35 protein-coding genes and 1 tRNA gene are annotated in these 54,994 nt (G+C 38.7%); 30 read left to right on the forward strand and 6 right to left on the reverse strand.

The window, feature by feature from the left end; translation table 11 throughout:
- The 7 genes from ASU31_RS23510 to ASU31_RS23540 form a co-directional block, all read left to right on the forward strand.
- Window positions 1-367: proline racemase family protein (locus ASU31_RS23510; RefSeq protein ID WP_209435052.1), on the forward strand; the 367-nt coding region annotated here is incomplete at its 5' end.
- Window positions 368-407: 40 nt separating this feature from the next.
- Entirely contained in the window at window positions 408-1,649 is a 1,242-nt protein-coding gene (locus tag ASU31_RS23515) for an NAD(P)/FAD-dependent oxidoreductase (RefSeq protein WP_057934695.1), read from the forward strand.
- Between the two features lie 599 nt (window positions 1,650-2,248).
- Window positions 2,249-3,151 carry an AraC family transcriptional regulator gene (locus tag ASU31_RS23520; RefSeq protein ID WP_057934696.1) on the forward strand — a complete coding sequence of 301 codons (903 nt, stop codon included), beginning with the start codon at window positions 2,249-2,251 and terminating at the stop codon, window positions 3,149-3,151.
- An 85-nt stretch (window positions 3,152-3,236) separates the two neighbouring features.
- Window positions 3,237-5,018: a DUF885 family protein gene (locus tag ASU31_RS23525; RefSeq protein WP_057934697.1), complete on the forward strand. Its 1,782-nt coding sequence runs from the start codon at window positions 3,237-3,239 to the stop codon at window positions 5,016-5,018.
- Window positions 5,019-5,059: 41 nt separating this feature from the next.
- Complete coding sequence (locus tag ASU31_RS23530) at window positions 5,060-6,508, forward strand: APC family permease (protein ID WP_057934698.1); 1,449 nt, start codon at window positions 5,060-5,062, stop codon at window positions 6,506-6,508.
- A gap of 76 nt (window positions 6,509-6,584) precedes the next feature.
- Window positions 6,585-8,882: a S9 family peptidase gene (locus ASU31_RS23535; protein WP_057934699.1), complete on the forward strand. Its 2,298-nt coding sequence runs from the start codon at window positions 6,585-6,587 to the stop codon at window positions 8,880-8,882.
- Between the two features lie 85 nt (window positions 8,883-8,967).
- The gene (locus ASU31_RS23540; protein WP_057934727.1) at window positions 8,968-9,756 is read left to right on the forward strand and encodes an NIPSNAP family protein; all 789 of its coding nucleotides are present in this window, start codon (window positions 8,968-8,970) and stop codon (window positions 9,754-9,756) included.
- A 399-nt stretch (window positions 9,757-10,155) separates the two neighbouring features.
- Here the strand turns inward: ASU31_RS23540 and ASU31_RS23545 are convergent, their stop codons facing one another.
- Window positions 10,156-10,545 carry a LytR/AlgR family response regulator transcription factor gene (locus tag ASU31_RS23545; RefSeq protein ID WP_057934700.1) on the reverse strand — a complete coding sequence of 130 codons (390 nt, stop codon included), beginning with the start codon at window positions 10,543-10,545 and terminating at the stop codon, window positions 10,156-10,158.
- 403 nt (window positions 10,546-10,948) lie between these two features.
- Between ASU31_RS23545 and ASU31_RS23555 the strand changes: the two genes are divergently transcribed.
- The 8 genes from ASU31_RS23555 (at window position 10,949) to ASU31_RS23590 (ending at window position 31,177) form a co-directional block, all read left to right on the forward strand.
- The gene (locus tag ASU31_RS23555) at window positions 10,949-12,493 is read left to right on the forward strand and encodes a glycoside hydrolase family 28 protein (RefSeq protein ID WP_057934702.1); all 1,545 of its coding nucleotides are present in this window, start codon (window positions 10,949-10,951) and stop codon (window positions 12,491-12,493) included.
- 811 nt (window positions 12,494-13,304) lie between these two features.
- Entirely contained in the window at window positions 13,305-17,126 is a 3,822-nt protein-coding gene (locus ASU31_RS23560; RefSeq protein ID WP_209435053.1) for a TIM-barrel domain-containing protein, read from the forward strand.
- A gap of 181 nt (window positions 17,127-17,307) precedes the next feature.
- A complete protein-coding gene (locus tag ASU31_RS23565; protein WP_057934703.1) occupies window positions 17,308-21,432 on the forward strand; it encodes a hybrid sensor histidine kinase/response regulator transcription factor in 4,125 nt (1,374 codons plus the stop codon).
- 229 nt (window positions 21,433-21,661) lie between these two features.
- Window positions 21,662-24,844, forward strand: a complete 3,183-nt coding sequence (locus ASU31_RS23570; protein ID WP_057934704.1) for a SusC/RagA family TonB-linked outer membrane protein — start codon at window positions 21,662-21,664, stop codon at window positions 24,842-24,844.
- Window positions 24,845-24,849: 5 nt separating this feature from the next.
- Window positions 24,850-26,559, forward strand: coding sequence for a RagB/SusD family nutrient uptake outer membrane protein (locus ASU31_RS23575; protein WP_057934705.1), 1,710 nt, complete (start codon window positions 24,850-24,852; stop codon window positions 26,557-26,559).
- 14 nt (window positions 26,560-26,573) lie between these two features.
- Complete coding sequence (locus ASU31_RS23580) at window positions 26,574-28,097, forward strand: glycoside hydrolase (protein ID WP_057934706.1); 1,524 nt, start codon at window positions 26,574-26,576, stop codon at window positions 28,095-28,097.
- 124 nt (window positions 28,098-28,221) lie between these two features.
- A complete protein-coding gene (locus ASU31_RS23585) occupies window positions 28,222-30,063 on the forward strand; it encodes a glycoside hydrolase family 35 protein (protein ID WP_057934707.1) in 1,842 nt (613 codons plus the stop codon).
- Window positions 30,064-30,118: 55 nt separating this feature from the next.
- A complete protein-coding gene (locus tag ASU31_RS23590) occupies window positions 30,119-31,177 on the forward strand; it encodes a cellulase family glycosylhydrolase (protein WP_209435054.1) in 1,059 nt (352 codons plus the stop codon).
- A 313-nt stretch (window positions 31,178-31,490) separates the two neighbouring features.
- Here the strand turns inward: ASU31_RS23590 and ASU31_RS23595 are convergent, their stop codons facing one another.
- A complete protein-coding gene (locus ASU31_RS23595; RefSeq protein WP_057934708.1) occupies window positions 31,491-32,120 on the reverse strand; it encodes a Crp/Fnr family transcriptional regulator in 630 nt (209 codons plus the stop codon).
- Between the two features lie 315 nt (window positions 32,121-32,435).
- Between ASU31_RS23595 and ASU31_RS23600 the strand changes: the two genes are divergently transcribed.
- From ASU31_RS23600 to ASU31_RS23630, 6 genes are all read left to right on the forward strand, one after another.
- Window positions 32,436-32,508: transfer RNA gene (locus tag ASU31_RS23600), tRNA-Lys, on the forward strand.
- An 812-nt stretch (window positions 32,509-33,320) separates the two neighbouring features.
- Complete coding sequence (locus ASU31_RS23610; RefSeq protein WP_057934710.1) at window positions 33,321-33,743, forward strand: helix-turn-helix domain-containing protein; 423 nt, start codon at window positions 33,321-33,323, stop codon at window positions 33,741-33,743.
- 73 nt (window positions 33,744-33,816) lie between these two features.
- Window positions 33,817-34,251 (forward strand): VOC family protein, encoded by a 435-nt coding sequence (locus tag ASU31_RS23615; RefSeq protein ID WP_057934711.1) that lies wholly within the window; start codon window positions 33,817-33,819, stop codon window positions 34,249-34,251.
- Entirely contained in the window at window positions 34,235-34,684 is a 450-nt protein-coding gene (locus ASU31_RS23620) for a DUF1569 domain-containing protein (protein ID WP_057934712.1), read from the forward strand. The genes ASU31_RS23615 and ASU31_RS23620 overlap by 17 nt, the downstream gene beginning before the upstream one ends.
- 129 nt (window positions 34,685-34,813) lie before the next feature.
- Window positions 34,814-35,836 carry an SDR family NAD(P)-dependent oxidoreductase gene (locus tag ASU31_RS23625; RefSeq protein ID WP_057934713.1) on the forward strand — a complete coding sequence of 341 codons (1,023 nt, stop codon included), beginning with the start codon at window positions 34,814-34,816 and terminating at the stop codon, window positions 35,834-35,836.
- A gap of 30 nt (window positions 35,837-35,866) precedes the next feature.
- Window positions 35,867-36,673, forward strand: coding sequence for an AraC family transcriptional regulator (locus ASU31_RS23630; RefSeq protein WP_057934714.1), 807 nt, complete (start codon window positions 35,867-35,869; stop codon window positions 36,671-36,673).
- Window positions 36,674-36,747: 74 nt separating this feature from the next.
- Here the strand turns inward: ASU31_RS23630 and ASU31_RS23635 are convergent, their stop codons facing one another.
- Entirely contained in the window at window positions 36,748-37,701 is a 954-nt protein-coding gene (locus ASU31_RS23635; RefSeq protein WP_057934715.1) for a nitrilase family protein, read from the reverse strand.
- Between the two features lie 78 nt (window positions 37,702-37,779).
- The gene (locus ASU31_RS23640; RefSeq protein WP_057934716.1) at window positions 37,780-38,589 is read right to left on the reverse strand and encodes a helix-turn-helix domain-containing protein; all 810 of its coding nucleotides are present in this window, start codon (window positions 38,587-38,589) and stop codon (window positions 37,780-37,782) included.
- Between the two features lie 139 nt (window positions 38,590-38,728).
- Here ASU31_RS23640 and ASU31_RS23645 point away from each other — a divergent pair, with 139 nt between their 5' ends.
- Entirely contained in the window at window positions 38,729-39,223 is a 495-nt protein-coding gene (locus tag ASU31_RS23645; RefSeq protein ID WP_057934717.1) for an SRPBCC family protein, read from the forward strand.
- Window positions 39,224-39,408: 185 nt separating this feature from the next.
- Here ASU31_RS23645 and ASU31_RS23650 read toward each other — a convergent pair whose 3' ends face one another.
- A complete protein-coding gene (locus tag ASU31_RS23650) occupies window positions 39,409-39,774 on the reverse strand; it encodes a helix-turn-helix domain-containing protein (RefSeq protein ID WP_057934718.1) in 366 nt (121 codons plus the stop codon).
- 11 nt (window positions 39,775-39,785) lie between these two features.
- On the reverse strand, window positions 39,786-41,729 hold the full coding sequence (locus tag ASU31_RS23655) for an LTA synthase family protein (protein ID WP_057934719.1): 1,944 nt from the start codon (window positions 41,727-41,729) through the stop codon (window positions 39,786-39,788).
- A gap of 245 nt (window positions 41,730-41,974) precedes the next feature.
- Between ASU31_RS23655 and ASU31_RS23660 the strand changes: the two genes are divergently transcribed.
- From ASU31_RS23660 to ASU31_RS23695, 8 genes are all read left to right on the forward strand, one after another.
- Window positions 41,975-42,574, forward strand: coding sequence for an HD domain-containing protein (locus ASU31_RS23660; RefSeq protein WP_057934720.1), 600 nt, complete (start codon window positions 41,975-41,977; stop codon window positions 42,572-42,574).
- Between the two features lie 77 nt (window positions 42,575-42,651).
- Window positions 42,652-43,329, forward strand: coding sequence for a response regulator transcription factor (locus tag ASU31_RS23665; RefSeq protein WP_057934721.1), 678 nt, complete (start codon window positions 42,652-42,654; stop codon window positions 43,327-43,329).
- Entirely contained in the window at window positions 43,326-44,579 is a 1,254-nt protein-coding gene (locus tag ASU31_RS23670) for a sensor histidine kinase (RefSeq protein ID WP_057934722.1), read from the forward strand. Before ASU31_RS23665 ends, ASU31_RS23670 begins: the two co-directional genes overlap by 4 nt.
- 386 nt (window positions 44,580-44,965) lie before the next feature.
- Window positions 44,966-45,778 (forward strand): phosphatase PAP2 family protein, encoded by an 813-nt coding sequence (locus tag ASU31_RS23675; protein ID WP_245224598.1) that lies wholly within the window; start codon window positions 44,966-44,968, stop codon window positions 45,776-45,778.
- Window positions 45,779-45,814: 36 nt separating this feature from the next.
- The gene (locus tag ASU31_RS23680) at window positions 45,815-47,062 is read left to right on the forward strand and encodes a TolC family protein (RefSeq protein WP_057934723.1); all 1,248 of its coding nucleotides are present in this window, start codon (window positions 45,815-45,817) and stop codon (window positions 47,060-47,062) included.
- Window positions 47,063-47,064: 2 nt separating this feature from the next.
- Window positions 47,065-47,991 carry an efflux RND transporter periplasmic adaptor subunit gene (locus ASU31_RS23685; RefSeq protein ID WP_057934724.1) on the forward strand — a complete coding sequence of 309 codons (927 nt, stop codon included), beginning with the start codon at window positions 47,065-47,067 and terminating at the stop codon, window positions 47,989-47,991.
- Window positions 47,992-47,993: 2 nt separating this feature from the next.
- A complete protein-coding gene (locus tag ASU31_RS23690) occupies window positions 47,994-51,017 on the forward strand; it encodes an efflux RND transporter permease subunit (protein ID WP_057934725.1) in 3,024 nt (1,007 codons plus the stop codon).
- A 631-nt stretch (window positions 51,018-51,648) separates the two neighbouring features.
- A complete protein-coding gene (locus ASU31_RS23695) occupies window positions 51,649-54,801 on the forward strand; it encodes a SusC/RagA family TonB-linked outer membrane protein (RefSeq protein ID WP_209435055.1) in 3,153 nt (1,050 codons plus the stop codon).
- The last annotated feature ends 193 nt before the right edge of the window (window positions 54,802-54,994 follow it).

A 54,994-nucleotide genomic window follows, 5' to 3' on the forward strand; every position in this document is an offset into this window, starting at 1 on the left:
TTTAGACCCTACGATAAATGGTTGTAGCCATGTGTTGTGGACCGGAAAAACAATAGATCCTACATCAACAGCCAGGAATGCAGTTTTTTATGGCGATAAAGCCATCGATCGGTCGCCATGTGGAACAGGTACCTCGGCCCGTTTGGCTCAGTGGTTTGCTAAAGGAAAATTAAAACAAGGAGAAGATTTTATTCACGAAAGTTTTATCGGTAGCAAGTTTATTGGAAGAGTAGAAGAAGTTGTAGATCTGAACGGAATTAAAGCCATTATACCAAGTGTAGAGGGCTGGGCAAAAATTTATGGTTACAACACCATTAAAATAGATGCCGAAGATGATCCATATGCACATGGATTTCAGGTGATTTAGTGAGTTTTTAAAAAGAATATCAGCAGTATAAATTAAAAGAATGTCGAAAGTATTAATTATAGGTGGTGGAATTGTAGGGCTAACTTCAGCGTATTATCTGCAGAAAAGGGGTTACGAAGTAACAGTTTTAGATAAGAGAGATATTACTGACAACTGCTCTTTTGGTAATGCAGGGATGATCGTGCCAAGCCATTTTGTGCCTTTGGCTGCGCCAGGCATGATAAAACAGGGTATTCGCTGGATGTTTAACAGTAAAAGTCCGTTTTATGTTCGTCCATCTTTAAATGGGAACCTCATTAACTGGGGCTTGAAATTTATGAAACATGCCACGGCAAAACACGTGAGCCAATCGGCAGTACCTTTACGCGATTTATCGTTACTGAGCAAAAAACTATATGAAGGATTGGCTAAAGAGCCTGATTTCGATTTCGAATTAACGAACAATGGTATTCTGGCATTTTATAAAACGGAAAAAGCAGGAGAAGAAGAAGCGCATTTAGCTGCAAGGGCAATTGAACTGGGTTTGGATATGGCTGTGTTAACAGCCGACGAATGCCGTGCATTGCAACCTGATTTAAAATTAGATGTTTTGGGCGCGGTACATTATCGTTGCGATGCACATCTTTACCCAACAAAGTTGATGAATGCTTTGCTTAAGTATTTGTTGAACAATGGTGTTAAGATAGAACGAGGCAGAGAGGTTGATAAAATTGAAACAGTTGGCAATCGCATTATGAAGGTTTTTACAGGCAATACCGCCTGGGAAGCCGATCAGTATGTTTTAGCAACTGGTTCATGGTCGCCTGCTGTAGCTAAAATGGCCGATGTTAAAATATCCTTAATGCCAGGTAAAGGTTATTCTTTTATGGAACCGGAACCTCAGCAAAGGCTAACTATTCCGGCATTGTTATGTGAAGCCAGAGTGGCCATAACACCAATGAACGGGCAGATTAGGTATGGCGGTACAATGGAGTTAGATAAAATTAATGCCCGTATTAATATGCAAAGGGTTAAAGGGATTGTAGAATCGGTTCCAGCATATTTTCCAGATTTAAAACCCGCACTTCCAGTAGAAAAAGATATCTGGTATGGCTTCCGTCCGTCATCACCTGATGGTTTGCCATACATTGGCAGAAGCGAAAAAAGAGAAAATCTAATTATCGCTACCGGCCATGGTATGATGGGGTTAAGTTTAGGCCCCGCAACAGGTTTGTTGGTTAGCCAGATTGCTTCAGGCATAGCTACTGATCTAAAAATGGAGCCATTCGCAGTTGTTAGATAGTATACTAAGGATTAAATTTTTCTAGGGATGCCGTCATTGCGAAGCCAATTTTGATTATCTGAAGCAATCTTCATCTCAGGTTGAAAAGATTGCTTCGTCGTTCCTCCCCTCAATGACGCCCGATTTTAAGCATCCGTCATTGGTAAATGATTTGGAATCGTAATTCAACAAGGTTTAATCTCTAAGAGGTTTGTATCATAAATTGTAACTCAATCGAATTTGTCACGTTGAGCCTGTCGAAACGCCTTGTAAGACATTTAAAACTGGTCCTTCGACAAGCTCAGGATGACAATCCTATATTTATGATACAAACTCTTGATTTAACTCAGTTTCTTCACAATTTCCCAAAAAAATGGCAGAATTGACTGTTAATCCAAAAATAGCAGACTTTATCAGTTTAAATTAATCGTCTTAGATCTTGCTTTACAGTAGGTTAACTAAATTTGTAGTAATTTACGAGCTGCCAAATTCATAATCGGATCCGTCATATATTATCAAGTTATAGCAGGATTTTAACCTTATTTAAGTTTTATTGGTTTATTTGAGTTAATATTCATACATTCAATTCATAATCAAACTCAACCAACTAAACCAAAATTATGAAAGTATTACCATTTACCATGCTTGTTCCCGATGACAAGAGTGTGATATCGGAACATATTGAACTTCCATATTTTTACCAGTATCTGCACCGCCACGATGAATGGCAGATTACTTATATAGAAAAAGGAGAGGGTACGTTAATCGCAGGGAATGATATGCATGCGTTCCGATCGGGCGATATTTTTGTAATTGGGGCAAAACTTCCACATCTTTTTAAAAGTAACCCCGAATATTTCTCTGCTGATAACAATAAAACAATCAAAGCATGTTCTATTTACTTTAATCCTAACGGGATTTTGGCTGCTTTGTTCAATCTTCCCGAAATGAAGATGGCAAGTGGTTTTTTAGCTAAAAACAAACATGGTTTCAAAATTCCTGCTGCATTTACTAAAAACATGGTAACCAAAATGTTCAATGTTCACCAGGCATCAGGAGTTGATGTGCTGTTTAACTTTTTGAAATTGGTTAACAGCCTTCAGGATTTAAATGAGAATGTAGAATCGTTATGCTCGGATATGTATTCTTCTAACGTAACCGAAAATGAAGGTATGAGGTTGAGTAAGATCATTAACTTTATCACCGAAAACTATAACAATCAAATTTCTTTAGAAGATGTAGCCAATGCTGCGTTTATGACCCCTCAGGCCTTCTGTAGGTATTTTAAGAAACATACAGGACATACTTTCGTATCCTTTTTAAACGAAGTTAGAATTAACGATGCCTGTAAAAGCCTTATTTCTGGAGAAAAAGCCGATTGCATTTCAGGTGTAGCCTATAAAGCTGGTTTCAATAGTATTACCAATTTTAACCGGGTATTTAAAAGTATTATTGGTCAGTCGCCAAGAGCATATATCGATACTTATAATAATGTGAGCAGGGTGAGCTACGTAGGCGCCTAAACAAAACACTTTTATTTTTAAAAAAAAAGCTAGCCATTTTTTCAAATGGAGGCAAATGCTATTCGCCAAATTTAACCAACTCTAAATGCAAAACAAATTGAAGTTCCTTGCCCTTTTGTTAATGGTAAGCCTGTTATCAGGTACTTTTGTATTAGCCCAAACTTCAAACGAAAGTTTGTACGAACAAACCAGCGAAATGGGTACGCTGATAGTAGGCTACCAAAGGGATGTAGATGCCATTAACGATTTCTATTATCCTTATTCTGCAGGAGGTACTTATTCTTTTCCGATGACTACTTTTAAAAGCCCTGAACAAAGAAAACGCTTGCAAGACATCAATAAAGATTATTTAAGCAAGTTAAAATCGGCCAAATTTGAAGGCTTTAGTATTTATGGCAAAGTAGATTATATCCTCCTTAAAAAACAGATAGAATCTTCTGTTTGGCTCTTAGGTAAAGAGGAAACAGAATACAATGCCCTGTCGAAGTATTTTACCTTTGCTGATGCAATTTATGCACTCGAAAAGCTGAGAAGAAGAGGGACTTATAAAGATGGTTCTTTACTGGCTGCCCAGATGGACGAAATCGCGAAGCAGATCGATGCCCTAAGCCAAAATTTCACGAAGCAGGCAAGCCTCAAAGCCGACCAGCTTAAGATGGCAACGGCCATAACCTTGAGCTTAAAACACCGTTTAAAAGGTTTTTATCAGTTTTATATGGATTATGAACCTGGTTTTACCTGGTGGGCACCAAAACCTTACGAAAGGTTAGATCTCGCTTTGACCAATTACGCTAAGTTTTTTAACGATAAAGGAGATCCTGTACCTGCGGCAAAATCAAACAAACCAGAAATTAAAGGAAATCCCATCGGAAGGGAAGAACTGATCAGGCAATTAAATGCAGAACTTATTCCTTATACACCAGAAGAACTGATCCAGCTTGCTGAAAAAGAATTTAAGTTTTGCGATGAAGAACTTTTAAAAGCATCAGCAGCAATGGGCTTTGGTAAAGACTGGAAAAAAGCTCAGGAAAAAATCAAGAATAGCTACGTACCATTAGGTAAACAGCCCGAGTTGATTGTAAAACTACAGGATGACGCTCTGAGCTTTATAAAAGCTAACGACCTGATCGATATTCCGGCTCTAGCTGAAGAAACCTGGGGTATGGTAATGATGTCGGCCGAGCGCCAATTGGTGAATCCATTTTTTACCGGCGGGCGCGAAATTAGTATTTCTTATCCAACAAATTCGATGGAAGAAGATGATAAGTTGATGAGTATGCGTGGTAATAATCCTTATTTTTCAAGAGGCACGGTACAGCACGAACTCTTACCGGGTCATCACTATCAATATTTTATCAATAACCGTTATAAAAGCTATCGCGATCCATTTAAAACCCCTTTTAGTGTGGAAGGCTGGCCTTTGTACTGGGAGCTTTTACTCTACGATAAAGGTTTTGCCAAAACTCCTGAAGAAAAAATGGGAATGCTTTTCTGGCGGATGCACCGTTGTGCCAGGATTCTTTTTTCACTAAACTTTCATCTTGGTAAATGGACGCCTCAGCAGTGTGTCGATTTCCTGGTCGATCGGGTAGGGCACGAACGCGCCAATGCGGAAGGCGAAGTGCGCAGATCTTTCAAAGGCGATTACAGCCCCTTGTACCAGGTAGCTTACCTTACCGGCGGTCTTCAACTTTTTGCGCTGAAAAAAGAATTGGTTGATAGTGGTAAGATGAGCTTTAAAGTTTTTCACGACGCGGTGATTAAAGAGAACTTAATTCCTGTAGAAATGATCAGGGCTACTTTAACCAATCAGCCCTTAACACGTGATTTCACCACCTCGTGGCATTTTTACGACCAACTTAAATAATAAACTCACCAAACCATTTGAACCACCAAGCAACAAAACCTATGATTGAAAAAGAAACCACACAATTTAAACCCTCACTTAAATTGATGGATGCAACAATGCTTGTAGCCGGAAGTATGATCGGCTCAGGTATTTTTATAGTAAGTGCCGATATTACCCGAAATGTAGGCAGCTCTGGCTGGCTGTTAGTGGTTTGGTTAATTACAGGCTTTATGACACTTACTGCCGCATTGAGTTATGGCGAATTAAGTGCAATGTTCCCAAAAGCGGGCGGGCAGTATATTTATTTAAAGGAAGCATATAATCCGCTGATCAGTTTTTTATATGGCTGGAGTTTTTTTACGGTAATCCAAACGGCAACTATTGCCGCAGTAGGCGTGGCATTTGCCAAGTTTACGGCATATCTCGTGCCAGCACTAAGTGAAGATTTAGTAGCCATAGATTTAGGTTTCTTTACCATTTCACCGGCACAACTATTGGCCATTGGGGTAATTATATTACTCACCTATATTAACAATAGGGGGGTAAACGGTGGTAAAGTAATTCAAACCACCTTTACAGTGGCCAAATTGCTAAGTTTGTTTGGCCTTATCGCGTTTGGCCTTTTCTTTTTAGATAAAGGAATCTGGAAAACCAACTGGGAAAATATGTGGGTTTTAGGACCGTTATCTGCCGATGGAAATATTGGCTCTTATACCACTTTGGCGGCTTTCGGGGCCATTGCTGCAGCAATGGTGGGTTCGATATTTAGTAGCGACTCCTGGCACAACGTTACCTTTATTGCCGGTGAAATTAAAAACCCTGCACGAAATATTGGCTTGAGTTTAGCCTTAGGAACCATTATCGTAACAGTACTCTACATCCTTACCAATGTAATGTATACCGGCGTACTTTCGCTGCACGACATTGCTTATGCTGATAAAGATCGGGTGGCGGTTTCTGCTGCCAATCATATTTTCGGTACCGCTGGTACCATCATTATTGCATTAATGATTATGGTTTCAACTTTCGGCTGTAACAACGGTTTAATTATGGCTGGTGCCAGGGTGTATTACTCAATGGCCAAAGACGGGCTTTTCTTTAAGAAAGTAGGTACACTCAACAAAAATGCAGTTCCTGGTTTTGGACTATGGATTCAGTGTGTTTTTGCTTGTTTATGGTGTATCAGTGGAAAATATGGCGATCTGTTGGATATGATCTCGTTTGTGGTGGTGATGTTTTATATGCTCACCATTTTTGGAATTTTTATCCTTCGTAAGAAACGACCTGATGCCGAGAGACCCTACAAAGCTTTTGGCTACCCTGTGCTGCCGATCATCTACATGGTGATGGGACTGGCATTTTGTATATTGCTCATTATTTTTAAACCTAAATTTACCTGGCCTGGATTAATCATCACGTTAATTGGTATACCGGTTTATTACCTGATTAAAGGAAGTATTGCCCGCCAGGATTTGAAAGCAAAAGAAGCGGTTGATGTGGGCGGTTAAAATATTGATGTTATTCATCAAAATCTAAAGGAAATCTGAAAGGCCGTAGCACTATATTTACCACAAAAAATCTGTAATGACCACTTACCTAACCGCTAAAAAAGCAATAGTCACCATCTTATTAAGTTTTGTTTTCTTTCAAGTGCTGGCACAGCAAGCAGGTTTACATCCTTATACACCAAGTGCTGCAGAAATGGTAAATGCTTACCAATTATCCACTAAGCTGGATACCGTATTACGCAATATCCCAACTAATAACGATCTTATTCCCCTTTGGAAAAAAGACGGGAGCGCATTTTGGTACAAAAAGAACCTTCCTAATAAAACATGGGAATATTATTATGTAGATGCGCTAACAGGAAAACGTAAAGCTGCATTTGATAGTGAGAAACTTGCGCAGAACATTGAAAAGGTAACGGGTAAAAAGCAAAATCCATTAAAACTGCAGTTTGCTGAACTGTATTTCGCCGATCAGGGTAACACGGCAAAACTAAAAATACAGGATAAATGGTATGAATTAAACTTGAACGATTACAGTTTGGCGGACACCAAAGACACTACAATTTATCGCTACAATGCCAAAAGACCTTTGCAGCAAAGCAGATCGCGCTGGCAACGGAACCGTGAATCCAGAAAATCGCCTGATGGTAAAAATGAAATCCTCATAAAAGGTGGAAATATATTTGTGGTTGATCTAGCTACCAAAGCAGAAACCCAATTAAGTACCGATGGCAATGCCGATAAACCATATGGCGAATTTGCATGGTCGCCCGATAGCAAAAATATTGTTGCCTATAAAATCGATCCGAAAGAAATTAAAAAAGTACATTATGTATTAAGTTCTGTTCCTGGTACCACACGTGGTGAATTAAAATCGAGAGAGTATGCACAGCCTGGTGACGATTTTACCGCTTATCAACCCTATGTTTTTAATGTAGCGGCTAAAACTGCCATTAAAGTAGATGCAGATCCGATAGATTTCTTTGGTGCACCAGAATTGCATTGGCGCGATAATAACAGCAGATATTATACCTATGAGAAAGTAGATCGCGGCCATCAACGTTTTAGGGTAATTGAAGTAGATGTTTTAACCGGAAAAACAAAAAACATTATCGACGAAAAAACAAAAACCTTCATTTATGAGCGGCGCATTTATACCCATTACTTACCTAAAACAAATGAAATATTGTGGACCAGTGAGCAGGATGGATGGCAACACCTTTATCTGGTTAATGGCACCACCGGAAAACAGAAGCTGATTACCAAAGGCAATTGGGTAGTTAGGGATATCGATAGTATAGATGTAGTTAAACGCCAGGTTTGGTTTAGGGCTTGCGGAATGAATGCCAGTGAAGACCCTTACTTTATCCATTATTACCGGATTGGTTTCGACGGTAAAGGATTGGTAAACCTTACGCCCGAAAAAGGTAACCATAACCTCAGCTTTTCTCCCGATCGTAAATATTATATCGATACTTACTCTCAGGTAAATGTACCGCCTGTTAGCGAGTTAAGGTTAACTGCGAGTACCAAAAAAGTAAGCGAAATAGAACATGGACAAACGGATATTTATTTGGCTACCGGTGTTAAACTGCCTGAAGTTTTTGTGGCTAAAGGAAGAGATGGCATAACCGATATTTGGGGCATTGTTTGCTTCCCTTCAAAAATGGATCCGAACAAGACTTATCCTGTTATCGAGAATATTTATGCAGGTCCTCATGATAGTTTTGTGCCCAAAAGTTTCTTACCTGCCAGTGAAATGCAGAGCATTGCCGAATTAGGCTTTATTGTAGTACAGATTGATGGGATGGGTACCGCTAACCGATCTAAAGTTTTTCATGATGTATGCTGGAAAAATATAGCTGATGCAGGTTTCCCTGACCGGATATTGTGGATGAAAGCCATGGCCGTTAAATATCCAAATGCTGATATTACCAGAGTGGGGATTTATGGCACTTCGGCGGGTGGGCAAAGCTCAACAGGTGCACTGTTATTTCATCCCGAGTTTTATAAAGCTGCGGTTTCTGCCTGTGGTTGTCACGATAACCGCATCGATAAACAATGGTGGAACGAACAATGGATGGGCTATCCGGTAGGGCCGCACTATGGAGAACAATCTAACATTACCAATGCAGCAAAATTACAAGGTAATCTATTTCTAATTGTTGGTGAAGCCGATGAAAACGTACCACCAGAATCAACCTATCGACTTGCTGATGCATTGATCAAAGCAAATAAAGATTTCGATATTTTAAGCATTCCGGGTATGGGACACAGTGATGGCGGTATTTACGGAAGGAGGCGTAAACGTGACTTCTTTGTAAAACATTTATTGCATGCCGAACCACCAAATCCGAATGTTTTGGTTCAATAATCATTGGTTCATTAGTACGTTCAAAATTCAATCATTAAAAAATAAATTGTTACTTTGGCACATTGTATCTAATCATCCTTTAACAATGTCGCAAAGAATTAAAGTTTCCTGTCTGTTTTTATTTGTGCTGTTATCTAGTGCATTTGTGGCCAATGCATCGAAGATAGATTTCTATCAGATCAAGATTTACCACTTGAAAACCGATGCACAAGAAAAAACAGTAGATGATTATCTGCAGAAAGCATATTTACCCGCATTGCACCGTAATGGAATTACAAAAGTAGGCGTGTTTAAGCCAATTGTAGGCGATCAGACTGTGGTTATAGAAAAGCTTATTTATGTATTTATTCCTTTGAAATCATTCAATGGCGTTCTGGAGCTGGATGAAAAGTTAGCCAAAGATAAACAATATGCTATTGACGGTAAAACTTACCTTGATGCAGCTTATACCGAGGCTCCTTACGAGCGATTAGAATCTATTGTTTTAAAGGCTTTTGAGGATGCTCCTCATTTTATGCTCCCTAATCTAAAATCGCCGATGAAAGAACGGGTGTACGAATTAAGAAGTTACGAGGCACCTACTGAGAAATATTTTAAGAATAAAGTTCAAATGTTTAATAAAGGCGATGAAATCGGGTTGTTTAAAAGACTCAATTTTAATGCAGTATTTTATGGCGAAGTAATCGCCGGTAGCCGCATGCCTAATCTAATGTATTTAACCACTTTCGAAAATAAGGCCGATAGAGATGCGCACTGGAAGGCTTTCTCAGCAGATGATTATTGGAAGAAGCTATCAGCCATGCCTGAGTATCAGCACAATGTTTCTAAAAACGACACTAAATTTGTTTACCCAACAGACTATTCAGATTTTTAAGAAAGGTAAAGCTGAAAGACTAAAACTCAAAGCAAAATTAAATTCCGTGTAAATCTGTGCTTCCGTGGCAAAAAAATAACCCAATCCAGATAGATCCTGAACCCGATAGCTAGCGGGTTCAGGAGGACGATGGCCGGGACCGAGCTATAAAATCTTAACGTTTTTAATTGCTTAATGGTAAGAAAGGTAGAAGCTTAAAGACTAAAGATCAAAGCAAAATTAAATTCCGTGTAAATCTGTGCTTCCGTGGCAAAAAATAGCCCAAGCTGGATAGATCCTGAAACAACCCGATAGCTATCGGGTTCAGGAGGACGATGGCCGGGACCGAGCTATAAAATCTTAACGTTTTTAATTGCTTAATGGTAAGAAAGATAAAAGCGAATATCATCAGCGGGCTACTCACAAAAGTATTTCTTTATCCTTACGTTCTGTCAGAATCAGCTGATTCACCGTGTCTTCAAATTTTCTAAAATCGAGCGGTTTAAATAAAAAACAGTTGCCCTTATCAATGGTATTATTGTCATCGTTACTTACAAATACAACAAATTTTACGCTGTTTCGAAGCATTCTGGCTATATCCATTCCTGATATTTCCATCTGGATATCCAGAAATAGAAAATCAATTTTCCCGTAAGTCCAAAAGGCGGCCATGGCATCTATTGCATCCGTAAAACTTCCCTTTAGTTGGAGTTTGTTTATTTTGGAAACAAAGTGCTCAAGTGTTTTTATACTCGTTTGGCTGTCATCTATAATTACACAGCTATAGGATTTTGATGGGGGGAAATTCATTTGTAATAAGCAATTTTACAAACACTTACAAAATGCTTGCCATTCGATTATTTTTTAAGTTTATAATCCAAAAACGTTTTGTTTAAAATATAACTAACCAATATTCTATGATCAATTAGTGCTAAAAAATAAACTATTTGTGTGCTTTGTATTTTTTTTGATAGTATAGGTAATTGCGATTCTACTTTCGTGTTTATAGAAACCTGAAGTTTTTTTTGCAACTCCTCGTTTCTGGTTTCTTCATTACGTAAATCGAAAAGAAAAATCATTTTTGATAAATACATTATTGCTTTAAATATTATACCCTATAGCGCATGACAGTTAATCTGATAAGCCAGTTATATTTGTAAAGAGATAACTGCAGTACCCGTAATTATTTCGCTAACCAAATAATTTTCTCATCATGATTGTACCGATACTTATCAATAAAATAAGCAAGAAGTTGCTATTGTTTATGCTCGTTTTTCTGTCGTTTAAGGCTGGTGCAAGGGCTATAAATCAGTTTAATCTTTTGGTTGCGCCAGGTACGTTATCAGAAAATAGTCTAGCCTTATTATGGGATAAACAACATGGTGCGCCGAATATAATTTATCAAATCTCTTTAGATGGTAAAGTGCACGGTACTACTGGAAAAACCAATTATACAATAGAAAATTTGACCCCAAATACCTGGTATACAGTAAGTGTAAATATTAAAGGAAATAATGCCGCTGGCTTAAATACCATCCGTTTTAAAACAAAGACAAGAGGGAAAGTATACAATATTTTAGATTTCGGCGCAAAAGGAGATGGTATTGCCAGTAATACGAAAGCGATTCAAGCAGCAATAGACGCCTGTAGTGCAGGTGGCACGGTTTATATCCCTAAAGGGACTTTCGTTTCAGGTGCGCTATATTTAAAAAGTAATATGACCCTCCTGATAGAAGAAGGCGGTGTATTAAAAGGATCAACAGTTGTAGAAGATTATTTGCCGATGATTCTAAACCGTTTTGAAGGCTGGGAACTTAAAACATATGCCAGTTTACTCAACGCAGGTACACTCAACCGCAACGGAACTTATAATGTGAAAGATTTAAGAATTACAGGTAAAGGCACCATCAGTGGCGGAGGGAAAAAACTTGGTGATGCGATGATCAAAGCCAGTGGAATAAGAAGCAGAGGCCGTTTAGTCTGCTTAATGAACTGTCAGAATATAAGTCTGTCTGATTTAACGATTACTGAACCGCCTTGCTGGACCATTCATTATATTTATAGTAACAATGTAACCTGTCAAAATTTAAACATCATAACTGTAAATATCCGCAATGGGGATGGTATAGATCCTGATTCTTCTACCGATGCTTATATTTTTAACTGTACTTTCGATACTGGTGATGATTGTATCGCCATTAAATCGGGTAAAAATCCTGAAGGCTTTTTTGTAGCCAAACCCACCAAAAATGTACGGATAACAGATTGCGACTTTAAACGCGGTCATGGTATTTCGATCGGCAGCGAAATGTCTGGAGGGGTTAGCGATGTTTTGGTGCAAGATTGCAAAGCAGGGAAATTGTTGCATGGCATGCAGATAAAAGGAACAAAAGATAGAGGTGGTTATGTAAAAAATGTAACCGTAACCGATTGCCAACTATTGCAGATTACCATCTTCTCAGCAGTTAATTACAACAATGATGGCGAATCTGCACCACAGATACCTACCTTCGAAAATTTTGTATTCAAAAATATCGACATGTCTATGGCTTCAAATGCAGGCGCAGCGATTGATATCAACGGTTTTAAAGACCCTTTACATCGCTTAAAAAATGTAAGTTTTACGAATATTACCTTGCCGGAGCAAGCAAAAATTGTGGTTAACGATGCCGAGAAAATAAAATTCACTACAGTGCATTCAGTAACAGGCACTAAACCCCTATATGTCGTGAACAATAGCTCCGAAGTGATTTATTAGTTCATTGACTAGTGATCATTAAACATCAATATTATAACTTTAATAATCTTTACTACCTTAAAACCCTTATCCGCCTATCGGCACCTTTCCCCTGAAATGGAAAGGGCTAAAAAACAAATTACCGCATACTGCAATATGCCCCATGCGATCTGCTCCATGCTATCGGCCTAGGAAATGATGGAAGGAGAAAACGTTAAAGCTTGTGCTGGCGACCCAAAAAGCTTTGACGAATTTATCCGACATCAGATCCAAGCCTTGATTTTTTGTTACTTTTTCATCAAGGAAAAAGTAAAAGCCCTTCGGTGGCTAACCGAGGCAAGCCTGAGCAAAGGAAAAGAATAGCGACCGCTTTAAGGTTCCCGCCTGCGCGGGATCCGATAGCTATCGGATGACGACCACATTAAATAACTCCTAATAATATTGTTTCGTGCAAATCTGTGCTTCCCTGGCAAAAAAGCTAACCAGAAAGATCCTGAAACAACCTGATAGCTATCGGGTTCAGGAGGACGATCGCTGAATCTGAGCTATGAAATCGATCTTCTACGACCTTAATGCCTTTAACTTCTTAATGATAGAAAACAACATCACTCTATCTCTGGTAAAAAATTAGATAGGCAAACGATTGCGCGGTTTTTGTCCCTAAAAATGCGCCAGTTCCTTTAATGTGTTTGTTAACTTTATCCCATTAGCAACTAAAATTATCAGCTTGCTCACATAAACACATAACCAAATCAAACTTTTAATGACCCCGCATTATTTTTTAAAACATTTTAAAATAACCAATCCCAAAAAGCAACCTAAGCGCGTTGTTTTGGCATGTGCGTTTTTTTTAATTGCCGCTCCATTTTTTGCTTCTGCTCAGCCAGCCGCTCAGAAAACCAATCAGGTAGCAGAAAAAGTTACCAAAGTGCTTGGTGCAAAAAAGATCAATACCACCACAGTAGAATTGTTGCTTTCTGATAATCAACGTTTAACATTAGATTTTTACGGTGATCATATTTTCCGTCTTTTCGAAGACCCTACAGGAGGTTTTATACGCGATCCGGAAGCAAAACCAGAAGCCAAAATCTTGGTGGAAAACCCACGCAGACCAGTTTCAAAACTGGATATTAAAGATGAGAATAATCAACTATTCATATCTACCGGTAAGATTACTGTTCTTTTTGATAAAAATACTTCGCTGATCAAAATTATCAACCTTGCTACACAAGCTGTGGCTGTTGAAGAATTAGCGCCGATTCAATTCGAAAAAGGAAAAGTAAGCCTTAGTTTGAAAGAAAATCCACAGGAGTATTTTTACGGTGGTGGCGTACAGAACGGCCGTTTCTCTCACAAGGGAAGAGCCATTTCTATCGAAAACCAAAACAGTTGGACGGATGGGGGAGTAGCTTCACCAACACCTTATTACTGGTCTACCAACGGTTATGCTGTAATGTGGTATACCTTCAGTAAAGGAAATTACAATTTTGGTGCTAAAGAAAAAGGATTGGTAAAATTGACACATGAAACCGATTACCTGGATGCTTTTTTTATGATTAACGATGGAGCAGTACCTCTATTGAACGATTTTTATCAACTTACCGGAAATCCGGTTTTGTTGCCAAAATTTGGTTTCTATCAAGGACATCTAAATGCTTATAACCGTGATTTTTGGAAAGAAGACGAAAAAGGAACTTTATTTGAAGATGGTAAACGCTACAAAGAAAGTCAGAAAGATAATGGCGGCATAAAAGAATCGCTTAACGGTGAAAAAAACAATTATCAGTTTTCAGCGCGTGCGGTGATAGACCGTTATAAAAAACATGATATGCCTTTGGGCTGGGTGCTTCCAAATGATGGTTACGGTGCAGGTTATGGCCAAACCGAAACATTGGATGGCAACATTCAGAACCTGAAAAGTTTTGGCGATTATGCACGTAAAAACGGCGTGGAAATTGGACTTTGGACACAATCTGATCTTCACCCTAAACCAGAGATAAGTCCGTTATTACAGCGCGATATCATTAAGGAAGTCAGAGATGCTGGCGTTCGGGTATTAAAAACCGATGTGGCATGGGTTGGTGCCGGTTATTCGTTCGGGTTGAATGGGGTTGCTGATGTAGCCCGGATTATGCCCTATTATGGCAATACTAGCCGTCCGTTTATCATTTCTTTAGATGGCTGGGCGGGTACACAACGCTATGCCGGGATTTGGTCGGGTGATCAAACTGGTGGTGTTTGGGAATATATCCGTTTCCACATCCCTACCTATTTAGGTTCTGGTTTATCAGGTCAACCGAATATTACTTCCGATATGGATGGTATTTTCGGTGGTAAAAATCTAACCATCAATACCCGCGATTTCCAATGGAAAACCTTTACGCCAATGGAATTAAACATGGACGGTTGGGGTGCTAACGAAAAATATCCGCATGCATTGGGCGAGCCTGTAGCTTCAATTAACCGCAACTATTTAAAACTGAAATCGGAGTTGATGCCCTATACTTACAGAATAGCTAGAGAAGCGGTTACTGGATTGCCGATTATAAGGGCAATGTTTCTGGAATATCCAAATGCCTATACCAAAGGAGCTTCAACACAATATCAATATCTATATGGACCTTCCTTCTTGGTAGCTCCAATTTATCAGGCGACCAAATCGGACGAAAAAGGTAACGATATCCGCAATGGCATTTACCTGCCAGAAGGAGTATGGATTGATTATTTCACTGGAGAAAAATATACTGGAAACAGCATTCTCAATAGCTTTGACTCGCCGCTATGGAAATTGCCTGTTTTTGTGAAAAATGGTGCCATTATTCCGATGACGAACCCGAATAACAACGTTTCTGAAATCAATAAAGCAAACCGTATCTATGAATTATATCCTTTTGGAAAAACATCGTTTACCGAATACGACGATGACGGTGCAACAGAAGCCTATAAATTAGGGAATGGTGCTTCTACTTTAATCGAATCAGAACTAAATCAAAAAAACAATGTCCTGGTTACCATTCATCCTGCAAAGGGCGATTTTGATGGCTTTGTGAAAGAAAAAACAACTGAATTCGTAATTAACGTTACCGAAAAACCGAAAAGGTTAACGGCAAAAGTTGGGAATAGTAAAATAAAATTGACGGAAGTAAACTCAAAAGACGAGTTTTTAAAACAGTCTAACGTTTATTTCTACGATGCTGCACCAAACTTAAACCGTTTTGCTACAAAAGGAAGCGAGTTTGAAAAAGTGGCAATGGTTAAAAATCCTCAATTGTTGGTTAAACTTCAGTCTACTGATATTACCATCAAACCGGTAGCACTTAGTATAAACGGATTTAAATTTGAGCCTGTAGATAAACAACGCATGTCAACAGGGAAATTAACTGCTCCTGTTAATGCAAGGGTAAGTGATAAAAACAGAGAAGCCTATACGCTAACACCAAGCTGGACCAAAGTGAGCAATGCAGATTTTTATGAAATCGATTTTAACGATATGCATTATACTACTATCCGCGATACTGCTTTATTATTTGATGGCTTATTGGCCGAAACAGCTTACACCTTTAAATTGCGTGCAGTAAACAAAGATGGCTATTCTGATTGGACAGAAATTAAGGCAACTACTAAAACCAATCCGCTTGAGTTTGCTATTCAGGGTATTGTTGCCGAAACTACAGTAGAAAATCAAGGAGGCTCTGGTATCAATAAATTGTTTGATTTTGATGAAGGTAATACCTGGCATACCAAATGGGGCGTTAAAGCAGTTCCTTTTGATATGATTATCGATCTGAAATCGATTAATCAACTGGATAAATTCCACTACCTGCCACGCACAGGAAGAGGAAACGGCATTTTATTAAAAGGCAAAGTATTTTACAGCAATAATAAAGAAAGCTGGACAGAAGCTGGTGCATTTGAATGGGCCAATAACGACGAAATTAAAATATTCAATTTCACTGCGCATCCTGCTGCACGGTACATCAAAATTGCTGTTGCTGATGGTGTAGGCGGTTTTGGCTCTGGTAGAGAGTTGTATGTATTTAAGGTTCCTGGCACCGAAAGTTATCTTCCGGGCGATATCAATAACGACCGTTTAATTGATAAGAACGATTTAACTTCTTACATCAATTATACTGGTTTAAGAAAAGGTGATGCTGATTTTGAAGGTTATATCAGCAATGGCGATATCAATAAAAACAATTTGATTGATGCTTACGATATTTCAGTTGTGGCTACACAGCTTGAAGGAGGTGTGAAAAATGCTAAAATTGATAAAGTTGCAGGTAAACTGGAAATCAGTACCGCTAAACAAGCTTACAACAAAGACGAAATCATCGAAATTAAGGTAAAGGGAATAAACCTGAAATCAGTAAATGCTTTAAGTTTTGCATTACCATACAATGCACAGGATTATGATTTTGTAAGCGTTCAGCCTTTAAATGTCAAACAGATGGATAACCTGACCAACGATCGGCTGCACACCAATGGCGCTAAGGTTTTGTATCCAACCTTTGTAAACATTGGCAACAAAGATGCTTTAAACGAAACTTCCGATCTGTTTATCCTGAAATTAAAGGCAAAACGCAAGCTACAGTTCGGGCTTAAGATTAGTGAAGGCATTTTAGTAGATAAGAATCTCAATTCAGTTAAATTCTAGTTAGTAGTAGTTAGTTTTGTAAAGAGGTGGGTTTTTAATCGGCCTCTTTTTTATTGGCACTAATCTGAACACAAGAATAGATTCGGTAATAAGTTTGCAAATTGTATCTTTACAACTCGTCTATTTCAAAAGAGGCAGGGTTTAGCTAAGGCATTCTCCCATCAAATTTTGTTGTTCAACTATGAGATTAATTAGTTTAACTTGTTTTCTTCTGCAATTTTTTTTCCTCTTTGCTCATGTTAAAGCGCAGGCATCCCATGTCGATAGCCAGCCTGTAATAGCAGGCCATTATGTAATTAAAACATACGGCATAAATGAAGGACTCCCTTCAAAAAACACAACAGCTGCCTTAAAAGATAAGCGGGGGTTTATATGGGTGGGTACCGAAAACGGTTTGTGTAAGTTTGATGGTTATTCTTTTAAAACTTATGTAAATATACCTGGTGATACCACATCATTAACCAATAACTATATCAATGCTGTTGTAGAAGATCAGAATGGTGTTTTCTGGGTGGCTACCATGAACGGTTTAAATAAATTCGACCCCGTAACAGAGAAATTTGAGCGTTTTTATCATAAAGAAAACAATAGAACATCGTTGAGCAATAATAAAATATGGTCGCTACTTATCGATAGAACAAATAAACTCTGGATAGGTACCGACGATGGTTTTAATCTTTTTAACAAAAATTCAGCATCTTTTACAGTTTATCAGCCGGACATTAAAAATCCAAATGCCATAAAAGGAAAATCGGTTAATGCCATTGCAGAAGATAAAGAAGGTAACTTATGGCTAGGTAATTGGAGCAAAGGATTAAATAAATTTGATAAACAGACACGTCGCTTTACCAATTACACGCAAAAAGAAATAGCGGGCGAAAAAAATCCAAACGATATCTGGACACTTAGTATAGATGCCGATGGCATGATATGGGTTGGCTGTTATTGGAAAGGCGATCTGTTCAGATTCGATCCGAAAACAGGGAAATTCAACACCTACAGTAGTAAAGGCACTGGTAACGCTTCAGTATTTAGTGTTTTAAATTTGGGTGCAAAAAAAATACTGGTTGGCGGAAACGCCGGATTATTTTGGGTAAACACCGAATTAAATAAATGGGAGAAAATAGAAGAACTCGAATTTTTTGCCAATGGAGGGCTATACCGGGATAAAACAGGAATGATATGGATTTGTGGTAAAAATGGTCTAAGTAAAATAGACTTTAACCAATATAAATTTAATTTTATTTCCCTCCCTTTTGGACAGGCCGACATCAAATCCATCATCAGTTATGGTAAAGATTTTTGGGTAGGCACAAACAAAGGTCTGTTTAAATATAATCCCGATAATCGTTCAGTAATTAAACTGCAGCATACCAGTAATGCAAATAGTTTATCCAGCTCTGATATTATTAACCTTTCTACCGATTTAAATGGTAGGCTGTGGGTGATGGGCGAAAATGGTTTCGACCGTTACGACGAGAAAGAAAATAAATTTGTTCACCACCATCACCGTTCGGCACTTGGTAGTTTTTTTAATGAAGATGTTTTTAGAGATTTAATTGAGGTAAACAATAACGAATATTATTTGGCTACCGATGCTGGTTTGAAAGTGTATAACGATAAAACCCGCAGTTATACACATTACTTTAACGACCCTAAAAACCAGGCTTCATTAAGTAATAACCATTTGTACTGCCTATTAAAAGATGCACAGGGCGATATTTGGATAGGTACATACGGAAGTGGGCTCAGCCGCTTTAACCCTAAAACCAGAAAGTTTAGCAATTACATGATCGATAATTCAAGAAAAGGTGGCATTAGCAATAATATTGTAAATAGCCTTTATCTGGATTCGCACCAAAATGTTTGGATCTGCACCCGCGATGGATTGAATAAATATATAGCTAAAACAGATACTTTCGAAATATATTCAAAGCAAAACGGTTTTGCAAGCAATGTTTTTACCGATCTGGTAGAAGACAATAATGGTAGGTTATGGGTAACAACCGAACAGGGGATTTCACTCTTTGATCCGGTAAACAAAATGGTGAAAAATTACGATGAGAAAGACGGTGTTTATGCGAATGCCGCTATCTGTAAAAATGCAAAAGGAGAAATTTACCTGGCAGGAAGTAAAGGTATCGTTTATTTCAATCCACAACAGCTAAAATATAATAAAACGGCTCCGGCGGTTTATTTTTCCGATTTTTCTATTTTTAATAAATTAATTCTGCCAGGTGATGATTCTCCACTAAAATTACCGGTGTACATGACTAAGGAGATTACTTTGCCCTACAGCCAAAGCGTGCTTTCTTTTGGTTTTGTAGCACTTAATTATACGCTTTCCGAAAAAAACAAGTATGCTTATTTTCTCGAAGGTTTCGATAAGAAATGGAATTACAGTGGCAGTGAGCATAAAGTTACCTATACCAATTTAAATCCCGGTAAGTATGTGTTAAAGGTAAGGGCATCAAATAACGATGGCATCTGGAATATGGAGGGCAATTCTATTTTAATTACCATTACACCGCCATGGTACCGTACCTGGTGGGCTTTTTGTATTTATGGACTGGCTTTCTTTGGGATGATTTATGCCTATCTTAAATACCGTGAGCATCGCGCAAACCTCGAATTTCAGGTGAAACTGGCTCATGTAGAAAGTGAAAAAGAGAAAGAACTCAGCGAGAAGAAACTTTCTTTTTTTACCAATGTATCGCACGAGTTTCGTACGCCACTTACACTAATTATCAATCCGGTTAAAGAGCTTTTATACAAGAACGATAAAAATGTGGATACCACTGATTTAAATATTGTTTACCGAAATGCAAAAAGGCTTTTAAGTTTGGTAGATCAATTGTTATTGTTCAGAAAAGCAGATACCTATGGCGGAAAATTAAAAGTAGCTCCCGTAAATCTGGTGAGTTTGTGTAAAGAAGTATTTCTTTGCTTTGTGCACCAGGCCAGGTCTAAAAATATTGTATTTGAGTTTTTATGCGCCGATGAATTGATCCCATTTTATGCTGACAGGGAAAAAATAGAGATTGTGTTTTTTAATCTCCTTGCAAATGCCATAAAATTTACGCCCGAAGGCGGTACGGTTAAAATGATTGTAAAAAGTAACCAGGAAAATATAAATGTGCTTATAGAAGATACAGGCTGTGGTATTACCAGCTTTGCAGGAGAAAAACTCTATGAAAAATTTTATCAGGATCCAGGAAATAAATCACCAAAAGGAGGTTTTGGTATTGGTTTGTACCTGGCTAAGAATTTTATAGAAATGCACGGTGGAGCGATAAGTTATACCAGCGTTGAAAATAAAGGTACGGCATTTAATATTGTTTTATTAAAAGGAATAAGTCATTTTAAAGATGCGGTAATTTTGCAGGAAGAATTGATAGATACCGATTCATCGTTATTTAAAGAGTTAATAGAGGATGAAATAACCGCAAATAATATTGTAAAAGCAGCAGAAGAACCATTGATTGATAATCAGCTCGCCGTGGATTTGAAAACACTTTTGATTATTGATGATAACATCGAGATCAGAGAATACCTGAAACAGGTTTTCAGAATGGATTATCACCTTTATGAAGCGAGTAACGGAGAAGATGGGTATGATATGGTAAAAGAATTATTGCCCGATATTGTGATATGTGATGTAATGATGGATGGTATAACCGGGATAGAGCTTTGTAGTAAAATTAAAGAAGATGTAGCCGTTTCTCATATTCCTATTATCCTGTTAACCGCTATTTCTGCTCCAGAGGTTAAGCTTAAAGGAATAGAAGGTGGGGCCGATGATTACATTAGTAAACCTTTTGATAAAGATTTTTTAAAAGCGAGGGTAGCCAGCATACTAAAGAGTAAAAATGCGCTGCAAAAATACTTTTATAACGAGATTACCCTCAATTCTAATAACACCAAAATTTCTGCAGAATACAAAGAGTTTTTAGATAACTGTATCCGTATTGTGGAAGAACACCTGATCGACCCCGATTTCAATATCGATATATTAACTGCGGCTATTGGCATGTCGAGATCTAATCTTTACCGCAAAATAAAATCCATTTCAGGTCAGTCAGCGAATGGCTTTATCCGTTTCATCAGGTTAAGAAAAGCTGCCGAAATTTTTATCAATACCGATAAAACCATTCAGGAAACTTCTTACATGGTGGGTATTAACGATCCGAAATATTTTAGAGAGCAGTTTTATAAGCTCTTTAACATGAACCCATCGCAGTACATTAAAAAATTCCGCAAGCCGTTTTCCAATAACATTAATACCACAGTTAAAAAAGGTAAATAGTAAGTAGCCATTCATCTATTTTTTTAATAATCGGCTCCAAAGCATTGTTTTGGGGTTTTTGGGTTTGTTTACCCCTCTAATTTGGATTGTTTGTACCCCATAGGAGTTGTTTGTTGACGCTAATTTAGCCTTCTATAAAGCAGTGCTATAATCGCGATTCCGATAGAGGGTTCTGTTGGGTAGGTTATAAAATTGATCTGCTAACCAAATATTAAACGTGCAAACCAATATGAGAAGAAAAGTTCTGAAAGGATTTTTGCCAAAAATCTTTACAATTAAAACACTGGCATTTCTATTTATCGTATCCATTAGTTTACCGGCAGTGGCATCTTTAGTTTCTGTTAAAACAGCGATAAAGAACAAGCGTAAAGAAATTGTGATAACGGGTACCGTAACAAACGAAACAGGTGCTACATTTCCAGGTGTAGCGGTTAAAATTAAGGGAACCGAAAAAGCGGTGCAAACAGATGTAAATGGTAAATACAGCATTAATGTTGCGGCCAAAACTGATGTGCTTATTTTTTCTTTTGTAGGCTATACCAACCAGGAGCAAACGGTTGGTGATAGAACAACCATTAATGTTCAGCTTAGTTCAGATACCAAAACCCTAAACGAATTGGTAGTGGTTGGTTACGGAACGCAGAAGAAAGCAACACTTACCGGATCAATATCGCAGGTAAAGGGAGCCGACCTGGTGAAGAGTCCGCAACCAAATTTATCCAATTCATTAGCCGGGCGGTTTTCTGGTGTAATTGTAAATAACCGCAGTGGTGAGCCGGGTGTTGATGGTTCTACCATTACAGTAAGGGGGCTTGCTACTACCGGTAGCAATAATGTATTAATTGTTGTTGATGGAATTCCGGGACAAATTGGCGGACTTGAACGCTTAGATCCCAACGACATCGAAAGTGTATCGGTATTAAAAGATGCTTCTGCTGCTATCTATGGTAATAGAGCAGCCAACGGGGTAATTTTAGTGACTACAAAAAAAGGAAAAACGGGTAAGCCAACCATCAATTATAGTTTTAATCAAGGTTTTAGCTCGCCAACAAGATTACCTAAAATGGCCGATGCGGCAACATATGCACAGATTATGAACGAAATTAGCTTCGACTCGAATCCTGCAGGTGGCCTTAACCAGTCTTACACAGCAGATCAGATCCAAAAATTTCGTAATGGTTCCGATCCATTGTTATATCCTAACACCGATTGGCTGGATCAAACTTTAGAAAAAACAGCTCTACAGAGCCAGCACAGCCTTTCTATTAATGGTGGTAGTGAAGATGTAAAATATTACATGTCGCTAGGGACTGTTTCTCAGGATGGGTTATACAAAAATGGAGCAACTAAATACAATCAATACAATTTCCGTACGAATATAGATGCCAATGTTTCTAAATACCTTAAAGTTGGCTTATCGGTATCAGGCAGACAGGAAAATCGTTTGTTCCCTCAGGTTGCAGCCGGCGATATTTTTAGATCCATTTATAGGGCAAAACCAATTGCAGCGGCATATTATCCAAATGGTTTACCAACAACCGGGATAGAAAACGCAAACCCTGCTGTGCAGGTTACCGATATCGGTGGCACCAATAAAAATCCTACACAGGTTTTAAATGGAATCTTAAGGGCTACATTTATTATACCAGGGGTAGAGGGACTTTCTGTAGATGGCTTTTTCTCGGCAGATAAATCAAATGTTTTCAGTAAAAGTTTTAACAAACCTTACCTGTTGTATCAATACGATACAGGTTCACAAATCTACAAAAGTGTAATCGTTGGTGGTAACAATCAAAAAGCAACTTTAACCGAAAGCCATAAAAATGAATCGCTGCTTACTTCAAATATTAAATTGAATTATGCCCGTAGGTTTAACCTGCATGATATTAATGCTTTTGTTGGTTACGAACAAAGTGAAAATCATTTAGAATATTTCGATGCACAACGCTTTAATTTCTTATCTACCAATTTGCCCGAACTTTCACAGGGAGGTGCGGCGGCTACCGATTATCTGAACTCGGGCTATAGCTCAAACTATAACCGTAAAAGTGTAATTAGCCGTTTGGCTTACAGTTATGATGATAAATATCTCTTTGAAGGACAGTTACGTATCGATGGGTCATCTATATTTCCGGAGGGTAAGCGATTTGGCTATTTTCCTTCTGCATCTGCAGGATGGGTGATGTCAAAGGAAAAATGGTTCAGCGAGAATGTTAAATTTATTGATAATTTAAAAATCAGGGCCTCATATGGAGCACTGGGTAACGATAACGTAAAAGGGTTCCAGTATTTTGATAACTATGTACTGGTTGGGAATGGATTTGTAGCCCAAAGTCCGGGAGCCACATCATCAACCATACAACCAGGCGTAAACCTGGTAAAGCTTGCAAATCCAAACATCACTTGGGAAGTGGCAAAAAAGCTTGATATTGGGATTAATGCCACTTTGTTTAAAAACTTTAGCATTGAGGCCATTTATTTTCAACAAAAAAGATCTGATATCTTAACCACCCGTAATGCCTCATTGCCTGGTTCTTCGGGTATTGTAAATCCATTTGATGATAAGAGTGTGAACTATACGCCGTTAGTACCTTCAGAGAATATTGGAAAGGTGAACAGTAATGGTTTCGAAGCAACGGTTGGTTATAACCATAATGGCGAGAATCTGAAATGGAATATTTCTGGAAATATAACCTATGCAAAAAGCGAAGTAATTTTTATCGATGAAGCCAGTGGTACGCCAGATTATCAACGCAAAACGGGCAGACCATTAAATGTTGACTTGCTTTACAATAGTATTGGCATATTTAGAACGCAACAAGAGTTAGATGCTTACCCCCATGTAAGTGGTGCTAAGATTGGCGATCTTAAATATCTCGATTATAACAATGATGGCAAAATAACGGCCGATGATCAAACCAGAACCCCATATAGTAATACCCCTCAAATTACCTATGGTTTAAATTTTTGGGCATCTTATAAAAATTTCGATTTATCATTTGTTTTATCAGGTCAAGGACAAGTAAGTCAATACGTTTTACCAGAATCTGGAAGCGTTGGTAACTTTTATAGCAGCTGGGCCGATAACAGGTTTAGTGCCGCAAATCCGAACGGAACTTATCCAAGGGTAACCGACCGCGCTTCAAATGCAATTAGTGGTGGGCAGTTCAATAATACTTTTTGGTTAAATGATGCCTCATTTTTAAGGCTTAAAAATGTAGAACTTGCCTATAACATTAAAGCCAGTTTCTTAGATCGGATAAATGTATCCGGATTAAGGCTTTATGCCAGTGCCTTTAACTTGTTCACCATTTCTAAAGTAAAAGATTACGATCCTGAAGGAACCAGCGGTAGCGGGCAGTTTTATCCACAACAAAGGATCATCAATATCGGGGCTAACATTAAATTTTAAACACCATGAAAACCAAATCAATATATAAAATATCATTCTTATGCCTGTTTTTGATTGCAATAGGCGTTGCAGGCTGTAAAAAAGACATTTTAAATGTAGAATCAACCGATATTCTTTCGCCTTCTACAATAGAGACCGATACAACCGCATTAGAGGCTTATATAACCAACCGGTACCTTGGTACACGCTTGCAGGATAAAGAAGCTGATGGGTCTGCCCCAGGTTTTGGCAGAGGTTTTGAGTATAGTATGTGGAGTTCTTTTACTGATGAATCTGTTTACAATAATGACGATGCTACCTGGTTGATCCAAAGAGGGCAGCTGGAACCTGAAAATTTAGGAAGTGCGGGTGTATATTGGGGCAGGAGTTATCGGGGCGTCAGAGAGTGTAATTACGCACTAGGTGTGCTGTCTAAAATTGCAATAAGCACATCGCATAAAAAGAAGTTAATCGCAGAGCTTAAATTTATCAGGGCTTTCCGTTATCAGGATCTGATCCGCAATTATGGTAAAGTAGTTTTAATGGGCGATAAGATAACTGAACTCTCCGATAATCTTCAGGATCCGGCATTGTTTCAACGCGCCTCGATTAAAGAATCTATAGATTATGTAGCAGCACAGCTAGACGAGGCTGCAGTAGATTTACCTTTAGATAATAGTAGCAGCTGGCTAACGGGTAGGGCAACCAAAGGCGCGGCATTAGCGCTTAAATCGCGTCTGCTCTTGTATGCGGCAAGTCCATTGTATAATGCTGGTACCTGGCAGGCGGCTGTTACGGCAGCTCAGGCAGTTATTTCATTAAATAAATATGGAATATACACAGGTGGATATGCGAACTTGTTTTTAACTGACCAAAGCAATGAAGTTATTTTTGCAAGGTTGTTTACCAAAAATGCCAACCATACCCACTTAGAAATTGCCAACGGACCAAACGGTTATGGGGGTTGGGGAGGCAATTTGCCTATGCAGAACCTGGTAGATGATTATGAAATGGCCAATGGAAAACCAATTACTGATCCTACCTCTGGTTATGATGCGAACAATCCGTACAAAGACCGTGATCCGCGTTTTGCAGCAACCATTTTATACAATGGCGCCGCGTACCGCGAGCGTAATGTAGAAACCTTTATTCCGGGAGGAAAAGATAGTAAAGATGGAAACGATAACTGGAACACCACAAAAACCGGATATTACCTTAAAAAATTTATGAATGACGCTTATCCATTGCAAAACCCCTGGGGTAATGCAGGTTTTCAGCCATGGATTTATTTTAGATATGCAGAAATTTTGCTTAACTATGCCGAAGCGGCTAATGAGGCTTATGGCCCTGATGCTGTTCCTGCAGGATCAACAATGTCGGCAAGGCAAGCCATTAACATGGTTAGGGCAAGGCCAGATGTGAATATGCCTGCATTGGCCGTTGGACTCACCCAGACACAAATGCGTGATGCGGTCCGTTACGAGCGTAGAGTAGAATTAGCCTTTGAGGAACACCGTTTTTATGATGTAAGGAGATGGAAAATTGCTGATGTAACCGAAAACAAACCTGCAGGCGGAATAATTATTACCAAAACAGGTACTACATTTACTTATACACCTAAAGTTGCTTTAGATGGGCGCAAGTTTGAAACCAAACACTATTGGTTACCCATACCAAGAGCCGAAATTTTAGCTTCAGGTGGTAAATTGGAGCAAAACCCTGGTTATAATAAATAGAAATTAAATTTTACATGATAAAGTCATATCAACACCTTAACCGTTTTTTTATCTGCCTGGCCATGTTGTTCTATGGCGAAACTGCCCTTGCACAAGAGGCTGTTGTAAAGATAGAGATCGATCCAGCCATTACATTCCAAACTATAGAAGGGTTTGGCGCTTCTGATGCATGGACTTGTCAATTTGCCGGATTATGGCCTGCAGAGAAAAAGGATAAGATGGCTGATTTGCTTTTTAGTACCCAAATTACAAAAATGGGGCAGCCTGTTGGTATTGGGCTTAATATGTGGCGTTTCAGTATTGGTGGTGGCAGTGCCGCCCAAGGTAAGGCAAGCGATATTGGCGACGAATGGCGTCGTCAATACGCTTTTCTGCAACCAGATGGTAATTATGATTGGAACGCAATGCCTGGACAAACCTGGTTTTTAAATGCCGCTAAAAGCCGTGGTGTAAAACAGTTTATCGGCTTTGTAAACAGTCCGCATGTGCTTTTTACCAAAAACGGAAAAGCATATTCTACCGATGGTAACTGCAACCTGAATTTTAATAAACTTCCCGAATTTTCTGCCGATCTCGTAGCCACAATTAATGGAATAAAAAAAACAACAGGCATAGAACTGGATTATCTCAGCCCTGCAAATGAGCCACAATGGAAATGGAATGAGCACAAACAGGAAGGCTGCCCATATAACAATACCGAATTGGCCCAGCTTTATAAAGGTGTAAATGATGCATTCGTTAAAAATCAGATTAAAACCAAAATACAGATAGGAGAGGCGGGTCAGCTCGATTATTTATATGATAATGGAAATGCCACAAAGGGAAATCAGGTATATCAGTTCTTTAATGCTTCATCTCCGAATTATGTCGGCAACCTGTCTAATATAGATCAATCTATTTCTGCTCATAGCTATTTTACAACAAGTCCTGAACAAAAATTTATTAATACCCGTAAAAAAACAGCTGAAGCGGTAGCCCAGATAAAAGGTTTAAGGTATTGGATGTCTGAATATTGTGTACTGGGTGATGATGTGCTGAAAGGTGAAAAACGCGACCTCGGTATGGTAACCGCTTTGTTTATTGCAAGGTTAATCCATCATGATCTGGTGATATCCAATGCTAGTTCATGGCAATGGTGGCTGGCTGTATCAACAGGTGATTATAAAGATGGACTGGTTTATATCGATAAAAATAAAACAGATGGCCAGGTGTACGAGAGTAAAATGTTATGGGCTTTAGGCAATTATAGCCGTTTTATTGGTGCCGGTAGTAAGCGGCTTCAGGTTAAAACTATTGAAGAAAAAGTACCACAGCTGTATGTATCGTCTTATATGCAAAATAAAAAGCTCATAACGGTAGCCGTTAACCCTACAGAAAATAATATCGATCTGGATATTGATGTAAAAGGGAATAAGCAAAGTTCTGTACAAACTTATGTTACTTCAGCCGAATACAATTTATCACCCTATAAACAATATAAGGATACGAAACGTGTTCGTATTCCTGCTAAATCTGTAACCACCATACTTAGTAATTAATTTTCTTAGTCTGTAATTATAAAGCTCCTTTATTTTTTTATCCCAATCATTTTGTTTTGAGCTGAAAGCACTTTACAGATCGATATGGGAAAACTATGCTTTTAACTTTTTAAATATATCTTAAATGAAACCTATCCTCAAACTCCTTAAGATTACAGTAATTTTAATTACTTGTTTTTCCAGCTTTAGTGTCTTTGCACAGGCTCAGCACACTTTTAAACTTGCAGACACTGTTTTTCTGCTGGATAATAAACCCTTTCAGATCATTTCAGGTGAAATGCATTACCCCCGTATACCGAGAGAAGCCTGGCGCGATAGAATGAAAATGGCTAAAGCGATGGGCTTAAATACCATTGGTACCTATGTGTTTTGGAATGTACACGAACCGCAGAAAGATCAGTTTGATTTTTCTGGTAATAATGATATTGCCGAATTTGTACGTATTGCAAAAGAAGAAGGATTATGGGTATTGCTTCGCCCTAGTCCGTATGTATGTGCCGAATGGGAATTTGGCGGTTATCCATTTTGGCTACAGAACATTAAAGGTTTACAGGTAAGGAGTAAAGAAGCACAATATTTAAAAGAGTATAAAGAATACCTTACAGAGATTGGTAAACGTTTAGCGCCATTGCAGATTAACCATGGTGGCAACATTTTAATGGTACAGGTAGAAAACGAGTATGGTTCTTATGGGAATGATAAAGAATACCTAAAAATTAATGCCCAGCTTTTTAAAGATGCCGGTTTTGATGGCGTGCTTTCTACCTGCGATCCTGTTCCTGCATTAGAAGGCGGTCATTTAGCGGGTTTGCTTCCAGGCGTAAATGGCATTGATAATCCTGCTCAGATCAGAACACTGATCGATAAATATAACAATGGTGCCGGACCTTACTTTGTGCCAGAATGGTATCCGGCCTGGTTCGATTGGTGGGGTACAAAACATCATCAGGTAGATCCAAAAACGTATGCCAATAAACTAGATACCGTACTTAAAGGAGGGATTTCTATTAACATGTATATGTTTCATGGCGGTACCACACGAGGGTTTATGAATGGGGCAAATTATAACGATTCTACAGCTTACGAACCGCAGATTAGTAGTTATGATTATGATGCACCTTTAGATGAGGCAGGTAATGCGACGCCAAAATTTATGCTTTTCCGCGAAGCAATTAAAAAGAATTTGTCTGCAAACCAAACGCTTCCTGTTGTACCTGCCGCCAAGCCGGCAGCTGCATTGCCTGTAATTACCTTTACTAAATCAACAGACATCTTTAACCTGGTTGGGAAACCTCAATTAAGTGAAAAACCATTAACCTTCGAAGCCCTTAACCAACCTTATGGTTTTGTATTGTACAGCAGTACAATAAAAGGTGGGCGCAAAGGCGTAATTAAAATCAACGAGCTGCGCGATTACGGATTAGTATACATCAACAAAAAACTTGTAGGTGTTTTAGATAGACGACTTTATCAAGATAGTTTAGTGGTTAATCTTCCTGCTGGCAAGGTACAACTTGATATTTTAGTAGAAAACTTAGGTAGAATTAATTTTGGCCCTTACCTGCTTAAAAATAACAAAGGGATTACTAAAAATGTAACTTTTAATGGTGAGGAGATTAAATCATGGAAAATGTATCCATTGCCATTTGATAAAATAGATACCCAAAAAATACAGCCAAAAGTAAATAGCCTGTCTGCGGCAGTGCTTAAATCGGCTTCCTTTAATTTAACAAAAGTTGCCGACACTTATTTAGATATGCGCCAGTGGGGAAAAGGACTGGTTTGGGTTAATGGGCATAATTTGGGTAAATATTGGGCCATTGGGCCACAACAGACCATTTATTTGCCAGCAGAATGGCTTAAAAAGGGAAAGAATGAAATTGTAGTTTTCGAACTGCTTAAACCTAAACAGCATACATTAAACAGTTTATCTAAACCTATCTTAAATGAACTAAAAAATAAATAATATCTCGATTTTCATCTGGTTAACGCCTCACTAACCAAATATTAAATCATTACCTATGAAAATTAAAACGTCAATCGCAACAATGGCCGTTATGTTAAGCGCGTGCTTAATGGGCTGTGAAAAAAAAGAATTAATTACAGAAACTCCGCCTGGTATCGGAAAAACAGAAGTTATAGATGCTCAAAAAGCAAATGTAGAATCGGTTGGTGCAGCGGGTATTGCAGGCGTAAATTGGGCCGATGGCCGAGACAATTTTGTTGATGGATGGGTAATCCCCTCAGGCTTAACCGCTGGTGATGATTACACCACCGTATCGGCAAAGGCAAATGCGATATTAACGGGTTTTCAAAATAACATGCCGGGTGTAAATACAGTAAGGTTACCAATTAATCCGCCAAGTGTATCCGATTCGTGGTGGAGTGCATATACCGGCGTAATAGATCGTGCACTAAGCAAGAACATGAAAGTGATTTTGGCTTGTTGGGAGAGTGCATCTTCCCATAATGGTACTATTGATGACACTACTCAGTTTTGGGCCATGTGGCAAACCGTAGTTAATAAATATGGAAGTAATGCAAATGTGTATTTCGAACCTATGAATGAGCCCTATGGTTATACATTGGCCCAATTAACCACTATTTATGCCGAATGGCTTTCCCGTTACCCCAATGTAAGCAAAGGCCGGATTCTTTTAGGTGGTACGGGCTATTCAGAAAATGTAACAGCTGTTGGCGCAGATAGCCGCTTTTCGAGCTGCCTTTTATCCCTGCATAATTATGCATTTTGGGCTACCAGAACACAATCGGCCTGGGAAGCCGACTGGCGAAGCCGCTTTGGTAATTATGCAAGCCGTACCGTGGTTACCGAATATGGTGCAGCGATGACTACGGGTAAAAATTATACCGGTTCGGTTGGTAGCGATAATGAGATAGCCTATATAGTTGGTTCTACCAATGTATTTAGAAACGATAAGGTTGCCAGTGTGTACTGGCCCGGGCTTAGAGATAACGACAGTTACAGTATTCAGAACCGTGGCGGAAGCGGAACAAATATTACCTTAACAACTACCAATCAATCGGGGTTAACCCGTATCAGATATGGCTGGGGTTTATAAGATCTAAGCAAAATCCGTCTCCTAAATAATAATTTACGAGACGGATTTTGCTTTAATAAATGTACTTAATTGCTAAAAATCTCATCAGGAAAGGCACTACTTTTCCGGTCGCTTTTTCTACAGCCATTTGTGTACCGCTGTATTTTTATCTACACTTCAGCTTTCAGGAAATCCATAGGGATATCACCCAAACTTTTATCCACTCTTCTACCAAACCGGGCCTATTTGACTTCAGTACTATCTATTTTTTATTCAAAAATTAAAGTGCAAACGGTTGATACACAGCGGGGATTTATATAAGAAACCTGGCGTACTATTCTTTTTCAGTAAGTGCTTTTTTCCTAATCCTGCTAAGTGTTTCGAGCCGCATGCCAATAAATGATGCAATATACTTAAGTGGCACACGATTTATTAAATGAGGATAGGAAACCAGGAATCTTTGATAACGTTTCAATGCAGTGGGCAGCCTGCTTATATAAGCACGTTCAGTTGCTCCGAGGAAATAAATCTCTGTCATTTTACGGCCCACATAATTGGCAATTAGAAACTTGTTGTAAAGCAGTTTCGACATTTCGTGCGGAATGGCAATTGCAAATACAGGATCGATCGTTTCAATATATTCATCAGAGATTTCATTCTCCCACAAATTTCTGATGGTTCCCGCCAGTTCATTTTCGGCAGCAATCCAGGTAGTAATTTTTTTGTTTCCCATCTTAAGGTAACCATGTACTGCTCCTTCCAAAATAAGGAAAATATATCGATTACGCTTTAATGGCGAGGCAATGTGTTTGTTTTTGGCAAATCGGATGGGGAAGGTTTGCTCGTTGATAATTTTTTCAATTTCATCATTAAGGGGATGATAAGATTTGAAAACTGTAATGAGTGGCGAAAAGCCCCCAAATGCAGCCCACTTATCTTCACCGTAAGTATTTTCAATATTCATTAAGGGAATGGTAATATATCTGTAAAAATGGAAATAATAGTGAAAATAAAAAATCACTTTTATAACTACAAAGGTTTTATTCAGCCAATACCTTAGATCAGATTTCGGTATAGAAATGTATTTTTCTACAGCAGGGCTTATTTTGATGATGGTGAACAAAAAAATAGAAATATATTTTTTGTTGTTCTAGTCTGATGTTTAATTATTTAGCCGCAGTTTGTTTCGTTAATGTTAAGTTTTTATTAAATAGATTGAAATTGTTCTTTGCAGGAATGGATTTAATTTCTAACTTCGCAGCCTCGAAAGGGACAAAATGATTCCGTAGCTCAGCTGGTAGAGCATTACACTTTTAATGTAGTGGTCCTGGGTTCGAATCCCAGCGGGATCACAGAAAGCCTCACAGAAATGTGGGGCTTTTTTTTTAGACCTGTACCTCCAAAATTTGCAAAAATACTGGTCACTGCATTTCGTGTTAAAACGGTCATTCGGCTCATTTTTAGGGGTTTTAAACTTCTGAAAAGCAGGGGTGGATAATGATCGTTTCGTCCAGAGAAAAGAAATGGAGATGATCTGATAGCCTTAAATCAAAAAATGTATTTTTTATTCTGATATGTTTTTTTTAAAGAGGGTTGGTTTGCCTACATCTTGTCTCCGACACAGCTGTAGACCAACAATACCTTACGATAACTTTCTCTTTACATTCCATTTAGCTGTTGTTAACACGCTGATCTAAAGCTAAGCAAATCTTTGACCTACCTGATCTACACCAGGGCCATAACTCAACCAAAGCAAGTGCGAAGCAGTATGCAAGCAAGTACCCAGCAAGCCTGGCCGGAAGGTGGCCTAAACGTGGGGTAAATGTGGCGTAAAGGTAGATTTTGGAATATTTTTTTTGGATTTTTAAATCAGATGGATTGATTTGGCTTATCATCCCTTTTGATTATCCTAATATACTAAAATTATGGCTGTTTGGAATGAAATTGTCAAAATTAACGGGCAAACGGGATCTTGTTTTTACAAGTGCGGAATTAAGGCTATTAATAAGGTACGTCATTCGGGAAGTTTGAATTTCTAAACCACTCTAAAAACATTCCTGTTCAACAATACCTGCCAAATCCATTCTTTTCATCATTTGTATCCAGCCGAGCTTAAAATTATTCGTAACTTTCTAAAACCGAAAAATTAGACCGTTTACCGATTATGGAGCAATATCCAAAAGTTTACCTATATCGACGGATTGTTCAGGCAAAACTATTCATCGATAAAAATTATGCTGAAAGAATAGATCTTGGTTACATTTCTGATGAAGCCTGTTTTTCTAAATTTCATTTCACCAGGCTTTTCAAAGCCATTTATGCTAAAACACCACATCAATACCTTACATGGGTAAGAATTGAAAAAGCCCAGCAGCTATTGCGAGAAGATAAAAGTGTTTCTGAAACCTGCTTCCTAGTAGGGTTTGATAGCTTAACTTCGTTTAGCGGACTTTTTAAACGCAACGTAGGTATATCACCTTCAAGTTATCAGGCACAGATGCAACAATTAAAGTTGGCCATTAAAAAATCACCCGTCTCTTTCGTACCCAGTTGCTTTGCCTTGCAGCATGGCTGGTTAGAAGAATAGCAATTATGAAGAAGTGATTGTTTAAATCATTGCTGAAATTTGGTTCAACATTTATAAAATTAAACTGAGAACCATGATTACCAAAATGACCATCACAAACATTCACGTCCTGAACCAGGATAGTGCTTATGACTTTTATGTAAACAAATTGGGCTTTAAACTGGTAGACGATATCCCGATGGGGCCAGAAAGCCGTTGGCTAACCGTGTCACCACCAGAGCAGCCCGATCTACAACTGGTTTTGTTTCCTGTTACGGTTAGCAAAATGTTTCCAAAGGACGTAGCAGAAACATTAATAGGATTGATCAAAAAAGGGATTTTCGGTTGTGGTGTGCTTACCTGCAACGATATTTTTGCAACCTACGAAGAATTAAAAGCCAAAGGTGTTGAATTCATAAAAGCACCTACTAAAGAGTTTTATGGAACTGAGGCTTTATTTAAAGACGATTCGGGAAACTATTTTTCATTGCAACCACTAAACAATTTTGGTAATGAAAACAGTATTTGAGCCATCGACAAGAAGTGAATTAATTGATAGGGTTAATTTACTGACCGAAAACAGCAACAGGCTTTGGGGTAAAATGAATGTTTACCAAATGGCAAAACATTGCACCATCTGGTTCGAATGGGTTTTAGGTAAAGATAAACCGGTTTATAAAGTCGATTTTTTAGGTAAGCTATTCGGCCGGATGGCGCTTAAAAGCAATACGAAAGATGATAAACCGATAGGTAAAAATATGCCTGCAGGGAAGTTTGCTATTAAAGAAAAAGAAGGAGACCTGAAACAACAGCAAATGGTTCTGATCAAGTGCATCGAAGAATTTGAAAACTATGATAATCCCGATTTTGTCCACGATTTTTTTGGACAGATGACAAAAGACCAGATTGGTGTTTTTTCTTATAAACACGCTGATCATCATTTAAGGCAGTTTGGTGTTTAACTTCTGCTGTCGACTGCACTTTTGATTGTTAAAAGTTGATATTTTAAACAAAGTAAGATTGGCGTTTTGAACAAAGCTAAGCCTGTTGTTGTCCGTTATTTTTGTTGTGAAATAAAACAATAGAAAAAAATGGAAAGTAAAAATAATTACAACGGTGCATTACAACAGCCAATAGGCTCAGGATTTAATGCAACATCTGCCACTACTGATGTGATAGCTGGCATTAACCTTAAAGGAAAAACAGCGATCATCACTGGCGGCTATGCTGGTATAGGTTTAGAAACTACCAAAACATTTGTACAAGCAGGTGCCAGGGTAATTGTACCTGCACGCGACATTGAAAAAGCGAAGCGGAATTTAGTTGGCTTAGCCAATGTAGAGGTGGAAGCTATGGATTTAATGGACTATCATTCAATTAATGCCTTTGCTGGAAAATTTTTAGCGGGTAGACAGCCCCTTGATCTTTTGATTAATAACGCAGGTATTATGTGGGTACCCCTGCGTAGAGATGCACGAGGTTATGAGTCGCAGCTTTCTACTAATCATTTGGGGCATTTTCAGCTTACTGCTAAATTATGGCCAGCGCTGAAAAAAGCCGATAGGGCCAGGGTGGTAAATGTTTCTTCATATGGTCATCAGATTGCGCCTTTCAATTTTGAAGATCCTAACTTTGAACATCGGCAATATGAAACTTTATTGGGCTACGGACAATCGAAAACCGCCAATAACCTTTTTGCAGTCGAACTCGATGTACGTGGTGCGAAATCGGGCATCAGGGCTTATGCCGTACATCCCGGCTCGGTTAACCATACCGATCTAGGAAGAGAAGCACCTATGGAACTTTACCAGCAAATGGGTACTCATGATGCTGATGGCCATATTTTTCCGGAGGTAGAAAAGAAACTGAAACAACTTACACAAGGCGCTGCTACAACGGTTTGGTGTGCTACGAGCCCGTTACTTAATGAGATTGGGGGAGTATATTGCGAGGATGCTGATATAGCGGAGTTAGATTTGGGTAATATTGAACATTTAATGTCTGAGCCATCCACCTTGCATGGGGTAAGGTCTTATTCGGTTGATGAAATAAATGCAAAACGGTTATGGAGTTTGAGTGAGGAATTGCTCGATATAACATTTAACGCCGATTAATTAAAACCAATTATTTGTATTTTAGCAACAATGGAGTTTCAAACAAAATATATCACTTCAGAGATTAAACTCTCTTGTTATGAAGACAAGTTGTTTAAAACTGAAGTGGTTTTCGACAACCATATGCTGATATGGTTTATTTCAGGAGAAACTAAAATTATTGAGGCCAATAAAGAACATGTGTTTAATGCGGGGGATATTTTTTTGATCCCCCGAAATCAACTGGCCACAATCATCAATTACCCAAAAGATGGGCTGCCGCATAAAACAGTGGTAATGCATTTATCGGCAAAAAGGTTAAGAGATTTTTACGCAGATATAGAGGTGAAGCATAAAGTACAGGTATCACAGCAAATATTGAGTTTTAGCCATCATCCATTACTAAAAAGCTGCCTGGCATCTTTGATCCCTTATTTTGATCTTCAGGAAACTTTTCCAGAACATATTGCTGCATTAAAAATAAATGAAGCCATTAATATTCTTCGGTTTATCGATCCTGAAATTGATAATGTGCTTTCTGACTTTCGGGAGCCTGGTAAAATTGATCTGGTAGACTTTATGGAAAAAAACTATATGTTCAATATGCCCTTAGAAAAATTTGGATACCTTATGGGGCGTAGTTTATCGACTTTTAACCGCGATTTTAGAAAAGCATTTAACCGTTCTCCACAAAGATGGCTAACTCAAAAAAGATTGGAATTGGCCCATTATCAACTTGTAGAAAAGCATAAAAAACCTGTTGAGGTATATATGGAATCGGGTTTTGAAGATTTGTCGCATTTCTCTTTTGCCTTTAAAAAAGAATTTGGATATGCACCTTCTACCTTAGTAAAGTGAAATATATATCATCAGACAACATGAAAATGTTGTCTGATTTTGTTGAAATTGCCAGAAGGGATGAACAGATAATCTCAATCTTTCTTTTTAAGCCAGGCAACCTGTTGATGGCTTTCATGCGGCTGACCTAGTATATCTTTGTACAGATCAGGTTTCCTCGCCTGAATATATCGGTATCCTCCAGCATTGGTAAGTGGGTCGGGGTTTAATTCTGCTATAACAAATTCATTGCCTAAAAACCTGCATTCGGCCATTACATCACCAAAAGGATCGATAATCATCGAACACCCATTTTTAAGCTGATCGTCATCCATTCCAATTGGATTGGCAAAAACGGCATATATTCCATTGTCGTAGGCTCGGGCGGGTAACCATTTCATTAGCCATTCTCGGCCCTTTAATCCATCAAATTCAGTACGTAATAAATCGCTATTCTGCTCTTTGTTCTCCCAAAGTCTAGCGTCTACAAAACCAGCTCCTGGTCGGGTAGAGGGTGTACACATGGTTACATGTGGCATAAAGATGATTTGTGCGCCTAAAAGTGTGGTTGCCCGTACATTTTCGATAATGTTATTGTCGTAACAAATCAAAATGCCGCATTTCCATCCATATAAATCAAATACTGTAAAGGCATTGCCAGGTAAAAGATGAGGGTTTATAAACGGATGCAGCTTTCGGTGTTTGGCAATCAGGCCAGTTCCATCAACACAAACATAAGCTTTGAACAAGTTGTCGTTTTCATCTTTTTCGAATAGTCCGGCAAGAATAGCGATGTTAAATTCTTTGGCAAATTCAATTAACTGAATAACGCTTGGGCCTTGTGGTACAAATTCTGCAAGCTCAAGCATTTGTTGTTTAGAAAGGTGCCTGGCAAAGGTGTAGCCTGTTATTGAGCATTCGTGGAAAGCAATTGCCTGTGCACCTTGGTTTGCAGCTTGCTGGGTTAGATGCTTAATTACAGAAAGGTTATACGCTTTATCTCCGCTTTTATTTTCGAACTGTGCTGTGGCTATTTTAAAATTTTTCATTTTTAAGGTATTTAGTACTAAACTGTTCAAAGCTAACTGGTACGATTCTGAAAAATTTGTATAAAACCGACAAAGATATTAGTGAAGGGGCATGAGGTTGATCGCCAGCATATGGGTAGTATCTTTATAATGGGCAGGCGTAAATCCGGTCATTTTTCTGAAATTCCGGTTGAGGTGGGCATGATCATAATAGCCAGATTCGTAAATCAACGCTGCTATTTTCTTTTTATGGGGCTGTTTTTGAAGCAGCTTAAGGAAGTGCTGAAACTTAATGGTATCTGCAAATCTTTTAGGGGAACTGCCGATATGTTCACGGAATTTACGTTCCAGCTGTCTTTCGGTTGTAGGAAGTGCTTTGAGTAAGTCTTCTACACTAACGATACCTTGATGCTGATAGATCAGCTTCATTGCCATCGTAAAATCGGCGGTCAAGTGCCTTTGGGAAGGCATGTGCTTTAATAAGAAATTTTCAATAATGCCAATGGCGGCATCTGTTGTTAAAGCTGTAAGAATTTGTTCTTCTAAGTTGCGGGCTTCCTGTGCAAACAAATCTTCAAGCGGTATGGCATGATCATTTAATTCATAAGCTGCGGTACGAAAATGGGTAAATAAGGCATAAGGTTCTAAAACCACAACGATCATATTTAAATTGCCAGTAGCAATTATGGTATTGTGATGAGTGAGTTGCCCATAAATAAAACTTTGCGGCTGAAGTTGCGCAATTAGATTTTCTTCATCCCACTGCAAAAATGGATCTTTTAAATGAAAAACTATGCCTGGATTACCATCAGAAAACATCCGGTAATACTGCTGTACACTGGTTTTTTGATCTATAATTAAATAGTGTTTCACCAATCCCTGAAGTAAATGCTGAGGAGGTAATTGCATATTAACAAATGTAGCAGAATCGTAGCAATTTGTTTAGTTCTACCCGCTATAATGTCCGCTACACATCCTATCAATTAGCTGTCAGTATGTTAACTTTGATATAAATATTATTCTCAAGTTGTTTAAAACAAGCAGAACAATGGAAAAGCAAGATTTTACAGCCACCATTTTGGTAGATCAAAGTCCGAATGAAGTATTTAATGCAATCACCAATGTTAGTGGATGGTGGTCGGAAGCTATTGAAGGAGATACCGATATTATTAACGCCGAATCCGTTTATCATTATAGAGATATTCATTACTGTAAAATGAAACTGGTAGAAATGATTCCAGATCAAAAAATAGTTTGGCTGATATTGGATAACTACTTTAAGTTTACAACCGATAAAAGCGAATGGATCGGTACAAAGTTGGTTTTCGATATTACTAAAAAAGGCGAACAAACCGCTGTAACTTTTACGCACGAGGGCTTGGTACCGCAGTACGAATGTTATGAAATTTGCAGGGAAGCCTGGACTAACTATATAAAAGAAAGCTTGTATAAGTTGATTACCACAGGAAAAGGGGAGCCAAATCCTAAAGAAAACGATGGATTTAATACTGAATTGGCAAAAAAGTGGAAACTGGAAGCCTGATTATAACTGCAGAGGCCGATCAAAAAGTTAAATTCGATCCGCATTGTCGTTGTCCAAAGGACTCCTACGGAGAGCTTGTCGAAACGTTCTGTTAAGACTATTTGACCTAGTCCTTCGACAGGCTCAGGATGACAGTATATATTATGGGGTGGCCACTGCAGTTAATATATAAATTAAATTTATTATTAGTGTTTCCGAAGATTTTCTAAAGTGCCAATAATCTTCTTTTGGCTTTTAATGGTTTCTTCGTAAAGTTCGAGCAATTTGTTTTTTTCTTTGATTAAATTTTTAAGCTCATTAAGCTCCTCATCACTTTGGACAAGGATATCGATTTCAAATTGAGCCAGGTCCTCATCTTTACGGTAGTATTCGAAAAAATTAATACCAAGTGCAATAGAGATCCTTTTTAATAAATTAGTATCTACCGAGGCCGATTTAAGTAAAGTATCTGCCCGATGTTTGCTAACACTTATTTTCTCGGCAAGTTGATTCCTACTCATTGATTTTGCCTTCATCTCTTTCCAGATCAGTAACCCAATATTTATGCTCATGGCTAAATTTATTAAGGTTTCTTTTTAGACTCAAAACCGTACAAACCATTTTGGTAGAGGTACGATGCCATCTGGTAATTGGATATAGCCTCATTAATCAATTTCTGATCTGCTGGTATGGCTACAGCATTTCCGTTAGTAAAATCGGGTTTGTAAGTAGTTGCTTTTTTATTCGGATCGAGAATAACCAGCTTATCATTTTTAATGTAGCCTAAACTCTGGTAGGTGCTTATAAACGCCCTTTCTTCGTTATCTTTCATTTTAAATACATCCTGACCGAAAAACTTACTGTCGTAACTGAAATTCAGGTAACCTAAAATGGTGGGACCGATATCAATCTGTGCGGTGAGTTTCTCGAATTTGCCTGGTGCAATATGCCCGGGACTATAAAAAATCATAGGAATATGATATTTATCTACCGGTAACTGTACTTTACCCGCACTCGAAGCACAATGATCAGCAACAATAACGAATAAGGTATTCGAAAACCAGGGTTTCAGCTTTGCTTCTCGTATAAACTTACCAATAGCATAGTCGGTGTATTTAACGGCGCCTTCTCTGCCGGTGTGTGATGGAATATCAATTCTTCCTTCGGGATAAGTATACGGACGGTGGTTAGAAACCGTCATAATCTGTGCGAAGAATGGTTTCCTGTCTTTATAATCTTTATCCAGTTCGCGTAACGAAAGCGTAAATAAATCTTCGTCTGCAACACCCCAGATATTAGAATAATGGATTTCTGAATCCTGAAGCGCACTTCTATCGGTTACCTGATAGCCATTGTTTGAAAAGAACTCGTTCATATTATCAAAATAACCATAACCGCCATAAATAAACCTGCTATTATAGCCTTTCGAACGAAATATGCTACCTAAGGTGAATAAGTTTTTATTATCAGGGCGTTTTACAATCGATTGGCCGGGAGTAGGTGGGATGCAAAGTGAAAGTGCTTCCAGACCACGCACTGTACGTGTTCCCGAAGCGTATAGATTGTTGAAGAGCAAACCTTCTTTTGCGAGCGAATCGAGTTGGGGGGTAATGTGCTGTGTATTGCCAAATGCAGATAAAAACTCAGCGCTTAAACTTTCTACGCTAATGAGCACCACATTCATCTTGTTTTCAGTACCTGAATTATTGATGGTTCTGGAGGTATTATTAAATGCTCCGTTTTTAGCAGTAGAATCTTGCTGAAGCAAATGGCTTAGAATAGATTCTGCATTTTTTATGGGGATGGTTTTGTAAAAAGTATTGTAATCGAGCTGATTGTTCCAAAAGGCAAAGCCAAAATCGTACATGCCATTGCCCGAAAGCTCGTTTACATATTGGTTTTTGCTCAGGTATTTTAATTTATGGCTCACCCCAAAATAGGTAAGAACAGGCAGGCACAAAAGAATCAGGGCAATTATGGTTCGTTTGCTGAAACTGGTTTTATTGGTGGTAGATGTTGTAATAGATTTTCTTAAAAGATAAACGATTAGGGTTGTGACGATCACCAAACCCACCATAATGCTGTTGATCGGGTACGATTGGCGGATATTGCCAATAACCTCTGTGGTATAAACCAGATAATCGACAGCTATAAAATTATAGCGGACTGAAAATTCCTCCCAGAAGAACCATTCTGAAATGGCATTGAAGATTAACGTAAAAACAACAAAGAAAAAATAAATGAACAATAATACCTTGTTGAATTTGCTGGCGTACCATTTTGAAGGAAGCAGCCATAGGTAAATTACAATCGGAATTACCGCAAAAGATGCAGCAGCAAGATCGTAAAACAAGCCAATAACAAAAATTTTAAGGATATTAAATATCGACCAATCAACAGAAGAAACACTATAAATTAATAAAGAGAGCCTCGTAGTTAGCGATATGGCACATAATAGTACTGTAACTAAAAAAACTGGTCCAAATCTATGATCGAGTAATTTATTTGTTTTTTCTTTAATGCTCATAGTTAATGATGAATCCAAAGTTTGAATTTAACTGGCCACACTTTGTAGTTGGCGAAGGTAAGTTTCAATTCTGAAGGAATTCTGAAGGTTTGGTTAGTGCCTAAAGGTATCATTTAAGTATTGTACTTAACAATTTATTAATACAATGGAAAGAAACAGGCTTTCCAGGTCTTGTTAACAGGAATTCATGCTACAGTTTTTCTTCAGAATTTGCAGATACTCTTGTATTGTTTATTGGTAGATAAATGGAAAAAGAGCAGGAAATATTGCTAAAAAAGGTTGAAACATTCGTTAAAGAACTTCTAGAAAAGGAATTGCCAAAAAGTATGTACTTTCATAATTTTGAACATACTTTGCTGGTGGTAGATGGTGTTAAGACAATTGGTAGACAAAGTAATGTTAATGAAAATGAATTGCTGACGCTTATTTTGGCAGCCTTTTTACATGATGTTGGCTATACTAAACAATACATTGGCCATGAGCTGGCCAGTGCCAAAATGGCTCAAGATTTTTTGCTGGAAAATGGTCTTGAACGCCATCAGATAAAATTGGTAAGCAACTGCATTCTTGCTACAAAATATCCTCAATTGCCAGGTACCGATTTAGAAAAAATAATATGTGATGCCGATTTTTATCATTTTTCCCTTCAAAGTTATACTGATTTTGCCACGAGGCTGAAAAGAGAATGGGAAGAAAACCTTCGTTTGGTATACACAGATCGGGAATGGGATGCCATCAACATCAAAATGCTTACGGGGCACGAATATTTTACCACCTTTGGTAAACAAATATTGCAGAAAAAAAAGAACCTGAATATCGAAAAATTGATACAGCGATTTACCTAAAGGTTTTACATAACAGTTTTAATTTTCTGGTTTTAATGACTACTTTATATCCAATTAAATAACAAAATGATTAAGCAATGAAAATTTTAGTCATTGAAGATGAACAGGCTTTATTAGAGAGTATACTTGCCTATTTTACAGGAGAAGGCAACATTTGCGAGCATGCTTCAGATTTTGCCGCTGCCAACGAGAAAATATCACTTTACAGTTACGATTGTATTCTATTAGATTTAGGCTTGCCTGGTGGCGAAGGACTGGAATTATTAACCAAGCTTAAACAACTGAAAAAAAGAGATGGTGTACTCATTATTTCTGCGCGCCATTCTTTAGATGACAAACTTGCCGGACTCGATCTTGGTGCTGACGATTATTTGGTTAAGCCTTTTCATTTATCAGAACTTAAAGCGCGTGTAAGTGCTATTATCCGCAGGAAAAATTTTGATGGTGACAATGTTATTCATTTCAATGAGATCACTGTAGATGTTTCAGCAATGAAAATTAATGTAAAAGGCAATCAGGTAATACTCACCAAAAAAGAGTTCGATCTGTTGGTGTATTTCCTTTCTAACCGCAATAAAGTAGTCACTAAAAATGCCATGGCCGAACACCTGTGGGGAGATGAAATGGATTTATCGGATGATTTTGATTTTATTTATACCCATGTTAAAAATCTCCGTAAAAAACTACTCGAAGCCGGATCAGCTGATTATCTTCGTTCTGTTTATGGAATTGGCTATAAATTTGGCGATATATGAAACTCTCCAACCGTTACAACAAGGCAAATATTTTAACCTCTATCGTTGTATTAATCATTACAGGGATTATTTACTATGTTGTAATCCATTTTATTTTAACCGAAAAATTAGATCGTGATTTAGCCGTTGAAGAAAATGAAATTAACCAGTATGTAAACACTTTTCATAAACTCCCGCTGCCTGCAAGTTATCTCGATCAACAGATATCTTATAAAACACTAAGTGGGATTATTTCTGAAAGAGAATTTCTAAATACGATTTATTTTAACCCAAAAGAACGTGAAAACGAACCTGGGAGAAGTCTGATTACGGTTGTACACTTAGATGGTAAAACAATTGAGGTAACCATAACCAAATCGAGGGTAGAATCAGAAGACCTTATTAGAATCATCCTTTTAATAACACTCGGAATTACGGTTGTTTTGCTTTTATCCTTATTGCTAATTAACCGATTTGTACTGAACAGGCTTTGGCGTCCCTTTTATTCTATTTTGAACCGGATGAAAGCTTTCGAAGTAACCCGAATGGATACCATTGAACAAGAGCCAACTAAAATTGATGAGTTTAACGAGCTTAATAAGTCTGTAAATGCCATGGCCGAAAGGGTACGGCAAGACTATAAGGAACTTAAAAGTTTTACCGATAATGCCTCGCACGAAATGATGACCCCTTTGGCCGTAATCAATTCTAAATTAGATTCTTTATTGCAAACGGAATCATTTACCGCGCAACAAGGGGCGTTGCTGGAAGATATTTACCATGCCACAGGCAGATTATCAAGACTGCATCAATCTTTATTGTTGCTGGCCAAAATTGAAAATAACCTGATCCCCGATTTTCAGAATATCGAACTCAAAGAAATGGTAGAAGCAAAAAGCCGCCAGTTTCAGGAGTTATTGGAAAAAGACAGACTGATCCTGACAGAAAATCTTGCTCCGGTTGAGGTTAAAATGAGCCGTTACCTGGCAGATATTCTGTTGAACAATCTTTTTAGCAATGCGTTGCGGCATAATGTAAGTGGTGGGCATATTCATATTGAACTCGATCAACAGGCCCTAACCATTTCCAATTCAGGGAAAGCGCGTCAATTGCAAACAAAAATATTCGATCGTTTTTCAAAATCTGTAGATTCAGAAGGTATGGGACTAGGTTTAGCCATAACCAAACAGATCTGTAATCTTTATGGCTTTCGCATCGATTACCGTGAAGAAAATGGTGAACATGTTTTTACAGTTTATTTTGGTGATTAATGATACGTCATTGCGAACAGAAGCAAAGATTTCAGCATGGGTGTGAAGCAATCTTTATTTACGTGGTGATAGGTGTTACCACCTGTAACTATCAATTACTCATACAGAACGTCAATGTGAAGGAAGGGTATAAGATAAAGAAGGTGAAACAATTCCTACAGAGATGAATATTTTCTGCGGGAGGCTTAAAATGAAGCATTTTATCATATTTTTTATTGCCCGCAGATTTAAGAAGATTTCCGCAGATTTTTTAGTGGTGATAGATGTTACCACCTGTAACAAGCGATTACTCATTCCCAAATACCCAATTTATAAAATAACTGTACCAACCGATAACTTCAGAATTTCTCCATAATTCGATTATAGTTTTGATTAAAATTTTAACTATGAAAAGGTTCTTAGGAATGCTGTTGATTATGAGCAGTTACAGAAGTCAAACTTATGCCTCGATCGTTATTCAGGATACTCAAAATATGGATTCGGTTAAAAATGTTCCTGCAGATTCTCTAGGGAGATGGTACACTGGTCATCCGATTCCCAAAAGAAAGTTTCAGGCAACGGCATTCATTGCACCAGTTCTACTTGCCGGCTATGGTTTTGCCGCCGTTTACGATCATGGCGCATTAAAACAATTGGATCTAAGTACCAGGACGGAATTACAGGAAGATCATCCTTTATTTGCCGCACATGTTGATGATTATCTCCAATTTGCACCAGCGGCTGCCGTATATGCACTTAATTTGTCGGGTATAAAAGGCAAGCATAACCTGTTTGATGCTTCGATGTTATATGTTACATCAGCTGCAATTATGGGTGTTTCAACCCATTTTGTGAAACAGGGCGTTGGTAGAGAACGGCCAAATGGAAATGGAGAAAACTCTTTTCCCTCCGGGCATACTGCATCTGCATTTATGGCGGCAGAATTTCTGCACCAGGAGTATAAAGATGTTAACCCATGGATTGGTTATGCTGGTTATTTTGTCGCCACTGCTACTGGAACACTGCGGATGTATAACAACAAACACTGGTTTAGCGATGTTGTGGCTGGCGCTGGATTCGGAATTGCGTCCACAAAAATATCTTATCTTGTATATCCATATATCAAAAGCCTTTTTACTACAAAAAAAGATGGGAATTTTACGTTTATGCCTTTCCATCAACAAGGCAGCACGGGTTTAATGTTTTCGGGCAGATTTTAATATTGTTCAATATTTTTTGAGTTAAATCATCCAAAAATGAATATAAAGTTGAAATACCTGATTTTATGCTTGGTTAGCTTTTGGGCAGTAGGGGCAGTGGCTCAGATTCCGTCAAAAAATCTCGATTATTATTTAAAACAGGCTGCATTTACAAGTCCTGTACTTAAAGATTTTCAGAACCAACAACATTCGGCAGGGATAGATAGTTTGATTGTTCGGGCTACCGGAGGCCCACAGGTTACGGCCAGTTCTGCAGGGATGTATGCGCCAATTGTGCGTGGTTACGGTTACGATGAAGTGCTTACCAATGGGCAGGCACTAGAAGCGCTACTGAATGTGAATTATGATCTGCTGAACAAGAAACGAATCAATAACCAGCTCGAGGGCATTAAAATCCAAAGCGATTCCATTAAATATGCCAGGCAACTTTCACTGTATGATTTGCAAAGAGCTATTGCCGATCAATATATTCTAGCCTATGCCAGTCAGGAACAGGTAGATTTTAATCAGGAAGTGGTTATGCTGCTCGAACAAGAAGAAGCTCTGCTTAAAAAATTAACCAGAAGCAATATTTACAAACAATCAGAATATTTAACTTTTCTGGTTACTTTACAGCAACAGCAACTGGTAGTAAAACAGGCCGAACTGCAGTTTAAAAATGATTATGCCACATTAAACTATTTAGCAGGCATTGCCGATACCACACAGGTTAAGTTAGCCGATCCCCAATTGCAGACCGCGAGCACCTCAATGGATCGAGGCTTTTTTAACAAACGTTTTGATATCGATAGTTTAAAAAACAGCAATCAAAAAAACGCGATCGACTTTAACTATAAACCCAAACTTGGGGTGTATGCAAATGGGGGGTATAATTCTTCATTTGTTTTGCAGCCCTATAAAAATTTTGGGGCAAGTGTTGGTTTTACTTTTTCTGTTCCGATTTATGATGGTCATCAAAAAAAAATGCAGTACAATAAACTCAGTCTTTCTGCTAAAACCATATCCGGTTACCGTGATTTTTTTGTCCGCCAACAGCAACAACAGCTAAATCTGATCCGTCAGCAGATTAACCAGACCGATGCACTCTTTCCAAAAATTAACGAGCAGATCCGTTTTAGCAAGGGTTTGATCGAAGTAGACAGTAAATTGATGCATACAGGCGATTTAAAAGTGGCTGATTTTGTGATTGCGATCAACAACTATATGGCCGCTCAAAATTTATTACGCCAAACTAATATTAACCGTTTAAAACTGATCAACCAATTTAATTACTGGAACCGATAACCATGAATAGCTATCTAAAATTAATGTGTAGTGGTATTGCCACGCTGTTTGTTTTTTCGGGATGTAATCATTCTGCCCCGGAAGAAACCATAGACGAGCCCTCGCCAATTACGCCTGTTCAGGTAACTACTGTCCGAGACAGTTCTCTTTCAGAATTTGTGGAGCTTTCGGCAGTTTCGGCCTATCTGGAGAAAAGTTTTGTAAAGGCGAACATCAACGGTTATGTAGAAAGTGCCCAGGCCGTATTGGGCAAGCAGGTGGGGAGCCATCAACTGTTGTTTAGTTTAATTACCAAAGAAGCAAAATCGATTGGTAATAGCGTAAATAAGCTCGATGCGGGGTTTAAATTTTCTGGTATTTCCAATATCAGGGCCGATCAAGCCGGAACAATTATTCAGGTAAATCATCAAAAAGGAGATTATGTGCAGGATGGAGAAGCTTTGGCCACCATCAGCAACCGCAATAGTCTGGTTTTTCTGCTCGATCTGCCTTACGAATATCATCAGCTGATCACTCAGAATAAAAGCTTGGTTATTATCTTACCGGACGGAACCAAAATGACCGGAACGGTTTCAGGAACAATGCCTGCTGTCGATTCATCAGCACAGACCCAACGTTATATCCTTAAAGTGGGAGCAGGCAAAGATATTCCCGAAGGTTTGATTGCGAAGGTGAGGTTAACGAAAGTAAACCATGCACAGGCCCAGGTATTGCCAAAATCGGCGGTATTGGCCAACGAAACCGAAGATGAGTTTTGGGTAATGAAACTGATCAACGATTCAACAGCAGTAAGAATAAACGTGAAAAAAGGCATCGAAAACCAAAATACAATTGAAGTGCTCGATCCTAAATTTTCGAAAACCGACCGGATTATTACGGCTGGTAATTATGGAATAGCCGATACCGCCAAAGTTAAAATCCAGGAGTAGCCATGAACAAGTTTTTCATTTCCCATAAAAACCCAATCCTGGCAGTATTGCTTATTATACTAATAGGTGGAGTCTATGCTTTCAGCCAGCTAAAAACGGGGCTTTTTCCGGAAATTACCTTTCCAAAGATCAAAATTATTGCCGACGCAGAATTACAGCCGGTTGATAAGATGGTGGTTACCGTAACAAGGCCTTTAGAAAATGCGGTAAAACAAGTACCCGATCTTCAGTTGGTTAGGAGTACCACCAGTAGGGGTAGTTGCGAGCTTTCTGCATTTATGAACCCTGGTGCCGATATCGATCTGAGTCAGCAACGGATAGAATCGCAGATTGCCAAAATTAGTGCTTCGTTGCCAGCAGGGGTTAATATTTCGGTAGAGAAGATGAACCCGTCTATCCTTCCGATAAGTGGATACAGCTTAGAAAGCCATAATTATTCGTCTGCTGAACTGAAAAAAATTGCCACTTATACCGTAAAACCCTTTCTTTCGCAGGTTGATGGTGTTTCTGAAATCCGTGTAATTGGTGGTAAAAGCAAAGAATACTGGCTTGAACTCGATGTACAGAAAATGCAGACGCTGGGTATCGCCCCAGACCAGATCAGCAATGCACTCAGTCAAACCAATTTTATAAAATCTAACGGCTACCTCGCCGATCACAATTATCTGTACCTATCCGTAACCGATGCTACTATAAAAAACAAAAGTGATCTTGAAAATCTGGTGTTGAGCAGAAAGGGCAACCGGATTATCAAGGTAATGGATGTCGCCAAGGTAAATATTCAGGAGAGTGTAGAATATACCCGCATCAACGCGAATGGGAAAGATGGAATCCTGATTGCAGTAATCAAACAACCTAATGCCAACCTGGTCGATCTTTCTAATGAGATGTTTACCAAAGTAGAACAATTGAAACACATCCTACCAGCGGGAGTAAGTATTAAACCTTATTACGTACAGGCCGATTTTGTAAACGAATCGGTAAAAAGTGTACGCGATAGTTTATTAATTGGTTTGGCATTGGCCATTTTGGTGGCTATTATTTTTCTGAGATCATTCAAGGCAAGTATTACCATTTTAATTACCATCCCGGTTACGTTTTGTTTAACCATAATTGTACTCTATTTTATTGGGTATTCGCTCAATATCATGACCCTTGGTGCCATTGCAGCAGCCATAGGTTTAATTATAGATGATGCTATAGTTGTGGTAGAGCAGATCCACCGCACACACGAAGAACACCCCGAAGAGCTTACCATGAGGTTATTGAGCAAGGCGGTGAGTTATCTTTTCCCGGCCATGTTAGGTTCTTCTATCAGTACGATCGTGATATTTGTTCCCTTTGTACTGATGACGGGGGTTGCAGGTTCTTATTTTCAGGTGATGACCAATACCATGATTATTACGCTGGTTTGCTCGTTCTTTGTTACCTGGATTGGTTTACCTGTGATTTATCTTTTACTTACCCGTAAAGGGGGCAGTCATGCCGCAACCGGCAAAAAAGTAGTCGTACATGAGGTTAAATCGCAAAACTGGGTGCGCTATTTTATACAGCGACCTTATATCTCGATTATATTTATGCTCGGGCTGATCGCATCGATTGTGCTCGTTTTCCCACGTTTAGAAACCGGATTTCTCCCTGGAATGGATGAAGGTAGTATTGTATTGGATTATGCTTCGCCTCCTGGCACTTCGCTCGAAGAAACCGACAGGATGCTTAGAGAAGTGGAAAAGGAAATTGTTAAAATTCCTGATGTTCAGGCGTATTCGCGGAGAACAGGAACGCAGATGGGTTTTTTTATTACCGAACCAAATACTGGCGATTACCTGATCCAGCTGAAACATAATAGAACAAAAAGCACAGAGGAAGTGATCTCAGAGATTCGCATGCATATAGAAAATACACAACCTGCCTTGGTAATCGATTTCGGGCAGGTAATTGGCGATATGTTGGGCGATTTAATGAGTTCTACCCAACCCATCGAGGTGAAAATTTTTGGTAACGACCAGGAGAAACTACAGGTTTTATCTAAAAAGGTAGCCGACCTGGTTTCGCATGTGGGTGGTACAGCCGATGTATTTGATGGCATTGTACGCTCCGGGCCAACAGTAAATATCCAGCCCAATTTTACTATGTTGGCGCAATATGGTGTTAGTCCGGTATCCTTTCAATCGCAGCTCCAAACCGCAATGCAGGGGACTTTAATCGGCGATTTATACGATAAACAACAACTTTCACCCATCCGCATGGTTTACCCTGGAAGCAGAACTTTTAGCGTGGCCGATATCAACAAGCTTAAAATTTTCTTACCCGATGGAACAGCGGTGCCCATTCAACAGATGGCCAGGGTTGATCTTAAAGCCGGAATTGCTGAAGTAGCAAGAGAAAACCTGCAAACCATCGGGGTAGTTACTGCAAGGCTCGATAACCGGGATCTTGGAAGTGTAATGAAAGATCTTCAGAAAGCCGTAAATGCCAATGTAAACCTGCCTTCGGGTTATCATATCGAATATGGCGGTGCATACAAAGAACAGCAACAATCTTTCTCCGAACTGCTCACCATTCTTATCGCATCAAGTTTGTTGGTTTCTAGTGTAATCTTATTTCTGTTTAAAGATTTTAAAATTGCATTTCTCATTTTACTGATCTCGGTGCTGGGCATTTCCGGAAGCTATCTAGCCTTGTTTTTAACCCATACACCACTCAATGTAGGCAGTTATACTGGGTTGATCATGATTGTGGGCATTATCGGCGAAAATGCCATATTTACCTTTTTGCAGTTTAAAGAATCTCTTGCCAAACAAAGTGTTGATGATGCCATAACCTTTGCCGTCTCTACCCGGTTACGGCCAAAATTAATGACTGCAATTGGGGCAATTATCGCCTTAATGCCTTTGGCTTTAGGTATCGGAGCTGGTGCACAGCTGCATCAACCATTGGCTATTGCTGTGATTGGCGGTTTTATAGTAGCCATGCCTTTATTGCTCATTGCTTTACCGAGCTTGATCAGGGGAATTTATAAATAGTAAAAAGAAACATAGGCTATTTGGGTAAGCTTTTTTAATAATTAATCTTTACTTATATCTATGGATGGAATAAATTAACCTTATTAATCTATAAATTCTATAGGATTTATAGAATTAAATATTATATTTGCCTGCCACCTGCAAATAACGATATGAATAAATTTTACTTTCTTTCATTTTCTTCCTACGCTATCTACTGTTCGAATTACCACGAATCAATGCGAATGTGTTGTTGTTACGCTTAAACTTATTGTAAAATGGCTTTCTAAATGGCCAGGCGCTCAACAATAATGCTTTGACTTATCAGTCATAAACTAAAATATATCCTTATTATGAACTTTGCCTTATTTTACAGGACATCTCTTGTAATTATTCCTTTGTCTGGTTTTTTCAAGCCAGATCCGATAACAGATACGCAGAACAAAGTTTTATTTGGTAGGAAATGAGCAGGTATGGTATTGATAAAGGATAAACAAACCATTAAACAATAGGAGGATAGCATATAAGAATTTTACAAACTATATAAAAACGGGGAAACACAGCTGTATCTCCCCTGGATTAAATCATCGAAACAGGTCTTCAATTGGCGTTGGCACCTGAATCAATTTACCACTTAACCTTAAACAAAAGTATGCAAAAATTTGAAGAAGTCAGGTGGCCCTATGGGTTGGCTTCGCAAGTCTCGTTACCAGTTTTCGGACAGGAAAAGCCTGTTCGATCCAGATTATCAGTCCATTCCCTACGGATGTTGCGCCATTTAGGAATGTTGATTATCGCTCAATTTATTTTTTCAATTGCGGTTAAAGCACAAACCGTACCGCTCATTAACTCTACCCTCAGCGGTTTGGTTACCGATTCAAAAACAAAAGAACCCATTCCGGGGGTAGTGATCCGCATCAATGGTACTACCCACTCTGCAGCAACCGATAATGAAGGTAAATTTAGGTTCGTAACCGGGCAGAAGTTTCCTTATACCTTAACAGTAAGTTACATTGGTTATAAAACCATCGAAATCATAGCAAATGGAAGTCCGATTGAAATTAAACTAGAAGAAGCTGCCAACCAGCTCGATAATGTGGTGGTAGTAGGTTATGGCACGCAGAAACGAAGCGACATTACAGGTTCCGTTTCTTCCATTTCTAAATCGGCATTGAAACAACCACTAAGTTCGGTAGACCAATTGTTAAAGGGTGCTGCTGCGGGTGTGCAGGTTACCCAAACATCTGGTCAGCCGGGTGGTGGTGTAAGTATCCGTGTAAGGGGTGGAAGTTCTGTACAAGGCGGAAATGAACCTTTATATGTGCTTGATGGATTCCCTTTGTACAACAGTTCGGCTTCGGCAGGTACGTTGAGTGGTACACCACTTAATCCATTGGCCAGCATTAATCCTTCCGACATTGAAACGGTTGATATCTTAAAAGATGCTTCTGCAACGGCGATTTACGGTTCGAGGGGCGCTAATGGCGTTGTGATTATCACTACCAAAAAGGGAAAAGCAGATCGGAGTGCGGTTACCTATGAAGGAAGTTATGGTACGCAATCGTTAAGAAAGAAGTTAGACCTCTTAAATGCGCACGATTTTGCTTTGCTCCGGAACGATGCTTTGTACGATACCGATCCAACCAAAGGCCGTTTCCAGTATTTGAGCCAGGCGCAGATTGACCAATTGGGTACAGGAACAGACTGGCAGGCTGAAGCATTCGAACGTGCACCAACGCAGAACCATCAACTCACCATCAGTGGCGGTAACCCCAAAACACGTTACCTTATTTCGGGAAATTACTTTGATCAGGATGGTATTTTAAAGAATACCGATTATTCGAGGATCAGCATCAGGGCCAATGTAGATGCCCAGCCTTTCGAAAAATTTAAAGTAAGTGCAAGTATTACCGGAAGTAAAGCCGATGCCAATGTGTCTCCTTCGGGGATTATCAATGGCCTATTGATTATGCCCGCTACCGCTTCTATTTATGATGCTTCTGGCGCTTATACGCTTCGTAATCCATTTGAAAATATATTTGCCAACCCAATTGCTTCATTAAAAGAGCAGATCAATAAATCAACCACCAATAAATTTTTGGGAACAGCATTTGGAGAATACACGATTATTGAAGGACTGAATTTAAAAGTATTGCTTGGTGCTGATGTAAACAGTGTGAATGAAAAGAATTATATCCCATCAACTATTTATGAAGGAAGTACCATTGGTGGTTCTGCCGGGAAGGGAACTTATAATTCTTACTCCTGGTTAAATGAGAATACCCTTTCGTACAATAAAGCTTTTGGTAAACATGCTTTAGATGCTGTAATCGGTTTTACGCAACAGGAATTTTCCAGCGAAACCACCAGGGCAAATGCCCAGAAGTTTGTAACCGACGATTTAACCTTTAACAGCCTGCAAAGTGGTGCAACCTTGGTAGCGCCTTATTCTGATGCCACGAGATGGGTATTACATTCTTACCTGGCCAGGGTAAATTACAGTTTCGATAATCGTTATTTCTTAACCTCTAGTATCCGTGCAGATGGTTCATCACGCTTTGGCAAAGGAAATAAATGGGGTTACTTCCCTTCAGCAGCGGCTTCATGGAAAATCAGTAATGAGAAATTTTTCGAGTCCTTACAAAAAACAATCAGTGAGCTTAAAGTACGTGCCAGCTTCGGTACAACTGGAAACCTGGAGATTGGTCAATACCAGTCTTTGGCAACGTTATACAGTCTCAACTATGTTTTTGGTGGTACCACCGCTACGGGTTTTGCACCTAACCGCATTGCGAACGATAAACTGGGCTGGGAAACCACCCATCAATACGATGCTGGCTTAGATATCGGCTTTTTTAACAACCGCATCCAATTAACGTTAGATGGTTATTACAAGAAAACCAAAGATTTATTGTTAAATGTAGAGATCCCCTGGACAACAGGTTATGGTACATCGCTCCAAAATTATGGATCGGTATTGAATAAAGGATTCGAAATTGGCCTGAATACCCGCAACCTTACCGGAGCATTTATCTGGAATACAAATTTAAACTTTTCTGTTAACCGGAATGAAGTGCTGAGTATTGGTAATGGTGCACAGTCGTACATCAGCGGAAACTACATTGTAAAAGTTGGCGAACCTTTAGGCAGCTTTTATGGTAATGTAACCGATGGAATTCTACAAACAGGGGAAGAAGTTACTAAAGGTAAATATACGGGTAGCGCCGTGCCAAAACCTGGCGATAGATTGTACAAAGATATTAATGGCGATGGTTTATTTACCACTGCTGCAGATAAAGCCATTATTGGCAATGCACAACCCGATTTCATTTTTGGCTTAACCAATAATTTCGAGTACAAAGGTTTCGATCTGTTAATATTTGTACAAGGCTCATATGGTAACAGCATTTTGAACTCGAATATGCAAACCTTAGAGCTGTTTACCGGACAACAAAATGCCTCGGCTACCGCTTTAAACCGGTGGACACCAAGCAATCCCAGTCAAACCATTCCAAGAGCTAAATTAGATCCTGCACCTGTATTTTCTGATCGTTTTATCGAAAGCGGTTCTTTTTTGAGGTTAAAAGATGTATCACTGGGTTATACCTTGCCAAAAAAGATCTCTGCTAAGGCAAAGTTATCAAATGTATATTTTTATGTAGCCGGGCAGAACCTCCTTACCTGGACAAACTATTCAGGCTTCGATCCCGAAATTACCTCTGGAAGTAATGTATCTCCAGGAACCGATGCCGGAATTTATCCCATAGCCAGATCGGTTAGGGCTGGTTTAAGGTTAACATTTTAATCAATCGATATCTCAATGAAAAAGATAAACTTAATATATGCATCCATTTTAGCAATAGCACTCTCGGCCTGCTCTAAGCTAGAAGAAGATCCAGATGCTGTGCTTGTTACTGCACAGTTCTACCAAAACGAAGGTCAGGCGGTTTCTGCTGTTACGGCCAATTACCGCAAACTTTACGAAAGTGGCCAGTCGC

The sequence above is a fragment of the Pedobacter ginsenosidimutans genome (genome assembly GCF_001442625.1).
GTDB classification, from domain to species: Bacteria; Bacteroidota; Bacteroidia; order Sphingobacteriales; family Sphingobacteriaceae; genus Pedobacter; species Pedobacter ginsenosidimutans.

What these genes read in the sequence shown, in the direction of transcription:
- ASU31_RS23645 (WP_057934717.1), top strand. Translation starts at nt 38,729, where the DNA reads ATGGAAAAGCAAGATTTTACAGCCACCATTTTGGTAGATCAAAGTCCG.
- ASU31_RS23590 (WP_209435054.1), top strand. Translation starts at nt 30,119, where the DNA reads ATGAAAATTAAAACGTCAATCGCAACAATGGCCGTTATGTTAAGCGCG.
- ASU31_RS23525 (WP_057934697.1), top strand. Translation starts at nt 3,237, where the DNA reads ATGCAAAACAAATTGAAGTTCCTTGCCCTTTTGTTAATGGTAAGCCTG.
- ASU31_RS23545 (WP_057934700.1), bottom strand. Translation starts at nt 10,545, where the DNA reads ATGAATTTCCCCCCATCAAAATCCTATAGCTGTGTAATTATAGATGAC.
- ASU31_RS23585 (WP_057934707.1), top strand. Translation starts at nt 28,222, where the DNA reads ATGAAACCTATCCTCAAACTCCTTAAGATTACAGTAATTTTAATTACT.
- ASU31_RS23650 (WP_057934718.1), bottom strand. Translation starts at nt 39,774, where the DNA reads ATGAGCATAAATATTGGGTTACTGATCTGGAAAGAGATGAAGGCAAAA.
- ASU31_RS23575 (WP_057934705.1), top strand. Translation starts at nt 24,850, where the DNA reads ATGAAAACCAAATCAATATATAAAATATCATTCTTATGCCTGTTTTTG.
- ASU31_RS23580 (WP_057934706.1), top strand. Translation starts at nt 26,574, where the DNA reads ATGATAAAGTCATATCAACACCTTAACCGTTTTTTTATCTGCCTGGCC.
- ASU31_RS23635 (WP_057934715.1), bottom strand. Translation starts at nt 37,701, where the DNA reads ATGAAAAATTTTAAAATAGCCACAGCACAGTTCGAAAATAAAAGCGGA.
- ASU31_RS23565 (WP_057934703.1), top strand. Translation starts at nt 17,308, where the DNA reads ATGAGATTAATTAGTTTAACTTGTTTTCTTCTGCAATTTTTTTTCCTC.
- ASU31_RS23685 (WP_057934724.1), top strand. Translation starts at nt 47,065, where the DNA reads ATGAATAGCTATCTAAAATTAATGTGTAGTGGTATTGCCACGCTGTTT.
- ASU31_RS23640 (WP_057934716.1), bottom strand. Translation starts at nt 38,589, where the DNA reads ATGCAATTACCTCCTCAGCATTTACTTCAGGGATTGGTGAAACACTAT.
- ASU31_RS23630 (WP_057934714.1), top strand. Translation starts at nt 35,867, where the DNA reads ATGGAGTTTCAAACAAAATATATCACTTCAGAGATTAAACTCTCTTGT.
- ASU31_RS23660 (WP_057934720.1), top strand. Translation starts at nt 41,975, where the DNA reads ATGGAAAAAGAGCAGGAAATATTGCTAAAAAAGGTTGAAACATTCGTT.
- ASU31_RS23690 (WP_057934725.1), top strand. Translation starts at nt 47,994, where the DNA reads ATGAACAAGTTTTTCATTTCCCATAAAAACCCAATCCTGGCAGTATTG.
- ASU31_RS23625 (WP_057934713.1), top strand. Translation starts at nt 34,814, where the DNA reads ATGGAAAGTAAAAATAATTACAACGGTGCATTACAACAGCCAATAGGC.
- ASU31_RS23695 (WP_209435055.1), top strand. Translation starts at nt 51,649, where the DNA reads ATGCAAAAATTTGAAGAAGTCAGGTGGCCCTATGGGTTGGCTTCGCAA.
- ASU31_RS23620 (WP_057934712.1), top strand. Translation starts at nt 34,235, where the DNA reads ATGAAAACAGTATTTGAGCCATCGACAAGAAGTGAATTAATTGATAGG.
- ASU31_RS23555 (WP_057934702.1), top strand. Translation starts at nt 10,949, where the DNA reads ATGATTGTACCGATACTTATCAATAAAATAAGCAAGAAGTTGCTATTG.
- ASU31_RS23515 (WP_057934695.1), top strand. Translation starts at nt 408, where the DNA reads ATGTCGAAAGTATTAATTATAGGTGGTGGAATTGTAGGGCTAACTTCA.
- ASU31_RS23615 (WP_057934711.1), top strand. Translation starts at nt 33,817, where the DNA reads ATGATTACCAAAATGACCATCACAAACATTCACGTCCTGAACCAGGAT.
- ASU31_RS23570 (WP_057934704.1), top strand. Translation starts at nt 21,662, where the DNA reads ATGAGAAGAAAAGTTCTGAAAGGATTTTTGCCAAAAATCTTTACAATT.
- ASU31_RS23610 (WP_057934710.1), top strand. Translation starts at nt 33,321, where the DNA reads ATGGAGCAATATCCAAAAGTTTACCTATATCGACGGATTGTTCAGGCA.
- ASU31_RS23655 (WP_057934719.1), bottom strand. Translation starts at nt 41,729, where the DNA reads ATGAGCATTAAAGAAAAAACAAATAAATTACTCGATCATAGATTTGGA.
- ASU31_RS23680 (WP_057934723.1), top strand. Translation starts at nt 45,815, where the DNA reads ATGAATATAAAGTTGAAATACCTGATTTTATGCTTGGTTAGCTTTTGG.
- ASU31_RS23520 (WP_057934696.1), top strand. Translation starts at nt 2,249, where the DNA reads ATGAAAGTATTACCATTTACCATGCTTGTTCCCGATGACAAGAGTGTG.
- ASU31_RS23540 (WP_057934727.1), top strand. Translation starts at nt 8,968, where the DNA reads ATGTCGCAAAGAATTAAAGTTTCCTGTCTGTTTTTATTTGTGCTGTTA.
- ASU31_RS23670 (WP_057934722.1), top strand. Translation starts at nt 43,326, where the DNA reads ATGAAACTCTCCAACCGTTACAACAAGGCAAATATTTTAACCTCTATC.
- ASU31_RS23675 (WP_245224598.1), top strand. Translation starts at nt 44,966, where the DNA reads ATGAAAAGGTTCTTAGGAATGCTGTTGATTATGAGCAGTTACAGAAGT.
- ASU31_RS23665 (WP_057934721.1), top strand. Translation starts at nt 42,652, where the DNA reads ATGAAAATTTTAGTCATTGAAGATGAACAGGCTTTATTAGAGAGTATA.
- ASU31_RS23530 (WP_057934698.1), top strand. Translation starts at nt 5,060, where the DNA reads ATGATTGAAAAAGAAACCACACAATTTAAACCCTCACTTAAATTGATG.
- ASU31_RS23535 (WP_057934699.1), top strand. Translation starts at nt 6,585, where the DNA reads ATGACCACTTACCTAACCGCTAAAAAAGCAATAGTCACCATCTTATTA.
- ASU31_RS23595 (WP_057934708.1), bottom strand. Translation starts at nt 32,120, where the DNA reads ATGAATATTGAAAATACTTACGGTGAAGATAAGTGGGCTGCATTTGGG.